Source organism: Amycolatopsis thailandensis, assembly GCF_002234405.1.
Taxonomy (GTDB): Bacteria; Actinomycetota; Actinomycetes; order Mycobacteriales; family Pseudonocardiaceae; genus Amycolatopsis; species Amycolatopsis thailandensis.
Map to the genome: position 1 here is coordinate 1 of NZ_NMQT01000028.1, position 56,195 is coordinate 56,195.

The window sequence follows — 56,195 nt, forward strand, 5'->3', positions numbered from 1 at the left end:
GCGCGGGCTCGGGACGGCGGACGGGCTCGGCCACGACCGGGATCGACGGCGGGGTCGGCGGCTCCGGGTCACGACGTGGTTCAGGGCGCGGCTCGGGACGCGGTTCCGGCCTCGGCAAGGAGGCCGACTGCTGCGGCTTGGGGCGCAGCCGGTCCTGGAAGTCGTCCTTCCTGGGGAACGCGGCGCTCAGGTCGGAGACCGGGCGCTCCTGCGTCCACGACGGCTTCCACTCGCCGGTGGCCTCCATCGGCTCCGCCGCGGCGGCGGGCTTGTTCGCGGGCGCCGGCGTGCCACCGGCCGGGCGGGATCGCTCGACCGGCTTCATGCCCGGCCGGGTCAGGCCGAGCTCGCGGTTCGGCCGCGGACGGTCCGGCTCGACCTTCTTGACCGGCTTCGCCTGCGCGGCGGGCTTCACCGGCGGCGTCTGCGTGCGGGTCGGCTCGTCCGGCCGCGGGGCGGGCGGACGCTGTACGGTGCCCGCGTCGAGGCGCTGCTGCAACGAAGCCTGCTGCGGGCGGCGAGGCGGTTCGGCGCGCTGGGGCTCCGGACGCGGCGGCTCAGGACGCTGTGCCTCAGGGCGCTGGGCTTCGGGACGCTGTGTTTCCGGGCGCTGTGCATCAGGGCGTTGGGGCTGCCGGGCGACGGTGGGCATCGACGGCTGCGAGACCTCGGCGCGCGAGATGCCCGGCATCGACGGGCGGGACACCTCGGCCGGGGTCACCGGCGGCGGGGTCTTGCGCCGTTCGTCGACCCTCGGCATCGGCCGGGAGATCTCGGCGGGCGACATCCCGGGGTTGGACATTTCGAGCCGCTCGCGACGGGCGGCTTCGGCGGCGAGGGCCTCGGCGGCCTTCGAAGCGCGGGCGTCCGCCTTGCGCATGCTGCGGCGCGTCGATTCGTCGGCAGGCTTCGGCCGCTGGACCTGACTGCTCTGGCCGTACCCGCCTGCGCCGTTGACCTGGCCGTTCGCCGGTTTGCGGCGGGCGGCGGGCGGGGTCCCGGCTCGGGCGGCCACGGGTTCGAGGACGCGGTCGATCATCTCGGTCGGGCGTTCGCGCTCGCGTTCACGCTCGTCGACGTCGATCGTGGTGCTGCTCTTGGCCGCCATCAGCTGGGGCTTGCCGTTGCCGTTCTCGGCCCCCGCGCTCATCAGCTGCTTGTTGTCGAGGGACCGCATCCGGGTGGCCTGCGCGGTGAGCGCGACGCGTTCGAGAAGGACCTCGCCGCCGAAGAGCGACTGGAGGCTTTCACGCAAGGCGCTCACCTCGGCTCTGAGCGCTTCGAGCTCGTCGTGAGAGCGGGTCTCGGCGGCCTGCCGGTTCTCCGCTTCCATCTCCAGCTCGAACTCGCGGCGGGCGGCGATCTCGCGTTCCAGTTCCAGCTCGTAGACGGCCTGCGCCTCGGCGACGGCGTCCTCGCTGTGGGAAACGTGTTTCCGGTAGCGGACGGCCAGGAACGCACCGATCAAGGCGGCCCACAGCGCCGCGACGATCCCCAGCCGCAAGTAGCGGAGGTCGTCGGAAAGCACCAATGCGAGAGTCGCGCCGACGGCGAGAACCAAGCCGACGACAAGCCACGGCCTACCCGCAAGGCGGCCGCGCGAGTCGTCACCCACCCCGGTCATGCCCAACACCGTACCTTCTAGTAATCCGAACGAGACCTAGTCGGTACTTCGAGCGGTGCCTCTCGAGCGTTAACCGGTCGGCTCGGGATCGCGGTCCCGATCACTGCCTTCGGGGGTCCGGCAGCAGTGTTCGAGCCACAAAGCCGCAGCTACCAGTGCCACCGAGCTGACGATCCCCACCGTCGCCGAGCGGAGATCACCGGCGGCCGCGAGGAGTTCGTCACGTCGCGGAAAAAGATACGCGAAAGCCGCCAGCCAGACGCCCGTCATGGCGGATCCGGCGAGAGAAGAGGCCTTCGCGAGGGCCACCGATCGGGCGACCGAGATCGCGGACAGCACCCGGCCCTCCTTGATCCGCGAACGGATGATGAAGGCGAGCACGACCTCGCAAAGCGCGAGGACGAGCAACGTGATCCCGGCGAAGAGCGGGAGCGCGGGAATGGATCCGTAGGCGACCTGGAAGACGAGATAGGCCAGGACCAAGCCCAGGAGGCCGGCCACCGCCAGCTCGCGTGGCCGGGTGAAGTGCATGGTCCAACGCTACCTGGCAGGCTTGACTCTCCACCAACTGGAGAGTCGACGATGAAGCACATGGGCACCGCAGCGGTCTTCACCATCGGGGAGCTGGCCAAACGAACCGGCCTGCCGGTGAAGACCATCCGCTTCTACTCCGACGAAGGGCTCCTGCCGCCGACAGACCGCACCGATTCCGGCTACCGCCTCTACGACGCCACCGCGATGGCGCGCCTGGAGCTGGTCCGGACGCTGCGGGAGCTCGGACTGGGGCTCGCGGACGTGGAACGGGCGCTGACCAGGGAAGCGACCATCGGGGACCTCGCGGTCCAACACGTCGCCGCCCTGGACGAGCAGATCCGGCGGCTGGAACTGCGCCGCGCGGTCCTGCGAGCGGTGGCCAAACGGGACTCGCCACTGGAGGAGGTCGAACTGATGAACAAACTCGCGTCGATGTCGGACGAAGACCGCAAACGCTTGCTCGACGAGTTCTGGGCGGACATGGTCGAGGGGCTCGAACTGGATCCGCAGTTCTACGAGCGGATGATCTCGGCGAAACCGGAACTGCCCGACGACCCGACGCCCGAGCAGCTGGAGGCGTGGATCGAGTTCGCCGAGCTCGTGCAGGACGACGAGTTCCGCGCGTCGATCCGCCGGATGAGCGAGTGGCACTCGCAGCTGAGGAAGCAGGACGGGGCGGACTTCGGCTCGAAGCAGCAGGAGCTGTGGATGGCGTGGAGCGCGAAGGCGTCCGAAGCACTTGAAGCCGGCCTCGCGCCGGACTCGCCTGAAGGCCGGGAACTGGCGGAGACCATCTTCACGCAGTCTTCGCGGAACGGGCGGGACCCGGCCGACCCGGCCTGGCGGAAGCGGCTGACCGATGGGATGGCGATCAGCTCCGACCCGCGCGCCGAGCGGTACTGGCTCCTGCTGGGGAAGATGAACGGCTGGCCGTCGTTCCCCTCGCAGATGCCGCAGGCGGAGTGGATCATCGCCGCCCTGCGCTCCGCGCTGGAGTAGCAAGGGACCTTTGCTATCGCCCCGCCCCGCCGTCGTTTCGTCCTCTGGATGCGGTAGTTGGTGGTGCGAACTACCGCATCCAGAGGACGAAATGCGAGAGGTCAGGCGAGGGCGAGGGAGGTCAGCCGGACGGAATCGCGGTCCGAGGCGGGGCGGGCGGCGAGGAGGTCGGCGATCCGACCGTGGCCGGGGAGCACCGCGGCGGGCTCGATCTCCAGCCAGGGGATCAGCACGCTCGCGCGCTCCGGCGTGCCGGGATGGGGAAGCAGCAACTGGGGGTCGTCGGAGCGGACCCCGGCCACGGTCACTATGTCGACATCCAGCGTGCGCGGCCCCCACCGGACCTCGCGCACGCGTTCGGCGGCCTGCTCGGTGGCCTGCCCGGTGCGCAGCCAGTCCCAGTGATCGCGCGCCGGGTCGTCGACCAGGACGACGGCGTTGAGGAAGTCCGGCTGGTCCTCGACACCCCACGCCTTCGTCTCGTAGACCGACGACACCGCGACGACCGCCGGGCGCACGGCGTCGACGGCCGACTGAAGGAACGCGAGCCGGTCCCCCAGGTTCGACCCGAGCGAAAGCAGCGCGCGGCTCATCGCTCCCGCCGCACACTCACGGCGACGTCGTCGAAGTTCAGCGGGATCGGCGCGGACGGCTTGTGCACCGTCACCTCGACGGCGGTCAGCCGCTCGTCGCGCAGCACCTCGTCGGCGATCTTCCCGGCGACGCTCTCGATGAGGTCGTACGGCTCGCCCGCCACGATCCCGGCGGCGAGCTCCGCCAGTTCGCCATAGTGCAGCGTCTTGGTCAGGTCGTCGGACGCGGCGGCCGGACCGAGGTCCAGCCACACCACGATGTCGACGACGAACTCCTGCCCGTCGCGCTTCTCGTGGTCGAAGACCCCGTGCCTGCCGAAGACCCTCAAGCCGGTCAACGTGATCCGGTCAGACAACGGGACTCCCCTTCCGCCAAGCCGCCGCGACGGTCACGGCGTCGATACTCGCGCCGACCTCGTGCACCCGGACCCCCCACGCGCCTGCCGCGGCGGCGAGCGCGGACACGGCCGCGGTCGCGTTCTCACGACCGTCCGGCGGGGCGGGTTTTCCGTCCTTTCCGGACAGGAGGCGTCCCAGGAACCGTTTGCGCGAGGCGCCGACGAGAACCGGGAAACCCAGGGACAGGAAGGAATCCAGGCCGTTCAGCAGCGCCCAGTCGTGCTCGGCGTTCTTCGCGAACCCGAGCCCCGGGTCGAGCACGATCGCGCCGGCGTCGACACCGGCGGCGACGGCTTCGTCCACTCGGGACAGCAGTTCGGCGCGCACATCGGCGACGACGTCCTCATAGGACGCCAGCGCGTTCATGTCCTTGCTGTGCCCGCGCCAGTGCATCAGCACATACGGGACACCGGTCTCGGCGGCGACCTTCGCCATGTTCGGATCGGCCAGCCCACCGGACACGTCGTTGATGACGGACGCTCCCGCCTCGACGGCGGCGAGCGCGACCTCGGCCCGCGTGGTGTCCACCGACATCGCGACACCGTCGGCGGCGAGTGAGCGGATCACCGGCATGATCCGGGAATTCTCGGTTTCGGCGTCCACCCGGGACGCTCCCGGCCGCGTCGACTCCCCGCCGACGTCGATCAGGTCCGCGCCGCGCGCCCACATCTCGTGCGCGTGCTCCAGCGCCTGCTCGACGCCGAGGTACCGGCCGCCGTCGGAAAAGGAATCGGGCGTGACGTTGAGGATGCCCATCACGGCGCACCGGCCGGGCCGGGGCAGGGCGGTCATCGGCGGCCCTTGATCAGGTCCAGCGCCTCCGCCCGCGAGGACGCCGAAGACTGCAGCAGCCCGCGCACGGCCGACGTCGTCGTCCGGGCGCCGGGTTTGCGGATGCCTCGCATGGCCATGCAGAGGTGCTCGGCCTCGACCACGACGATCGCACCGCGGGGCGCGAGTTTGCGCATGAGCGCGTCGGCCACCTGTGAGGTCAGGCGCTCCTGGACCTGCGGGCGCTTGGCGTAGAGGTCGACGAGGCGGGCCAGTTTGGACAGGCCGGTGACCTTGCCGTGGCCGTTCGGGATGTAGCCGACGTGGGCGACACCGTGGAAGGGGACCAAATGATGTTCACAGTTGTGCGTCAAGTGCCCGGCGATCAGGAAGGTCGGGTGGGGCTCGCATTTGAAGCTGTACACCGTGTAAGGCTTGGTTCCCGTGGCCTTCACCGGCCGGACGGACTCCACCTCGACGTACTCCGACTCGATGAGATCCGTGGAGTAGTCGTCTTGTGGGAAGCCGTGTCGCCGGAACCAGCCGTCGGCGATGTAGAGGTGAGAAGCGATCCCGCCGCTCTTCGGAGTAAAGCGTGCCCCGATGACCGTGGCCAGATCTTCCAGGAAGGGGATGTTCGCGCTGACGATGGTGCGGCCCGCGATCTTCTTGTGCCGGAAGCCGTCCCCGTCCACATACCCGTCGAGAAATCCGTTGAACGTGCTCAAGTCGTTGAGCACGACCATCGGGAACCGCTGCCGCTGGTGGTGCGCGTCGCCGCCGACATACTGGCGCATCAGATCCGCCAGGAACGACGAGACGACTCGCACCCGGAATCCCGGCACATCACGTCCTAGGTAACCCGACGGTCGTGTGACCGGTTCGAGCTTCGCCTCGATTCCGAAGGCACTGTAAAGCGACTCGGCGTACTTCTTCGCGAAGTCTCGGTCGTTCACCACTAGCGAGACATAGCGCTCAGCGACAGTCCCATCCGAACAGACGGTGCCGATCACATAGCCGAAGTCGTACCCGAACACCGGCTTCCACCGATCCCGGCTGAGCTTGCGCGCGTGAGTCCACTCGATGAACGAGCCTTCGACGTCCTTGGCTTCCATCCATCCCTTCGGCGTCGCCAAAGGATGGTCGGGTGTGACCTTGAAGCTTCCGCCTGAGGTCTTGACCTCCACCAGGTCGCGAGTCTGATGCGAGCTGATCTCGGTCACCGTGGTCTCTTCGACCTGGCCGCCTGCGAGAGTCCACAGCTTGTCGCCGACTTCGACCTCGGCGGCCTGTTTACGGCCACCGACAGCGTTCACTGTCTGCTTGCTGGGCACGCAAGTTGAAAACATCGGGATGTCCGTCACGAGGACGAGTTCTTCATGCGCCTCGTCGAACGTGCGGTCCAGGACGTGGTCCGGCTCGGTGTAGAGACCGGCGAACATTTCCCGGTAAGCGCGAGCGACCCGGGCCGGGGTCTCCAAGAGACCGTCCCGGTCCGGGTCCTCACCACAGGCGAGCAGGAGTTCGCGTACGGCTTTCTCGGCCCGATCCTGGTCGAAGACCGGGCCTTGGCCGTTACCGCTTGGTGTCGTCCTGTCCGTCGTCACGCCGTTGCTGTCCTTCGTCCTGCTGACCGCCGGGCTGGTCAGGGAACCAGCCTTCACGCGGGCGGTCTTCGGCGGGACGCCAGGGCTGGTTCGGCTGGCCGCCCGGCTGGGTCGCCGGGGTCCATCCGGGAGGAGCCCCGTAGTTCGGCGGGCCGCCGACGGGACCGCCCTGGTAACCACCTGCCGGACCGCCCGGCTGCTGCCCACCATATGCCTGGGGCCAGTGGCCGGTGCCGTTCGGCCCACCGTTCGGGCGGCCCCCGTTGGGGTAGGCGCCCGGCTGCGGCGGAGCGTACGGGTTCGCGTTCGGGTCCGGCGGCGGGACCGGGGCACCGTACGGCGGGCCACCGGGAAGGTCGCCACCGCCCTGCGCGGTACCGACCGGGGTCGGCGCCGGCTGGAGCACCGGCTGCTCCTTCTTCTCCTCCGGCGGCGGCCACGGCTCGCCGCGCTCCATCGCCAGCTCGCCGGGGGTCTTGATCGGCGGCTTGTCGGACGGCTTGCGGTCGCCGAACTCGTTGAAGATGGTGATGTGCGGGCGCTTCTCGACGGTCGCGAAGATCCGCTCGAGATCCTTACGGGTCAGCGTCTCCTTCTCGAGGAGCTCGATGACCAGCTCGTCCAGCACGTCACGGTAGGTGCTCAGCACGTGCCACGCCTCGGTGTGCGCGGTCTCGATGAGCTTGCGCACCTCCTCGTCGATCTCGTGCGCGACTTCCAGCGAGTAGTCCGCCTGGCGGCCCGCCGAGCGGCCGAGGAACGGATCGCCCTGCTCCTGGCCGTACTTGACCGCGCCGAGCCGGGCGCTCATGCCGTATTCGGTGACCATCGCGCGGGCGATCTTGGTCGCCTGCTCGATGTCGGAGGAGGCACCGGTGGTGGGCTCGTGGAAGACGAGCTCCTCCGCCGTGCGGCCACCCATCGCGAAGACCAGGCGGCCGATCATCTCCGAACGGGTCATCAACTCCTTGTCGTCCTCCGGGACGAGCAGGGCGTGACCGCCGGTGCGCCCGCGCGGCAGGATCGTCAGCTTGTAGACCGGCTCGATGTCCGGCATCGCCCACGCGGCCAGCGCGTGCCCGCCCTCGTGGTAGGCCGTGATCTTCTTCTCCTTCTCGGAGATGATCCGGCTCTTGCGGGCGGGGCCGCCGACGACGCGGTCGACGGACTCCTCCAGGGCGGCGTCGGTGATGACGTGCCCGTTCTGGCGGGCGGTGAGCAGCGCGGCCTCGTTGAGCACGTTCGCCAGGTCGGCGCCGGACATGCCGACGGTCCGCTTGGCGAGGCTGCTCAGGTCGGTGCCCTGCGCGATCGGCTTGCCCTTGGCGTGCACCTCGAGGATCGCCTTGCGGCCGCGCATGTCCGGTGCGGACACCGGGATCTGGCGGTCGAACCGGCCGGGACGCAGGAGCGCCGGGTCGAGGATGTCGGGACGGTTGGTCGCGGCGATCAGGATGATGCCGCCGCGCGCGTCGAAGCCGTCCATCTCGACGAGGAGCTGGTTCAGCGTCTGCTCGCGTTCGTCGTGGCCGCCGCCGAGGCCGGCGCCGCGCTGGCGGCCGACCGCGTCGATCTCGTCGACGAAGATGATGCAGGGCGCGTTCTGCTTGGCCTGCTCGAACAGGTCGCGGACTCGCGAGGCACCGACACCGACGAACATCTCGACGAAGTCGGAACCGGAGATCGTGTAGAACGGCACGCCCGCCTCGCCGGCGACGGCTCGCGCGAGCAGCGTCTTACCGGTGCCGGGCGGCCCGTAGAGCAGGACGCCCTTGGGGATCTTCGCGCCGAGCGCCTGATAGCGCGCCGGGTTCTGCAGGAAGTCCTTGATCTCGTACAGCTCTTCGACGGCCTCGTCGGCGCCCGCGACGTCCCCGAAGGTCGTCTTGGGCATGTCCTTGTTGAGCTGCTTGGCCTTCGACTTGCCGAAGTTGAGGACGCGGTTCCCGCCGCCCTGGGCGTTGTTCATCATCCACATCAGCAGGCCCAGCACCAGCGCCAGCGGAATGGCGAAGATCAGGATCTGGGTGAGGACGTTCTGCTGGGTGACCTTGGTGGTGAACTTGACCGGGTTGTCACCGCTCTTGAGGCCGATGAGCTGGCCGTAGATGGTGCCCGCGACGTTCGCCGGGTACTGCGCGATGATCTGGTCGACCTGCTGGCCGTCGACCTCGATCTTCTTGTTCAGCAGCAGCTTGACCTGCTGCTCCTTGTCCTCTTGCGAGGCTTCCTTGACGTTGTTCGCGGTGATCTGCTGGTTCGCGACCGAGATCGGCACCTGGGTGTAGCCACGATCACTGTCGAAGATCGTGTTGTATGCGAGAAACGCCAGTACCGCCGCGAGAATCCAGAGCACTGGGTTCCTGAGCACGCTCTTCCGGTTCATACGACTCGGCCCTGGTGGCCTCGACCCTTCCTGGTTGGGCGGCTTCCTGTGATACCCGCCATCACGATCTTGACGACCCATGGTGCTCCGACACCCGCCCCTCAGGATACCGCCCGCCTGGACGGACGAGGGTGGTGAGCCTCTCGGACGTCAACGGCGGACGCCGCGCGAGGGTTCCCGGAGCGCGACCCTAGCGTGTGTCGACCGCCACACCGGCGGCCATTTCGCCCAGGCGCATGCGGAGTGTCTTGACGTCGGCGGGTGAGACGGTGACCCACTCGCGACCGTCCGGACCGGCCTGTGACGTGCTGAGGTAGCGGCCGCTGGAGGTGTCGAACCAGCCGAGGACCCGGGAGCGCTGCTTGGCGCCCACGTGGGACCGGCTGTTCGCGGCGAGCTGACCGCCGCGCAGCCGCGGCTGGCCGGTGAGCTTGCCGAACGCCTCGCGCGGATCCGCGGTGATGCGTTCACTGAGCGAGACGCGGGACTTCTCCTTGCGGCGGGTCTTCGCCGCTTCGGGCTCCTCGGCCTGCTTCGTCGGGTTGACGGCGCCGCGGATCGGCTCGGTGCGGCGGGCATCGTCGATCGGCAGCGTGATGGAGGCCTCCGAACCGCGCTGCCCCGGGGGCAGCAGGTCGACGACCGCTGTCGGGAGCCCGTCGGCGGGCGCTTCGCGCAGCCAGATCCCGGACTGGTCCTGGATGGCGATCACCCCGTCGCGGCCGTCGGTGGCGCCGAGCACGGCGATCGTCGGGGCCTGGAATTCGGGGATGTGCAGCGCGTCGATGGTCAGTGAGCCGCGGGCGAGGAGATATAGCCAGTCCTCGATGCGCCGCTCGAGCCGTCCCCTGCCATCGCGGAGGCCGCGGGCCTGGAGTTCGCCGTCGACGCGCTGGCGCAGCGCCCGGCGTTCGAGCTCTGTCGCGCCGTGCGAACGCACGCGCAGCGGATACGGCAGGTCACCGAGCTCGGCGGACTCCCAGAGGAAGTCGAACGCCAGCGGCGTGAAGTGTTCCTGGTGCATTGGTTCGTGCCCTCCCGGCACCTTGGCTTCTGGACCTCGGGACGCCCAGAGGGTTCACGATAGCGAAGGGGTACGACAGTCGTCGGCCGGATGCGGGAAGTGACACTCGCGGGACGGCAAGGCGACCGAGACGGGTCTCCCCAAGGGCGCCCCGCGCCCGGCGGAGACTTCACCGTCGCGCGCCCTCTTTTGGGCCGAAGGCCCACGGAAATTCGTTGAAGGGGCGCCCTCGCTCTCAACCCGAGTTGGTAGCGGCTCTGCGCCCCTTCGGCGAGTTTCCGTCAGCGCGCGACAGAAGATTCAGCCGCGATCTTCCCCAGCATCTCCGTGAGCCGGTGCCGCAAAGTCGCCGGATCCGCGGGCGCGATGGTGATCCAGTCGCGGCCGTCGGAGCCGCGGGTGGCTTGGGTGAAGTACCGGCCGGACTGCGTGTCGAACCAGCTCAGCACCGAAGACCGGCTCCGCGTGCCGTGCTTGCTGCGCGCGTTGGCGCCGAACTGCCCACCGCGAAGCCGCGGCTGCGCCTGGAGCCGCGAAAGGGCTTTGCGGTCCTCGTCGGACGTCGCCGAGCCGTCGACCTGCGGCTGGCGGCGCTGCAGGAAGTCCGCGCCCGAAGCGCCGACGAGACCGTCCAGCGGGAGGGTGATCGACTTCTCCGTGCCGCGCGAACCCGGCGGCAGGAGGGAGACGATCGCGCTCGCGAGGCCGTCCGGGGCGATCGGATGGAAGTGGAAACCGCGCTGGTCCTGCACCGTCAGGAGGCCTTGGCCGCCGAGCAGCGACGCGACCGCGAGCAGCGGTTCGGTGTTGGGGTTGTTGAGCTGGACGCAGTCCAGGCTCAAATCAGGCAGCGCGAGAACGCCGAAATAGTCCTCGATGTGGGGTTCGGGACGCCCGCGCTCGTCGGCGAGACGGCGCTGGTTCAGCGACTGGAGCGTCTGCGTCCGCAGCGCGCCGCGCTCGTCCATGGTCGCCCCGTGCGAACGGAGCCGCAGCGGGTACGGCAGCTCGCCGGCGTTCGCGCTCTCCCACAGGAAGTCCAGCTCGACCGCGGTGAGCAGTTCACCGTTCGCCATCTTCCGCCCCTAGTGTCTATTGGTGAACCCGCGTCCGCGATCGGCGTCGGCAGGACGCCGCCTGGTCATCTGCCTCACGACCGCGGGCAGGGCGTCCTGCCACCGCGATAGCGGGGCCTTCGGCCGGGGCGGGTTCACGCGTTGTCGCCTTTTCGGCGTCCGACTTCAGCTCCGCCGACAGGCTCGCACAAGTCAGCGGGCGCGCGGCCGGTGATCGGCCGCGCGCCCGGTGAAAACAGCTCTAGCGATCGTCGTCTTCGGTCCAGGCACCGATGACCGGCGGCGGGGTCGCCTCGTTGGCGCCGAAGGCGTCGTCCGGGTCCGGCTCGATGAGGAACGACGCGTGCGTGTGCTCCTCTTCCTGCTCGGCCTGCGCACCGTGGGCGCCCATGCCCATGCCGCCCATGCCCTGCATCGGCGGGGTCGGGCCGCCACCGATGGTGCCGCTGGAGGACACGATGCCCTGCTGCGGCACGGCCTGGGACGCGGCGCTCTGCGCGGGCGCGGCGTTGTCCGTCGCCGCGGCGCCGGTGCTGTCGGAGTCCTTGGCACCGGACTTGTTGCCCTGTCCGAGCGCCTTGGCACCGGCGTAGCCGAGGCCGCCGCCGAGACCGGCCGCGGTGAGCGCCTGGCCGAGTCCACTGCCGCCGCTCGCCGCCGGGGCCTGCGGGGCGATCGGGGCACCGGTACCGGACGCGACACCGGCGCCCGGCGCGACACCCGAAGCCGGGAGGTTCCCGGTGGCGGGGTTGTAGCCGGCCTGCGAGAACACGCCCGAATCCGGACCGGCGTGGACGACCGGAGCCGCGCCATTGCCCTGCGGGCCGCCGTAGCCGTGCGTGCCGGCGAAACCCGGGGTGCCGGAGACGGCGCCCGGGTTGAGACCGCCGCCACCGACGTTGCCGACACCGCTGAAGCCGACGTTGGTGTGCGTGGCCGTCGGCTTCATGCCGAGGGAATCGGGGCCGAAGCTCGGCGTCGAGCTGTCGACCTCACTCATTTCCTTGGTGTAGGCCTCGAGGAACCTGGCCTGCTCCGCCCGCACTTCCTTGTCCTGGTCGGCGAGGGGCTTCTGGTCGGTGATCATGCCGACCGGGCCCGCCGCGAGGGCGGCGCCCATCGCGCCTTCAGGGGTGTAGTTGGTCGGCTTCGGCATCAGCTTGACCTTGGTGGCCGCGTCGGCCTGCTTCTGCAGCCTGTCCGCCATCGTGTTCGCGGCCTCGGAGGCCTGCGAACCCGAGTTCGCGATGGCGACCAGCGACCCCTGCGCGGCCGCCGCGCCCTGGCCGATCCAGGCGGAGCCCAGTTCGGAGATCGCGTTGTAGAGGTCGTTCGACGCCTGGCTCAGCTTGGTGCCGTGCGAGGTCCACGACTGGCCGATCGACGTCGCGGTGCTCGGGTCGTTGCCGATGTTGGCCTGGTTCCACAGGTCCTGGCTGCTCGGGGCGCTCTCCCAGTTCGGCGGGTTCGTGATGGCGCGGTCCGCGCCGATGTCGAATCCGTCCGAACGCCCGCGGGCGCTGGAGACGATCCCCGCGGCCTGCGAGTTGTCGCCGAGCTGGACCGGGGTGCCGCTGGTGTTGCTCTCGCCGTAAGAGTCGGCGCTGTGCTTCGGTGGCATGGCTTTCTGACTCCCCCTCAGACGTTCCGGAACGGCTCGGCCGCGGCCTGGTCGATCTCGTGGTAACGGGCCATCGCGGTGACGATGCCGGACTCGGCCGCCTCGTACTGCTGGTAAAGGTTCTGGAGGGCGGCGGTGTACGAGTCACCGCCACCGTCGGCGCGGTTCGCGACCTTCGCGGCGATGGCGTTGCCCACCGGGTTGTTGCCCAGCTTCGGCGCCTGCCCGAGGTCACCGGCACTGTGGAGCAGCGCCTCGACGGCGTCCTTGCCGGTGCGGATCTTGTTCAGTGCGGTCTGGGCCGCGTCCGGGTCGATCCCGACCTGGCCCTGGGCCGCGGCGTTCTTGAACGCGTTCGCGTCCGCCAAGCTGCTGTTCCCCATCTGAGCTCTCTCCGTTTCCCCCGGGCCAGGCCACGACGGATTCGTGGCAAAGGTCTTCGCATAGGTTAACGCACCTGATCGCAGCCTATGACGCGTTCACCACGCTCAGGGTTCCGTATTTCCGCACGAGCGGGCAAGCGGTTCTCAGGACGTGTAGACGTGCGGGTCCAGGGTGCCGATGTAAGGCAGGTCCCGGTAACGCTCCGCGTAGTCCAGGCCGTATCCGACTACGAATTCGTTGGGGATGTCGAACCCGATGTACTTGACCGGTACATCGACCTTGACCGCCTCCGGCTTGCGCAGAAGAGAGACGACCTCGAGCGAGGCCGGGTTGCGGCTCGCGAGGTTCTTCAGCAGCCAGGACAGCGTGAGCCCGGAGTCGACGATGTCCTCGACGATGAGCACGTCGCGGCCTGCGATGTCGCGGTCGAGGTCCTTCAGGATCCGCACCACGCCGGACGACGACGTCGCCGAGCCGTAGGAGGAGACCGCCATGAACTCGAGCTGCGAAGGAAGAGGGAGTGCCCTGGCGAAGTCGGTCATGAACATCACCGCGCCCTTGAGCACGCCGACGAGCAGGAGGTCTCCCTGCCCGGAGCCGGGGCCGTCGGCCGGATAGTCCGCGGCGACCTTGGCGGCCAGCTCGGCGATCTTGTCGTTGATCTGCTGCTCGGTGACGAGCACGGAGGCGATCTCGCCTTCGTACACAGGACGATCCCCTCTAGGTGGTGGACTGGGGTGCTTCGAGGGAGAGCCTGCCATGCGCCCGTGCGGCCACCAAGTCGCCGGGTAGCCAAACGCCCCCCTGACCCCGCCAATTGCCCACCAGCGCGTCGATCGAACGCAGATGGGCGTCGGTGAGTTCACGGACGCCGGAGTCCAGCAGCCACCTGCGGAGGACACGTCGCCGCAGCGCGGGCGGCTCGGTGGCGAGCACCGCGACGTCGAGCCCTTCCTCGGTGAAGGCGCGCAAGTAGACCTCACCCGCGAGTGTGTCCAACGCCTCGGTGTCCTCGCGCAGTTGCGCCGCCGTGCGGGCGAGCGAAGCAGCGACACCGCCTGCCAGCACATCCTCCAGAAGGGGCAGTACTTCCGTTCTCAACCGGACACGGGTGAACCGCGGGTCCTCGTTGTGCGGGTCCTGCCACGGGTCGACGCCGAGCGCCCGGCAGGCCTTCCGGGTGGTGGCGCGCGTGACGCCGAGCAACGGCCGTCCCCACGGCGGATCGTGCGGCCGCATACCGGCCAGCGAACGCGGTCCCGAACCCCGGCCGAGGCCGAGCAGGACGGTTTCGGCCTGGTCGTCGAGGGTGTGACCGAGCAGGACGAGGCCGTGCCCGCTGTCGAGTGCCGAACGCAAGGCGCCGTAACGGGCCCGGCGGGCCGCCGCTTCCGGTCCGCCCGCGCCCTCGACCCGCACCTTCAGGACTTCGGCGCTGTGGACGCCCAGTTCCCGCGCCGTGTCCGCGGCCAGGGCGGCGGTCTCGGCGGAACCGTCCTGGAGACCGTGGTCGACGACGAGCGCCCGCACCTTCAGCCCGGCGCGGGTCCCGGTGAACGCGGCCGCCTCGGCCAGCGCGAGCGAATCCGCGCCGCCGGAGACGGCGACGCACACCTCTTCGAAAGCACCGGCCGACGTGAGGAAGTCCCGCACGGCCGTGCGTACGGCCGCGATCGCCGGATCCGGTCCGCTCACCCGTGCAGGCGCCGCACCCAGGCCGCCGGATCGGTGATCTCGGCGCGGGTCGGCAGCGTGTTCGGCGACGTCCAGACGGCGTTGAAACCGTCCATGCCGACAGCCTCGACGACGTGTTTCGTGAACTTCGCGCCCTGCTCGTACTGGCGCATCTTCGCGTCCACGCCGAGCAGGCTGCGCAGCACGCGGTCGATCAGGCCGCCGCCCTTGCGCCGCGCGGTGAACCGCGAACGGATCAGCTCGACACTCGGCACGACCCGCGGCCCGACGGCGTCCATCACGAAGTCGGCGTGCCCCTCCAGCAGGGTGGAGAGGGCGAGCAGCCGATCGAACACGGCGCGTTCGCTCGGCGACTGGAGGAGTTCGGCGAGACCGGCGCCGCCCGTCTTGCCCTTGCCGATCTGCTTGATGGTGTCCGGCAGGCGGCCGACCAGATCGCTCAGCCCGTCCGCGTCCCGGCCGGCGAGCCCGCCGATCAGGCGCTCGACCTCGTCGGCGAAGTAGTCGCGCAGCCAGGTGACCGCGGTGAACTGCAACCGGTGGGTGCATTCGTGCAGGCAGACCCAGAGCCGGAAATCGTGCCCCGGCACGTCCATCGCCCGCTGGGCGGCGACCACGTTCGGCGCGACGAGCACGAGCTGCCCCTGGCGTTCCGGCCCGCCGAACGGGTCGTACTGGCCGAGGACGCGGGAAGCCAGGAACGCGAGCACCAGACCGGTCTGGACGCCGGCGCCACCGGCCAGCACGGGTGCCAGCGGCCCGCCCTGCGCCTCCGGCAGCGCGCGGCCGGTGAGCGCGTCGAGCCCGGAGGCGGCCGAGCGGACCCAGCCGGGCCTGTCGACGACTTCGGCGGGCAGCAGCGGCAGGTCGAAGCCTAGTCCGGTCAGCTCGCGGACGTGGCCCTCCGCCTCGATGGTCAGGTCGCGTAGCTCGGCGACGGCTTCGTCGGCCTCTTCGCGGTCGACGACCGGACCGCCGCGCACCAGGAGCGCGCCCGTCGAGGCGGCCAGGGACCAGTCGACCATCGAACGCGTCTTGGTCGGCGTTTCCTCAGTCACTCTTATGACGCTACCCGCTGGAAGGCCGAATTCCGCCCTGACTTCCTCACGCTCCGATTCCGGTCGCTCACCGGAATCACCGGCAGCCGCATTTGTGCAGGGTCGCCGCGACGACGTCGAGCGCGGCCCGGCCCTTGTTCTGGTCCGAACCGGACGACATCAGCGCGAACACCAGCATCCGGCCGTCGGTGTCCAGCACCACGCCCGCCAGGGTGTTCACGCCGGACAGCGTCCCGGTCTTGCCGCGCACCCAGCCGCGGCCCGCCGCCGAAGCCGGGTCGCCGTAGCGCTTCTCCAGCGTCCCGCTGCCGCCCGCGACGGGAAGACCGGCCAGCAGCGGCCGCAGTTTCGCCGTCCTCGGGTCCTTGCCGTCCGGCGCCGCCGCGACCGCGAGGATCTCGCTGAGCACCTTGGCCGGGATCTTGTTCTGGTCGGACAGCCCGCTGCCGTCGTTGATCTGGACGCCGGTCAGGTCGAACCCGGCTTCCTTGAGCACGTTCATCGTCGCGGTCGCGCCGCCGGTGAACGATGCTTCGCCGCCCTTCGCGAGCGCGATCTGGCGGGCGAGGACGTCGGCCATCAGGTTGTCCGAAAGCTGCAGCAGCGAGTTGGCGAACTCGGTGAGCGGCTGCGACTTGACCTCGCCGAGCACCTTCGCGTCCTTCGGCGCCGTCGTCGTGCCGCCGGCCTGGGCTTCGAGCTTCCCCGCGATCTTCTGGGTCAGCGCGGCGGCCGGGTTCGCGACGCGGGGCGCGTGGTCGTTCTTCGGGTCGTTGCGGCCGCCGTCGGCCATCACGGGGAGGACCGGCGCCATGTAGGTGTTCCCGGCGGCGGTGTCCTCCGGGTCCCAGCCCTTCGCGGACGTCGGGCCCTTGAACACGCTGATGTCCAGCTGGACCTTGGTGATCTTGCCGCCGCTCGCCTTCTTGACCTGGGCGACGAGGTCGTCGACGTGGGCGGCTCCCGGGTACAGCGGCGAGTCGGTGCCCAGCGGCAGCGAGGTCAGCGAGGGATCGCCGCCCGCGACGAGGATGGCCGTGGACGGGTCGGCGCCCTGGACGACCTTCGTGGAGATCTGCGTCCCGTGGTCCATCGACAGCAACGCGGCCGCGACGACGAGGATCTTCGTGGTCGACGCCGGGGTCAGCGGGGTGCCGGAGTTCTTGTCCCAGAGCACGTCGCCGGTCGACGCGTCCACCACGGTGCCGGTGAGCGTGCCGAGGTCCGGGGCGCCGGCGGGGCCGGACAGGGCGGCCGCGAGACCTTCCTTCGTCGGCGCGACACCGTTGATGTCCGGCCCGTGCAGGACCCGGGTGACCCCGGCGGGTTTGGGGATGTCGCCCTTCGGCGCGTTCGGCGCCCAGGGCAGGCCGAGCCGGTTCGACACCTTCGGCATCGCGGCGGCGCCGCCCATCCCGGCCAGCAGCAGGACGACGACCAGGGTCGTGATCAGCAGAGCCTTGCGTTTGCGCTTCGGCTTCGGCGCGGGTGCCGCCTCGGTCTCGGCGGACGGGGGCTTCTGGGAAGGCGGCTCGGGCCGCTGGATGCCGACGGTGGCCTCGGAGTCGAAGCGCTCTTCGGCGGGCTCGATGCGGACCGGGCGCGCGTGCATGGTCGCGGACGGGACCGGCGCGGGCGGCGGCGGCTCGATCCGGCTCTGCTCGGGACGGCGAGGCGGCTGGGGCTCCTGGAGCGGGGGTTCCGGCTGCTGGGGTTCCTGGAGCGAGGGCTCCGGCCGCGGCTCGGGTCTCGCCAGCTCGTGATCACGCGTGGGCGTCGCGGCGCCCCGGTCGAACTGATCCCAGTCCGGTTTGTCTGTTTGCTGCGGCCGGACAGGCTGGACGAAGACGGTTTTCGGCGCCTCGGGCTCCGGCTCGACCGGAGTCACCGGCTCGAAGGCGGACCACTTCGGTGTGGGGGTCTCCGGGACGTCCGGCTCTTCCTCGACTTCGACGACCGGCTGGAACCAGGAATCACTTTCGGGTGTGACCTTCGGCACTGCCAGCTCTTCGGTCTTGCCGTTCGCCAGCCCCGACATGGGCAGCCAGACGGTGGCCTCGCTCTGCCCCTTCGTGCCCTTGGGCTCGACGGATGAGGTGTCCTTGTCGTCCGACGGCCAGCTCGGGACATCGTTTTCCGGCACGTAACGCTCCTTCATCCACCGTCCGGGGAAGGGGCCAAGCTCACATACGACCACATCGATGCGACCGCCCGAGCCCCCGTGGTCCACACTAGTGAAGACAAGACGATGATTTCGGTGAGCCGTCCGCGAGGCGGGGCGTACCAAAGACGAGAGCAGCGAGGCCGGCGTGGAATTCGACGTCACTATCGAAATCCCCAAGGGGGAGCGCAACAAGTACGAGGTGGACCACAAGACCGGTCGGATCAAACTCGACCGGACCTTGTTCACGGCCACCCAGTACCCCGCCGACTACGGGTTCATCGACGACACCCTCGGCCAGGACGGCGACCCGCTCGACGTGCTGGTGCTCGTCCAGGAACCGACCTTCCCGGGCTGCCTGATCCGCTGCCGCGCGATCGGCATGTTCCGGATGACCGACGAGAAGGGCCCGGACGACAAGGTCCTCGCGGTCCCGACGAACGACCCGCGCCTCGAGCACCTGCGGGACATCCACCACCTGAACGAGTTCCACAAGCTCGAGATCCAGCACTTCTTCGAGGTGTACAAGGATCTGGAGCCGGGCAAGAGCGTCGAGGGTTCGACCTGGGTCGGGCGTACCGACGCCGAGGCCGAGATCAAGCGTTCGTACGAGCGTGAGACCGACCGGCTGGCCAAAGAGGCCGTCGACGGTCCGTCGCACTAGTACTCAGAGCTGAAGGGGCCCTTCACCGCGTGTCGTGCGGTGAAGGGCCCCTTCGCTGCGTCTTATGCGGGTATGGCGTCCTTCAGCCCCCGCCGTACCGCTACGCCGAGTAACCCGGGATCGGGAACGGCGCCAGGAACTCGCGGATCTCGGCGGCGATGGTGTCCAAAGCGGACTGTTCCTCGCCCGCCGCCGCGGCGATCGTGCGGTCGATCCACTCCGCCACCTTGACCTGGTGCTCCGGCTTGAGCCCGCGGGTGGTGATCGCGGAGGTGCCGAGCCGGATGCCGGACGGGTCGAACGGCTTGCGCGGGTCGAACGGCACGGTGTTGTAGTTCAGCTCGATGCCGGCGCGGTCCAGCGCCTGCGCGGCGGGCTTGCCCGGCACGTTCTTGTTCGTCAGGTCGATCAGCAGCAGGTGGTTGTCGGTGCCGCCGGACACGAGGTCGTAGCCGCGTTCGACCAGCGCCTCCGCCAGCGCCCGCGCGTTGGCGACGATCGTGTGCGCGTACTCGGCGAACTCCGGCTTCTGCGCCTCGCCCAGCGCGACGGCGATCGCGGCGGTCGTGTGGTTGTGCGGACCGCCCTGCAAGCCGGGGAACACCGCCTTGTCGACGGCCTTCGCGTGGTCGGCGTCGGAGAGGATCATCGCGCCGCGCGGGCCGCGCAGGGTCTTGTGCGTGGTCGTGGTGATGACTTGCGCGTGCCCGACCGGCGACGGGTGCGCGCCGCCGGCGACCAGTCCGGCGATGTGCGCGATGTCGGCGACCAGGACGGCGTCGACCTCGCGGGCGATCTCGGCGAACGCCGGGAAGTCGATGGTGCGCGGGATCGCGGTGCCGCCCGCGAAGATCAGCTTCGGCCGGTGCTTCAGCGCGAGTTCGCGGACCTGGTCGAGGTCGACACGGCCGGTCTCCTTGCGGACGCCGTAGCGGACCGGGGTGAACCACTTGCCGGTCGCGGACACGCTCCAGCCGTGCGTGAGGTGACCGCCGTCCGGCAGCGCCATGCCGAGGACGGTGTCCCCCGGCTGCGCGAACGCCAGGTACACCGCGAGGTTCGCCGGGGAACCGGAGTACGGCTGGACGTTGGCGTGGTCGGCGCCGAAGACGGCCTTCGCGCGCTCGATGGCGAGGTTCTCGACCTGGTCGATGAGCTGCTGGCCCTCGTAGTACCGCTTCCCGGAGTAGCCCTCGGAGTACTTGTTGGTGAGGACGGTTCCAGTCGCTTCCAGGACGGCCTGGGAAACGTAGTTCTCGGACGCGATCAAGCGGATCTTGTCGTGCTGGCGCTTCGCCTCGTCCTCGACGAGCCCCGCGATCCGCGGATCGGCGGCGGCGAGCGCGGAAAGTGCTGGCTGGTGTGTCATGGCGTACTCCGGCTCAGGAGTGGCCTTCACCCAGGCGCGCGGTGCCGGCCCGAATTCGCTTCCCGGTGGTGCTCCACCTCAAATGCGCCAGTCGCTGGTGCCCTCAGAGCCTAGTGCACCCCGCCGGGGCGGAATCCGGCATGCGGACGATGTCCGGCACACCAACGGCGGCTGCACCCGGCCGTCCGATCGCAGAACGCCTCCGCGCAGACGGCACAGCGTTTGATCCGCCGCCAGCCACCGAACGCGACCAGTTCCGCCAGCCCGGAGGCGCCCGCGACCAGGTCGCCGCAGCCCGGCCACGACGTCACCTGCACCAGGCGCCAGCCGTTTCCGGCCTCGGCCAACCGCGGCGCGGCGCCGGTCCCGGCGAGGATCCGGTTGAGCCGGTCGGCGGCGGCGCGTTCGCCGGGCAGCGCCGAAACGACTCCGGCGAGCCAAGGATTCCCTTGGGCCAGCAGCCTTTCCGCGATTTCGAGAGCCGGGTCGAGGTCGCGGAAAGGCGGGACGATCGTGTGCTTGCGCGTCACGGTTCTTCGATCGCGACGCCCATCGAGCGAGCGGTGCCCGCGATCGTGCGCATGGCCGCTTCGACGTCGCCGGTGTTGAGGTCCGGCAGTTTCCGCTCGGCGATCCCGCGCAGCTGTTCCCGGGTCAGCTTCCCGGCGACCTCATGCCCTGGACGGCCTGATCCCTTGCCGCCCAAGGCTTTCTTGATGAGGAACGACGCCGGCGGAGTCTTCAGCCGAAGTTCGAAGGACCGGTCCTCGAACACCGACACCACCACCGGCACGATGTCGCCCCGCTGCGCCGCCGTCGCCGCGTCGTAGGCCTTCTTGACCTCGACGAGGTTCACGCCGGTCTGCCCGAGCGTCTTCCCGAGGTCGACCACCGGCGCGTCGCCGGCGGTCAACTCGAGCGTCGCCTGGTGCGTTTTCTTCTTCGACTTCGGTGCCATGCGCCCGAAGCTAGGGTCTCCAGCTACTGGAGAGTCAATCGATCGGCTTCACGCTTTCCGCGTGCCTTCGCGCCAGCTCCTGGTAGATCACCGCGTTGTGCTCGACCCAGCCGCGGGCGGTGCCGTCGAGCGGGACGTGCTTCTTCGCCGGGCTGCCCATCGCGACCGTCTCCGGCGGGATGACCATGCCGGGCGTCACCGTGGCACCGGCCGCGACCAGGGCCTTCGCGCCGATCTGGGCCTTGTCGAGCACGGTCGAGCCGTTCCCGATGAGCGCCTGCTCGCCGATCGTGCAGTCGTGCACGAGGCACTGATGCCCGACGGTGACGTTCTTGCCGACCTCGGTCACGCCGCCGTTGACGTGGATGACCGAGTTGTCCTGGATGTTGGCGCCCTCGCGGATGAGGATCTTCCCGAAGTCGGCGCGCAGCACGGCGCCGTACCAGACGGAAGCGCCCTTTTCGACGACGACGTCGCCGATCAGGGTGGCGGTGGGGGCGATCCACGCTTCGGGATCCACCTGGGGGCGGTGCCCCTCGAATTCGAACATCGGCATGCCTCGCACCCTATGCGCGGGGGCTGAAGGGGACCATGCCCACATAGGACGAGACGAAGGGGCCCTTCACCGCATGACATGCGGCGAAGGGCCCCTTCAGCCCACGGTAGGGGTCAGCCGATGGCGGTGTTCAGCAGGAGGTCCACGGCCTTGTCGTTACGCGTGGTCTCCCGGACGATCACCTCGTCGGGCGGGTAGAAGCCGGGGTTCGAACCCCGCGGGTACATCTCGAAGGTGAAGCTCAAGATCTTGTGGGTGCCCCACATCCAGTCGTCGATCGTCCCGTCCGTGATGTACAGGTCGCTCGACTGCTGCGGCGTGTAGCCGTTGGTCGCCGCCAGCTGCCTGCCCAGCGTCTGGAAACGCTGCGCCTCGGCCGCCGTCATCCCCGGCGCGGTGTCGTTGTACGTGAAGCCGAACGGCCACAGGACGAGCTCCGAATAGGTGTGGAAGTCGATGCTCGCCTTGATCTGCTGGACGCCGCCGATCTTGCGCGAGTTGACGAAGTTGGACACGGCCTTGGTCTCCGGCGCGGAGAACGCCGAGGGACCGCGGTAGGTCTCACTGCTCGTCGAGCCCGAGGAACCGCCGCAGCAGCCCCAGTTGTAGCCCCAGTTGCGGTTGGGGTCGGTGCCGTTGCCCTGGCGGTTCTTGCGCCAGTACTTGTAGCTGCCGCCGGAGATGTCGTACTCCGAGCCGTCCGGGTTGACGTTCGGGATCACGTAGATCTCGGTGCTGTCGACGAACCGCTTGATCGCCGGGTCGGAGGCGTAGCCCTGGGTGAACCGGTTCACGATCCGCAGGCACATCTCGGTGGTGAGGTGCTCGCGCGCGTGCTGGTTGCAGGTGAAGAGGACTTCGGGCTCGTTCTCGTCGGTGCCGACGTTGTCGCTGATCTTGAGCATGTTCAGCGCGCGGCCCTGGTAGGAGTTGCCGACGCTGCTCAGCTTCGCGATCGAACCGTAGTTCGCCTGCGCGTTGCGCAGTTCCGTCGTGACCTCGGTGTAGTTGTGGTACCCGGAGTCCGACGGCGGGAAGTCGTTGATCGCGTTCGTGCCGACCTTCTCGGACCTGTCGACGACTCCACGCTGCTCGACGCGGAAGCCGAGCGAGCGGACCTTCGCCGCGTCGCGCGCCTCACCGATGAACGTGGTCGTGCCGCCGGCGGAGCCGAGGACGTCGACGCCCAGCCGGGAGATCTGGGTGCGCTGCTGTGAGGTGCCGGTGCCGAAGACCTCGTAGATCTGGACCTGCGCGTCTTCGGCCTGCTGGTCGGCGGTCGCCGGACTCGCGGCGACCGGGATGGTGAACGCCGCGACGGCCGCGATCGCCACGGCCATGCACCGTCTTATGCGCATCGTCGTCTCCTAGCTCTGGGGCAGGGAAGGGGAACCCCACCATGGCCGGAGCCGGGAAACCGAACAATCCGTAACGGTACGGATCTAATGCGTATTTCTAGCCGTAGTTCGCGAAGCAGAGCGCTTCGATGTCGCCGCGCAGTGCGGCGAACGGCCGCCGCCGGACGCGCTGCTGGACGATCGCGCCGAGCAGGTAGGACAGCAGGGCCCTGGCCCGCGCGCGGGGGTCTTCCACGTCGAGCGGGGCGAGCAGCTCCGCGAGCAGTTCGGTGATCGACGTCAGCATGACGTCGATGGCCTGCGGGTGCTGCGCGCGGCCCGCGGCGATCCAGTACTCGAACCAGAGGAAGGCCGCGTTCGGGCGGCCGGAGAACTCGGCGAGGAAGGCCTCCAGCGCCGCGAACAGCCGCTCGTCCGGGTGATCGTGTTTCTCCGAGATTTTGCGCAAATCGGCGGTGAACGTTGTGATGTGCGCCGCCATCGCGCGGTCGATCAGGACGTCGATGTCGGCGAAGTAGTAATGAATCGCACTCTTCGTGAGCGGCCCGGCGTCCGCGATCGCGCGCACGGTGCAGCCCGCCAGCCCGTCCCTGGCGAGCACGACACGCGCCGCTTCGACGATCTGCTCCTGTTTTTGCAGCTGATTGGGGGAGAGCCGCGCGCTGCGGCCGGGAACGGCGGTCACGAAGTTCCTTACACCAAGTAGTCAGGACGGGAGCCCTGAAGCTTAGGGCAACCGTCCCGGCCGATCACAGCGGGTGAAAAATCTAGGTGGCTAGCGATCGATCCGTAGCGGACAATGCGCGGCATGGTGACCTCAGGGGACAACGGGTTCAGCCCGGCCGCGCGGCGGCAGCTGGAGAAGGAACTCGCCGATCTGCGAGCGCAGCGCGATGCGATGGCGCCGAGGATCGGCGAACAGGAACGGACCGGCGACGCGGCCGATCAGGCCGAGGTGCTCGACCGCGCGGAGGCCGCCGCCTACCTCGAGCGGCGCATCGCCGACGTCGCGGCGAAACTGGAGCACGGCGGGCGCGACAGCAAGGGCCTGCTCCCCGACGGCACCACCGTCACCATCAGGTACGCCGACGGCGACGAAGAGGAACTCCACATCGTCACGATCCCGGGCGAGGACTCCGACGCCTTCACGGTCACCTCGGACAGTCCCCTCGGCCTCGCGCTCGTCGGCGCCAAGGAGGGCGACGAGATCACGTACCGGACGCCGCGCGGCGAGACCAGCGCCACCGTCGTCACCTTGAAGCCGCCTGCCTGACCTGTTTCGCGCCTGACATCCCCCGCCGGAATGTCATGAAAGGGTCGTTCAGGACACTTTTCGTCCTGAACGACCCTTTCATGACACCTGGCGGGGGATGTCACGTACCAGGACGGCAGAGGACCGGGTTCACCAGTTCGGCGCACGGCCGGTGCCCGTGGGACCTGACGACGTCCTTGCCGACCTGATTGGTCAGGTACCGCAGGAAGCTCGCGACGAGCGAGTCGGCCTTCGGCTCGCCGAACGTGTACGCGTACTCGGTCTCCCAGAACGGGTACGCCGCGTGGATCGCGCCCTCCAGGGTCGCCTGGTGGCCGTCGATCCGGACCGGCAGCACGTCCTCGCGTTTCGTGGCGGCGCCGAGTTCGCTGTAGCCCAGCGCCCCCGGCACGCGCGATAAAGCGTCGAGGACGTCGTTCGTGGACGGCTTCGCGCAGCGCACCACGCCCGGCTGGGCGCCCGGCGCCTGTTTGAGGCAGTCGTCGGAGTTGTCACCGGGTTCCCGTTTGCCCGCCAGGATCCGGCCCTCGAACGTCCGTCGCGTCCCGGAGTCGGAATGCCGGTCGACGAGCCGGACCGGCTGGTCCTTGCCGCCGATCTCCTTCCAGTTCGCGATCTTGCCGTCGTAGACGTCGCGGATCTGCGCGAGCGAGAGATCCTGCACGCCCGCTTCGGAGTTGACCACGAGCGTGAACAACGAGAACGCGACCGGACGCGGCAGCAGCTGCGGGAAGCCCTCGCCCTTGGCACCGTCGGAGAACGCCAGCACGCTGTCGTTCCCGGCCCGGTTCAGACTGCCGAGGCCCTCCGCGCTCCCCCGGCTGTCGAAGGTGAACGACGCGCCCGGGCACGTCTTCGTGTACGAAGCCGCCGCCTCCTTCAGCACCGGCGCGAAAGCCGTCGATCCGGTGATCGTCAGCTTCCCGGACGCGCAGTCCAGCGGCGGCGGCTTGTCGTCGAAGACCAGTGAGCGGGTCAGCTGGAAGATGCTGACCACGACGAGGAACAGGATCAGCGCCATCACCGAGGTCGTCGGCCCGGTGCGGCTCTTGGTCTCGCGGAGGCTGCCGCCCTTGATCTCGCCGATGACCTGAGGATCGTCGAAGTCGTCCGGCGTGCCGTTGGGGATCCGGTCGAGGACGGCGAGGATCTTGTAGTGCGCGCCGCGGTTCAGCGGCACCCTCGGCAGGTCGATCACCCCGGCGGGCCGTTCGGGATTCTCGTCCCGCGCGCCGAACCCGGAGTCGTCGCCGAAACATTCGTGCAGATGCGGCGAGCTGAGCTCGGTCACCACCATCCCCGCCACCGTGCGGCCGGGGAACTTCACGCGGATACCGACGCTGTCGTTCTCGTTGACCGCGTAATCGTCGGTGTCGATGTCGGTGGTGCCGCTGTTTTCGATGCGCAGCAACACGAACGACGGGTCGACGAGCCGCTCGCCGTTCTCGTGCTGCAACTGCGCGAGCGCGTCGGCGGTCGGTGCGAACCCGCGCCCGGACGCGGTCGGGGTGTCCATCTGCACGCGGTAGCCGAGCCGTTTCCGGCCGACGAGCACGAACTCCCACAAGAACGCGACGGCCGGGACGGCGATCCCGACCACCGCAAGCAGGACGTCCCAGGGAAAGCCTTCCAAGACCAGCCTCCAGGTTCGGGGAATCGAACCTAAGGCTCATCGCGGCCCGGGACGGCGGACTTCAGCCAGTGTTCATCGGGCGTCCGCGAAGGCGTAGTCGTCGAGGTCGAAGAACCGGCTCGTCACCATCGTTTCCAGCGTCGGCGACGCCCGGAAGGGCACATCCCCGTTGACGTCGAAGTAGTAGCTGTTGGCCAGCGAGCAGCTGTCCTGGAAGAACACCTGGTGCTTGCGCCGGTCCAGCATGCTCCGGAAGTACCGGTCGTTGGCCTCGTTCGTGACCTCCACCCGGGTCGCGCCGGTCTTGCGCGCGTTGCGCAGGCAGCGGACGATGTGCGCGGTCTGCGTCTCGATCAGGTTGAAGTACGAGGAACCGTTGTAGCCGTAGGGCCCGAGAATGGTGAAGAGGTTCGGGAAACCGGGGACGCTGACGCCCTGGTAGGCCTGGAACCGGTTCTCCTCCCAGAACTTCTCCAGATCGACGCCGTCGGCGCCGCGGACGGTGAACGCGGGCATGTTGCCCTTCTCGAACACCTTGAACCCGGTCGCGAGTACCAGGACGTCGACCGGATGCTCCGTGCCGTCAGCGGTGCGCACGCCGGATTCGGTGATCGTGTCGATGCCCGTGGTCTCCAAAACGACGTTTTCGCGGTTGAACGTCTGGAGGTACTCGTTGGAGAAACTCGGCCGTTTGCAACCAAGGGCATAGCGGGGCGTGAGCTTTTCGCGGGTTTCGGGATCTTTGACCGCGCGGCGCAGATGCGCGTGCCCGATCCGCTCGCCCGCGCCCGCTGTCGGCAGGAGGTTGTGGAAATGCGCGGCCAGCGGGAAAGTCAGTTCGACGAGCGCCTGGCTGGCCAGCCGGGACAGCCTTTTGGCGCCCGGCAGCCGTCGCAGCGCCAGCCGCACCGGGTCCGGCAGGGCGACGTCGGGTTTGGGCAGGCACCAGATCGGGGTGCGCTGGAACACCGTGAGCCGGCCGGCTTCCGGCGCGATGGACGGGATCACCTGCACGGCCGAGGCCCCGGTCCCGACGACGGCGACACGTTTGCCGCGCAGGTCGACGCCGTGGTCCCAGCGCGCGGTGTGCATGACCGTGCCGCGGAAGCCGGCGAGCCCGTCGATGTCCGGCGGCTTCGGCTGGGTGAGCACGCCGGTGGCGCCGACGACGAACCGCGCCGTCATCGACCAGCCGTCGGCGGTTTCGAGGCGCCACAAGTGCTTTTCGTCGTCGAAGGTCGCGGAGACGACCTTGCTCCCGAGGCGGGTGCGGCGGCGGATGTCGTATTTGTCGACGCAGTAGTCGGCGTAGGCCTTCAGCTCGCGGCCGGGCGCGTAGACCCGCGACCAGCCGGAGATCTGCTCGAACGAGAACTGGTAGCTGAACGACGGGATGTCGACGGCGACACCGGGATAGGTGTTCCAGTGCCACGCTCCGCCGACGCCGTCGCCCTCCTCCAGCATGAGGAAGTCGCCGAAACCGGCCTTTTGCAGCAGGATCGCGGCACCGATCCCGGAAAAGCCGCCGCCGATGATCGCGATCTCGTGGTCCGGCGTCATGCGGGAAGTCCTTCCGTGGCGAAAAGCGAACTGGCGCCGAGCACGACGACGTCGGCCCGGTGCTCGATCCCCTCGGCGGTGCGGATTCCGTGGGGCGCGAAGGCATAAACGGGCCAGGTGATGAGCTTGCAGCCCGGCCGCCGCAGCGCGCCGTAGTAGCCGAGCCCGGACGCGGTCTTCCGCGAGCCGAACCGTCGGTCCGGCGTCAGCAGCCTGCGGATCCAGGGGTCTTTCACCTGCCAGCGCAGGAAAACGCGGGCGACGGCGATGCCGAGGACGTTCGGCCCTGGCACCGGCATCGGCACCACCCAGTCCGGTTCCTCTTGGAACACCTTGACCGATCGCGCGGTGGCCGCCACTTCGGGCACGATCTGCGCCGCCTCGCGGCCGGGTGCGACGACGGCGACGCGCTGACCGGCGAAGTCGTGGCCGAACCATTCGGTGCCGCGCAGCACCTCGCCCTGGAAGTCACCCAGCTTCATGACGCGACCGGTTCGTGGGTGATCTCCTCGGTCCACGACTGCGGCTTTCCCAGCAGCCGCGAGGGGATCAGGCGGGTCACCTTCACCATCGGGTCGGCCAGCAGCCGGTGGTAGACGTGCGAACGGTCGACGATCATCGCCGCCTGCGCCTTGAGCACGTGATACGCGGGGATGCGTTTGGTGAACTCGCCGCGGCCGCCGATGGTGGAGAACCGTTTCACCGCGTTGTACAGCTTCTTCTCCGGCAGGCCCATCGCGACGATGTTGTCCCGCATCTTGTTGATCAACGGGACGAAGACGACGATCAGGCCGAGCACGATCTGCGGTTTGAGCGAGCCGACGGATTCGGTGATCAGCTTGGTCGTGGAACCGGCGCCGATCAGTTCGAGGACCTCGAAATCGGCCGTGATGTGCCGGGCCTCGTCCGAGTTGATGTGCCGGAACACCTGGTGGCACACCGGATCGGAGACCTCGTCGAGCAGGAACTTCACCAGCGCGCCGTCGAGGGCGCATTCGAGCAGCGGGATGAGCGTGGCCAGCGCCGTCAGCGGCAGCGTGTCGCCGTAGTCGTCGAGGACCTTGATGGCGAGCTTGACGTTGATGTTCGGCTCGGGCATCGAGCCGTGCTCGTCGAGCATGCCCCAGCGCTTCATCAGCGCCAGCTCCGCGTTGGCGTGCTTCTGTTCCTCGGCGTGGAAGTACCGGTAGATCTCCTGGATCACCGGCGTCGGCGCCTTCTTCGCGAGCGAGGCGAACCCGCGGGCGCCGACGTGCTCGATCCACACGAGATCGGCCATGAACGGCCGCATCTTGGCGCGGAGTTCGTCGGTCATCGTCTCCGCGCCGGGCGCGTCCCAGTCGATGTCGGCCAGCGACCACTGCTTGTCCTTGATGGTCTGGAGCATCGCGGCGAAGTCGTAGGCCATCACTTCTCCTTTTCGGCGGGCAGGAACCGGCCGAGGAGACCGGCGATCCGTGTGTACGGGACGGGCACGAACCGCTTGGCGTGCCACAGAAGCTGGGCGTCGGGTTGCGGCACCACGTAGAGCCGCCCGCGGTCGTGGGCGTCGAGCGTCAGCTTCGCGACCTTTTCGGCGGAGAACCCGACCAGGTCGGACACCTTCCGGGCGAGGCCGCGCGCCTCGTCTTCGATGAGTTCGCCGTCGAAGATGTTGGTGCGGACGAAGGTCGGGCACAGCACGGTGACCGCGACGCCGGTGCCGGACAGCTCGGCGGAGAGGGTCTCGGACAGGCTGACGACCCCGGCCTTGCTCACGTTGTACGCGGCCATTCTCGGCGCGGCGGTGAAACCGGCTGCCGAGGCGACGTTGATGACGCCGCCCGCCCGCGCCGTCCGCATGGCGGGCACGAAGGTGTGGCAGCCGTGGATCACGCCCCAGAGGTTCACCCCGAGGGTGCGGTGCCAATCGGACAGCGGGCTCTCCCCGACCGGTTTGCCGCCGGCGCCGATCCCGGCGTTGTTGACGACGAGGTCCGGCTCGCGGCCGAGCCAGGACCGCGCCTGGCTCGCGAGTTCACCGACTTCGTCCACACTGGACACATCACAAGCGATGGCGACCGCGTTCTCGAGCGACTTCGCGGTTTCTTCGGCGGCTTCGAGGTCGATGTCGGCGCAGACGACGCGGCTGCCGCGCCGGACGAGTTCGGCCGCCATCGCCCGCCCGATCCCGCTGCCCGCGCCGGTGACGACGGCGTGCGCTCCATGAGTCCGCTTGGTCATGCCGCCCTCGCGATCGCTGGAAGGTTTTCGGTGAGGAAGCGGCAGGCCCGCTCCATCGCCGGTCCCGCTTCGGGGATGAAGCGGGTCAGTGCCTGGAAGACGTGCATCTGGCCGGGGACCACGTCCAGTTCACAATCCGCTCCGGCGCGGCGCAGGGCCCTGGCCAGCTCGATGGCGTCCGCGGCCAGCATTTCGCGACCGCCGGCCTGGATGATCGTCGGCGGGAAACCCTTGATGTCGTCGAAGGCGAACCGCAGCCGCGCCGAGCCGAGGTCGGCGTCCACTGTGTACAGACCGACGAGCCGCGCGGCCGCGGCGGCGGAGATCATCGGGTCCGGGCTCATGCGTTCTCGTTGGGCGGCCAGCGAGAACGTCACGTCGAACAGCGGCGAGAACAGCGCCAGCGCGGCAGGCGGGTCTTTTCGTTCCCGGATCAGCTGCGCGGCGAGGTCGACCGCGAGATGCCCGCCCGCGGAGTCGCCCGCGACGAGAATCCGGCGATATCCCTGGTCGAGGAGCCTGTCGTAGGCCGCGCGGACGTCGTCGGCGGCGTTCGGGAAGCGATGCCGGGGCGCGAGCCGGTACTCGCAGGCGAAGACCGGCAGGCCGGTGCCGTCGGAGACCCGCGTGGTCAGCCCGCGATGCGTGCGCGCCGAGCAGAGCGCGTACCCGCTGCCGTGGATGTAGAGGACCACGGCGTTGCCTTCGGTCACTTCGGGACCACGGACCCACTCGCCGCGGATGCCCGGCTCGACGCGACTTCCCTTCAACGGCGGCGAAGCGAGCCACAAACTGCTCGCGATGAACGCGCGGGAGAACGCGATCCCGGCCCGGTTCGCCGGGATCGCGTTGGCGATCGGCCGGACGAACGCGGACGTCAGCGCGGCGGCCAAACCGGGTCGCAGGCCATTCTGCGGTCGCATGCCCTCAGAATGAATCTGACGGCACCTGCTGTCAAGATGGGAAGGTGACCGCGTCCCGCCGCTACAGCGGCAAGACCGCCGACGAGCGCCGAACCGAACGACGGCTCGCCCTGCTCGGCGCCGCCCTCGACATCTGGCAGGAACAGGGCTGGGCGGCGGTCACCATGCGGGGCGTCTGCGCGCGGGCGAACCTGACCGACCGGTACTTCTACGAGAGCTTCACCAACCGCGACGCGCTGCTCGCCACCGCTTGGGAACAGGTCCGCGACGAGACCTTGCGGATGGTCCTCGACGCCGTCGCTTCCCGGATCGAGCAACCCGCTTTGGACCAGCTCCGCGCCGCCGTCGACGTCGTCGTTCACCATGTGCAGGAAGAGCCGGCGCGGGCGCAGATCCTCTTCGGTGACCACGCGGGGAGCGCGGTGCTGGAACAGCTGCGGCGGCAGACCGTCCAGGAGACCACCGGCCTGCTGATCGAACTCGCGCGGCCGCACCTGAAGCCGGACGTGGACGGGCTGGAGTTCCGGGTCAACGTCCTGCTGGGGATCGGCGGCTTCGTCGAGATCATGCTCGCGTGGCGCTCCGGCCTGCTCGACGCGGACGCGGACACGCTCGTCGATCACCTCACCGGCGTGAGCACTTCCCTGTCGCGGATGTTCCTCAAAGGCTGACACCGACGGGTGAACTTTCGCGGCGTATCCGTCGCCTGCTCGGAAACGAATCAGGGCCCCATCCGGAGTGTTCCGAATGGGGCCCTGACCTGCGGAGCCGCCTAGGGGAATCGAACCCCTGACCTATTCATTACGAGTGAATCGCTCTGGCCGACTGAGCTAAGGCGGCAGACGCCGGGCTCTCACCCGGCGACGGGACCCAGTGTAGCGGAGGGGTTGAACGTCACCTTCTCCGGCCACCGTCGTTAGGGTCCTATGACGCCGGTCTCAGTCCCCCAAGATCGGCCCATCCCCACTGGAGGACCCGTTCATGCGGCAACGACTGCCCCGCGTGCTGGCGCTTCCGGCCGCCGCGGCCCTGCTCCTGCTGACCGCGGCTCCGGCGCTAGCCCAGGACATCCCGACCACGCCGATCCCCGATCCGGCCAATCCCGGGCAGCCGCCGATGTCGGCGCCGATCGGGCCGCAGCCGCTGGGCAAGGCGGTCGGTGACGCCGGGGCGGCGCTGGGCGTGCTGCGGCTGCTGCCCAACGCGGTGCCGACGAGCGCGATCCTGCCCGGAGCGGACAAGCTGCTGCCGAAACAGTCCGCGCTCGAAGCCGGGATGGGGCTTTCCAGCGCGCAGGCCAACTCCGAGGCCTACCTGAACTACGAGAAGTCGATCGCGCAGTCTTCGCCGTTCGGCCTGTCCGCCGCGGGCAACGCGCCGCAGACACCGGGCAGCCTCGTGCAGACGGCGCTGCCGGACAACCCGAAGCCGATCAGCGGCGGCCTCAACGCGCCGAAGAACCCGCTGTTCAACCTCGGTCTGCTGAACGGCGAGGCGCACGCGCGCTGGAGCCCGACGCTCGGTCCGTGTGTCGGCACGATCGCCGACTCCAGCACGTCGATCGCGAACCTCGCGCTGCTGCCGACCATCCCGAACATCCCCGGTGCCGAGCAACTGACTCAGGCTTCAGAGCAGCTCACGGCCGGTTTGAAGGGGCTTCCGGGTCCGCTGGCGAGCTTGGGCGGGCTGCTTTCGGGGAACAGCACCAACGCCGACGGCAAGGGCGCGGTGCTGAGCCTGCCGAACACGCTGTCTTCGCGCTCGGTCGTGCGGCTGGTCGACATCCCCGGCTCCAAGAACAAGGCCGTCGAATCGACGTCGACCTTGCAGGCCGCCAGTATCGAGCTGCTGAAGGGCACGCCGCTCGGCCTGACGATCAAGGTCGCCAGCCAGCCGACGCTGCGGGTCACCTCGACCGGTGACAAGAAGACGTCGAAGGTCGAGTACAGCGCGCCGGTGCTGCAGATCGTCCGCGGCGACAAGGTGCTGTTCACCCTCGACGCGAACAACCCGACCAAGGACATCCCGATCGGCATCCCGCTGCCTTCGCTCAAGCAGGTGCCGGGTTTCGAGCAGCTGAAGAACGTGCCGGTCATCGGCGGGCTCGCCGAGATGCTCGACGGTGCCACCAAGCAGCTCCCGGGCGGCGAGGCTGGGAACGGGCTCACTCTCGACCTCGGGGTGCTGAAGCTTTCGATCGCCGGACTGAACCAGAAGTCGAGCGACACGACCTCGCCGTTCAAGGGCTTCCAGCTGGGCGCTTCGGCGCGGCTGCTGGACCTGCAGATCCTGCCGACCACCGCACTGCAGAAGGCGCTGCCGCCGGACGTCGCGAAGAAGCTGCCGTCGTCGCTGGCGCAGATCTCGCTCGGTGAGCAGATCGCCCGGGCGCACGCGCCGGCCGGCGGTGTCGAATGCGGCACGGCGACCCCGCCGCCCGCGGGCAACAACGGTGGCGCCGCGCCGAAGGGGCCGGTCAAGAACCTGGCCTACACCAACGCCGCCTACGACACGGTGCCGATGTTCTGGTCGGGTACCGCGATGCTGCTGATCGGCGTGGTCCTCGTGGCCGCCATGCCGGGACGGCGACGGCTCGCGGTGGTTCCGGTCTCGATCGAGAAGAAGCCTTTCAAGCCTTCGCCGCGTCCGCGCTCGGAGGACTAGACGGGGCGAGGAGGGTGATGAACGGTCCTTTCACGCCTGGCCCCCGCGTGGGAGGCCCGTTCGTACCGCTCTCGATCGCGTGAAGTACGTGAAGGCCCCCTTCATTGCGCTAGGCGCAGTGAAGGGGGCCTTCACGTACTCGCCCTCGGGGTCTCGCGACCCTTAGCCCGGGTTCCCCTTCGGGGACCGAAGGGGCCCTTTCAGGCCTGCCACGCGCTGCCCCCAATGTGGCATTGGGGACATCGAGCGTCTCCAATGCCACATTGGGGGCACGACCCCTTCACACCCGAATCCTCTTCACTTACCCACAGCACTTGTCCACAACCACCTCTACCTGTGGACAACTCGCCCGACCAGCACTTTTCCGCCCCTTCCCCCGGTAAACTGGACTCGGGGACGCCCCCTGGGATGGGCGGGGGGCTGGGGTAGGAGTGTCGAGGGCGGGTGTGTGGGGCTGGTCAGCCTTGGCGCAGGGTGGTGACCATGGCTTCGACGGCGATCCTCGGCTTCACGTTCAGGTCGATGGCCTCGCGGCAGCCCAGGACGGCTTCGAGGCGCCGCAGGATCGAGTCGGGCGCCCAGGCGGAGGCGGCCTGCGAGATTTCCGAAGCGTGGTCGGGGTGATTCAGCGTCGCGCCCGCCGCGCCGCTCGCGGTCACGAGCACATCCCGGTAGAACGCGGCCAGGTCCACCAGCGCGAGATCGAGCGTGTCCCGCTGGGTCCGCGTCGCGCGTGACTTCTGGCGCTTCTCAAGCTGCTTCACCGCGGCTTCGGCGGCTCGTTTCGCCCCGGCGACACCCTTCCCGGTGCCGTCACCGCCCATCGCGGTGCGGAGTTCGGAACGTTCGGCCTCGTCGCGGACCTTGCTCTCCTCACCCGCGTCCGCCTCGGCCGCGCTGATCAGCTGATCGGCACAGGTGAACACATCGGACGGACGGCGCAGGCCGAGCGGGATCCGCAACACGGTCGCCCGCCGCTGCCGGGCCGCCTCGTCCGTGGCGAGACGCCGCGCACGGCCGACATGTCCACTCGAGACCGAAGCGGCCCACCGCGCACGTTCCGGATCGATGCCGTCCCGTTCCACCAGCACCCGCGCGATCGCCTCGGCGGGCGGCGTCCGCAGCGTCACCAGACGGCACCGCGAGCGGATCGTCACCGAGACGTCGTCCGGATGATCCGACGGCGCGCACAACAGGAACACCGTGCGGTCCGGCGGCTCCTCGACGGCCTTCAGCAGCGCGTTCGACGCGCCTTCGGTCAGCCTGTCGGCGTCCTCGATGATCACCACCTGCCACCGCCCGGTGGTCGGGCGGCGCGCGGCGGCCTGGACCAGCGAACGCATTTCGGCGACGGAGATCGAGAGGCCTTCCGGCGCGACGAGCTTGACGTCGGCGTGCGTACCGGCGATCACGGTGCGACAGCCAGGGCATTCCCCGCACCCCGTCCCCGTGCTGCACTGCAACGCCGCCGCGAAGACCCTCGCGGCGGTCGAGCGCCCCGAACCGGGCGGACCGGTGACCAGCCAGGCGTGCGTCATCGCCCCCGGCGCGACAGGCTGGTTCTCGATGATCCTCGCGGCCGCCGTCGACGCCGACGAAAGCGTGCGCGCGGCGGGCTCCTGGCCGACGAGCTGCTTCCAGACACCGATCAGCACAGGGGCTTCCGTCATGCCTCGACCTTCTCCTCCGCCGGAGCGATCCCGGCGAGCCTGCCGACGAGCACCGCGCGGACCGCGGTCCGCACCCGGTCACTCACTTCTTCCTCGGTGCCTTCCGCGTCGACCACCACATACCGCTCCGGGTCGGCGGCGGCCATCTCCGACAGCAGATGCTGCACCCGCCACTGCGCGTCCAGTGACTCCGACTTCCGCATCACCGTGCCGGGATCGGCGTCGAGCAGAACGGTGATGTCGGGCCGCAACCTGCCGGTCGCCCAGTCCGCGAGCCCTTCGAGCTCCTGGCTGTCCAGCCCGGCGACCGCGGACAGATGCGCCAGCGGCGAATCCACGAACCGCTCCATCACCACCACGGAACCGGCGTCGAGCGCGGGTTGGATGTCCCGTTCGACGATGTCCGCCCGCACCGCGGCGGCGGCCAGCGCCTGCGCCCGCGCGCCGGAAAGCGAAGCACCGGAGACGAGCTTCGCGAGCCGTTGGTCGTCCAGCGCCGGGTCGGCCGCCAGCACGATCGGACGCGTACCCCCGCGCAGCCATTCGGCCAGCCGCTCGGCCTGCTTCTCGGTGTTGATCGCCCGCGTGCCTTCCAGCGCGATCAGCAGCCCGTTCACCCGGCGCGGGCTGCGGCGCAGCGCGTTGCGGAGGTCGGCGAGGATCGGCTCGGCCCGCCTGTCGTCCATCTGCCGGTACGCGAAGATACCGGCGAGCAGCGCCAGGACCCCGCCACCGATCATCACCGGCCGCGTGCCGTCGATCGTGATCCTGCTGCCCCACAACTCGACCTCGGTCGTCTGGACCGCGCTGATCAGCACCGGCACCAGGATCGTCGAGCCGAACAGCACGATCTTCATCAGCGACTGGTAGATCGCGTTGATCCGGCCGCGGATGGAATCCTCGATCCGCGAACCGATGATCGTGACACCGGTCAGGAAGGCCGTCCCGGCCCAGACCCCGACAGCGGCGACCGCGACCAGCGAGACGGCGAGGTGCGGAGACAGCGCGACGACGACGAGACACAGACCCGCGGCGACGATCGAGATGCCGAACAGCCGATCGTGCGCGAGCCGCCGCGCGAGCTTCGGGGCCACGGCCATCCCGGTGGCGAGTCCCAGGAAGACGGCGAGCACCAGGAGGTTGAACGCCGCGTCACCGGCGAGCAGGCTCGACGAGTACGGCTTGGCCGAACCGATCACCGCGCCACCGGCGGCGAAAGCGCCGAACGCGCCGATCATCAGACCGCGCACCAAGGGCGTCGTCCGCACGAAGCGGGCGCCGTCGGCGATCATCTGACGAAAGCCGAACTTCTCCTCGTCGGCCGCCTTGACCTTGGGTTTCTCGACCGCGTGGACATTGCGCAGCGAGAGTTCGGGGATCCGGGTGGCGATCACGATCGCGCTGGTCAGGTACAGCAGACCGGTGATGACGACGGCGACCTTCGCGATGCCGAGCTGGGCGTCACCCTGGAAGAAGTGGAACGTGGTGTTGCTGCCGGTGAGCACGGCGTTCGCCCCGGCCGCGGTGATCACCGCGAGGCCGTAGGTCATCACCATGCCGAGCTGGTTGGCCGTCTCGACCTGGTCCGGCCGTCGCAGCAGATTCGGCACCGCCGCGTCCTTCGACGGGATCCACATCATCGCGCAGCAGCCGACCAGGAAGTTCCCGACGAACACCCACCACGGGGTGCCGACGAAAGCGATCGACAGCAGGAACCCGCACCGGCCGAGGTCGCAGAGCACCATCACCTTGCGCCGGTCGAACCGGTCGGCGAGCAGCCCGCCGAGCGGGGCGAACAGCAGCCCCGGCAGCAGCGAGGTCAGCACGACCCCGACGAACGCGAAGTTCTGCGCGGCGTAGCTGTCGGTCAGCTTGGTGACCAGACCGGTCAGCGTCAGCAGGTTCAGCCAGTCCGCGACGCTGCACAGGTACGAGACACCCCAGATCCGGCGGAACGGCTTGATCGCCAGCACCCGCCGCACGCGGTGCATGGTGGAAGCGTCTCGCCCCGTCGATTCACCGGTGCCCGCTTCGGGCACCGACCGCACGCCCTCGCTGATACGCCCACCCCACTAGTCACGCGACGCCGGGAGCGACCCGGGTCAACGCCGAGTCCCCCGACCGTATGGCCAGGGTATCCCGATGGGCGAGGTGAGGGCGGACGGCCCCGTCCGGCGCTACCGCCGGACGGGTTACCCGAAGATCCCCGCGATGCTACTGAACAGGCTGGCCAGCAGCTGGATGGCGAGTACGGCGAAGACGATCATGAGGGCGATCGCGATCATCACGCCGGCGGTGTTCGACGACGGCTTGCCGATCCGTGGCATCTGCATGGATCGCTTGGCACGCCGTACTTCGACCTCGGCCTCTTCGTCGACCTCGGCGGGCTCTTCCTGCTTCAACCGGCGTGGCTGACGGATCAGCTGGGACGGCCTCGACGGCCAGGTGCGCTGTTGGGGCAGGATCCCGATCGGAGCAGCGCCTTGCTCACCCACCGTGCTGACGATCTTGGACGGCGGTTGGTCCGCTGTCTGCTCGGGGCCGGGGCTTTCGGCGGGCTGATCGTCCGCGAGCATCGCCGCGTTGACCATCCTGCTCACCACTTCGGGGTCGTGCTGGACCGGCCCCGGTACCTGCACGCGGACCTCGTCGGCGTCCACCGACGGGTTCGCCTGCGCCGCCGTGCCGGTCGTGACCAGCCCGGACAGGGGGTCGGCGAACCTGTCGGCCGGAGGATCTGCCTGAGTGCCATCGGCTTTCACGACGTCGGGGGCATCGAAGAAGGGGGTTCCGCCCTTCCCGCTCATGGTGACCACCTCACTACGGAATGTCCTCTACTTCAAGGGTAACCACCTCGGCCCGCCGCACATCCGCCCAATGGGCCAGATAAATGTCACGCGCCGCGAGGCTGATCTTCACATCTTCCAGCAGGGGCTCGAAGAAAGAACGCCGGTAACGGGCATCCGTCGCCGTCGACGCGGCGAAGTACAAACCGGAGAAAACGGCAAGGAAAAGGGAGACGTTGACAAGCGCGGAACTCACCGGAAGAGGGACACCCAGCAGTGTCCCCGGCGCCGATTGCCTGCCGGCGAATTCCGTCACGACCTCCGGCCGCAGGATCAGCACCCCGAACACGATGAAGAAGGCGAACACCAGCACGCCGAACGCCACGATCTGCACCGCCTGGGCGAAGAACAGCACCAAGGCGATGTTCAGCCGCTCCGTCTTCGCGAGCGCGCGCCGCCGCCGCACCGGCGCGGTGTCGTCATCCAACGGCGCGTCGTCGTCGAACGGCGTGCCGCGCAGGACGGCCGCCCCCGGCTCCACGGTCCAGGACTTCAGCTCCTTCATCTCGTCGGACAGCATCGAGGCCAGGAACACCGCGCCGATCAGCACGAGGAAGCCGATCACCAGCCACAACCGCCCCGGGTCCAGCCCTTCGACGGCCTGCCATAGCTCGGCGGTGAAGAAGCTGAACATCACCACCAGCAAGAGCAGCGGCAACGCCCTCGACGCGAGCGTGCCGATGGCCCTGACCTGCGCGACCGCGCTGCGCGCCGCCCAGGTCAGGATCGAGCCGACACCGATCCGCACCAGCAGCATCAGCACGGCCAGCGCGACGAGGTTCGTGAGCACGGCCACCCACAACGCGCGATCCCAGGACACCAGCCCGGTGAGCCGCTCGCCGAGCGGCAGCACCAGCACCCAGAACCCGATCGTCGCCGCCATGACGGCCAGCCGGACCCGGGTGCGGTTCAACGCCCGGAGCAGCTTCACCATCAGGCGGCCGGCGATCACCGGGACCACGACCACGGCGAACGTCAAGGCGAGCACCCCGAGGACGTACGCGAGACCGCTTTCCCGCATCCGGGCCTCGATCACGTCTTCGGGGACGTCGAGCAGCTTCAGCAACCCGGCCAGCAGCAGGTCGAGCAGGCACAGGAACACCAGACCGGGCGTGGAACGGCGCAACATGCCCGCTCCACGCCTCCGCCGGTGGATGACCATCGGCAACCCTCGCCGCCGGAACCAAGCGTCGGCCGCCCGCCGATCCAGATCCATTCCGCCCCCTCGTCCCAGCGGCTACGTCCGGCTCATGTCCACCGCCTCGTGCAGCCAGCCCGCCAATGCCCGGCGGTCCATTCCACCGAACATCAGCCACCCTTCGGAAGGGGCGGCGTACAACACGAACCTCCCCAAATCGTTGTCGACGATCACGAATCCGTAGTCCGGGTACTCGGCGTTCAGCCCGCCGAAGGCGACCAGGTCGAGGATCGCCGTCCCGGTCCGGGGCCTGCTGAGCGTGTCCCCGACCAGGCCGACCTCTTCGTCCTGACCGGGCAGCGGCACGCCGTGCCCGTCGATCCTGATGCGCATCGGCTCCGTCCCACCGGCGGGAACGTGCGGGAGCCCGCCGAAAACGCGGGCGCCCAGCTCGCCGAAGTCGCTCAGGCTGAACGTGGTCCGCCGCCCCGACCGCATCCGCCAGACGACGGCCTGCTGCCCGTCGCCGTAGCAATCGACCCGCACCGCGCGGGGCGCGGACGCGAAAACGCCGGTGAGCACGCCTCGCACCGAACCCCGCAGCATCACGCCGTGCATCCGGAGCGCGGCGGGATGGATCTCGCCGTTCTCCATCAGCCCGGCTTCTTCGAGCATCGCCGCCTTGGCCGCGTACCGCTCGGCCTGGGTGACGAGATCCGCCGGCTCGTCGTACGACGGGCACAGACGGCGGATCTCGTCGTCGGTGATCTCCGGGTCGTAGCCCAGGTACACGCTCCGGCGCTCGGGCACCGCGCGCAGCACCGGCTCGGCGGCGCGCCTCATCAGTTCCTTCACCGTGGTCGGTTCACGCATGGTTCTGCACCGCCTTCACGATCCATTGCTCGGCCATCGACCGGCTGGCCGGGCCCCAGGTGAGCGTCCAGCGCCCTTCGCCGTTCATCGCCGCGCTGAACTGATACCGGCCGAGGTCGTTGTCCACCAGGCCGAAAGCTCCGTGCGGGTACTCGGCGAGGATGGAGTTCCGCACCGCGAGATCGACGAGGACCGTGCCGTGCCGCGGCCGCGAAGCGCCCTCACGGATCACCTCGACGGCCTCGCGGGCCTTCACGGGGATCAAACCGTCCACGTCCGTCTCGATGCGCACGGTCTCGCCCGGCCCCGTCGGGTGGTCGGGCAGCCCGTCGAACACCCAGCCCGGCAGCGCGCTGAGGAAACCGGACCGCAGCCGCGCTCGCTTGCCGAGCTTGTTCAGCACCGTGGTGTAGTCCTCGTCGCCGAAGAACCGGACCTCCCATGGCTCCTCGCGCGACGGGAAGACCCCGGTCACCACGCCGCGAATGAACCCGCCGCGCAGCGCGCGATACAGCCCGACGGCTTCGGGCGTGACCTCACCGCCGGGGGCCAGCCCGATGGTCGCCATCCCGCTCACGAACCGGGTGTACTGCTCCACCTCCTCGGCCAGGGTGAGCCCTGGAGTCGGCTCCTCGTCGGCCAGCACCGGCGGCACGGCGAGCTCCGGGTCGTAGAACTCCATCACCGATGGACGCTCCGGGACCTCGGCCGCCAGCGGGGCGATGACCTCGTCGATGACGTCGAAGACAGCGGTCGTTGAAATGCTCACCTGACCATTGAACACCCTGGTACCGACAATTTTTAGAACTTTTGTTCGAACGGGTGAGACGGGTCTGCGAGCGGTCGGTGAGCGGTCGGGGGTCGACAGTTTTGCTCGGGTGAGCTATTTTTTGCTCATGCAAGCAAAAGCGAAGTCGTTCACCGAGAGTGCCCGGCGCGCACAGATCGTGGCCGCGGCCATCGAGACGATCGCGACCCTCGGCTACGCGAAGGCGTCGTTCGCTCAGATCGCGAAGGAGGCGAAGTTGTCGAGCACCGGGCTGATCTCGTACCACTTCGCGAACAAGGAAGAACTGGTCCGCACGGTCCTCGAAGACGTTTTCGGCGAGATCGGCGCGTTCATGGCGGAGCGGATGAGCGAGCCGTCGTCCGCGAGCGCGGCGCTGCGGACCTACATCGAGGCGAACCTGGAGTTCGCCGCCGCGCGGCCGACCCGGATGCGGGCCCTGCTGAACATCTTCCTCGGCGGCGCGCTCGACTTCGACGCGTCGACGGAGCAGGCGGCGCTCGAACCGGTGGAACGCATCCTGCGCTGGGGCCAGGAAAGCGGCGAGTTCCGCGAATTCGACGTCCGGGTGATGGCGACGACCATCCGCCGTTCCGTGGAGGGACCGGTGTTCCTGCTCGCGGGCGAACCGACGATCGACCTGACCTCCTACGCCGAAGAACTGGTGACCCTGTTCGACCTCGCGACCAGGCGGCCGACGTGACTCCCGCGATCCGCCAGTGGGGTGTGGTGCTCCTCGAAATCGTGGTGCCCCTCGCGGGCTACTACGTGTTGCGCGGCCTCGGTGCCGGAGCGCTGGCCGCGCTCGCTCTGTGCGCACTGCCGACCGTGGCCTTCGTGCTGTACCGGGCGATCCGGCGTCGCTCGATCGACACTCTCGCGATCTTCGTGCTGGCGATCTTCGCGGTGAGCGTCGGCGTCTCGTTCGTCACCGGCAGCCCCCGGTTCATGCTGGCGAAGGCCGGCTGGTTCACCGGGGCCGTCGGCGCCGCGTTCCTCATCTCGCTGCTGTTCACCAGGCCGCTCGCGTTCGGCATGGGCCGTTCGATGCTCGCGAAGAGCCCGTGGGCGGACACCTTGCGCGTCACCGAATGGAACGAGCTCTGGCCGCGGCACGGTTGGTTCCGGCGCGCCTGGCGGGTCGCGACCGTCCTGTGGGGAGTCGCCCTGCTCGCCGACGCCGCCGGTCGGGTCCTGATGGCGTACGCCCTCCCTGTCGACGCCGTTCCCGCTCTCGGCGCCGCGCTGTACGGCGTCACGTTCGTCGTCGTCCAGGTGCTTCAGCACCTCTATTTCCGCCACGTCGGACTGTGGCGTCGTCTCGCCGATCACTGAAAGGACATCTCATGCATCTCCTGCTGGCACTCGTCACCGGCCTTCTCACGATCGTCGCGCCCGCGGATCCGCTCGTCGTGCGCACCGACGCGGGAGCCGTCCGCGGCGCCGAATCCGGGCAGGTCCGGACGTTCAGCGGCATCAGGTACGCCGCGCCACCCGTCGGCGAGGATCGCTGGAAGCCGCCGCGGCCGCCGGAGCCGTGGAAGGGCGTCGCCGACGCGACGAAACCGGGAAACGTCTGTCCTCAGGCCACCGGCGGCGACGAAGACTGTCTCTTCTTGAACGTCACCGCGCCACGCGACGCGGGAAACCGCCGCCTGCCGGTGATGGTCTGGCTGCACGGCGGCGGCTACACCATGGACGCGGGCAGCCACTACGGCGCGCGACGCCTGGCGGATCAAGGCGACGTCGTCGTGGTGACGGTGAACTACCGTCTCGGCGTCTTCGGCTACTTCGGACTTCCCGGGCTCGCCGGATCCGGTGATTTCGGCCTGGCGGACCAGCTTTCCGCGTTGCGTTGGACCCAGCGCAACATCGCGTCGTTCGGCGGGGACCCGCGGAACGTGACCGTGGCCGGGCAATCCGCGGGCGGGATGAGCACCTGCGCGCTCCTCACGTCGCCCGCGGCGGCCGGGCTCTTCGACAAGGCCGCGATCATGTCCGGCTCCTGCCTGCTGGACTGGCCCGACGGTGGCCTGATCCCGAATCAGCCCGCGCAGACGCCGTACTCCCCGCTGGCCAAGACAGAGGCGGACGGCGCCGCGGCGGCCGCGACCCACGGCTGCGCGGGCCCGGACGCGATCGGCTGCCTCCGCCGTCTCCCCGCCGCCGACCTGATGAAGCACACGCAGACGTTCTCCAACCATCTGACCTACGGCACCCCGTTGCTCCCCCTCGATCCCGCGAAAGCGGTGCGGCTGGGCGCTTTCCACCGGGTACCGGTGATTTCGGGCGGCACGCACGACGAGATGCGGTCGTTCATCGCCGGCGTCGCCCTGTACAAGCCGATCACCGAGGAGCGCTACCAGGAATTCCTGCGCGCGACCTTCGGCGAGCACGCGGGCGGGGTCGGTGCGAAGTATCCGTCCCGGGACTACGAATCCCCCGCCATGGCCTGGGCGACCGTCACCACCGATCGCTCCTGGGCGTGCCCGACCGCCGAGGGGAACAGGCTGCTGGCGAAGCGAACTCCCGTGTACGGGTACGAGTTCGACGACAAGAACGCGCCCAACGTCAACGGGATCGAGGCGCCGGGCCTGCCGCACGGCGCGGCGCACGCGCTCGACCTGGCTTACCTCTTCGAACTCCACGGCCAGGAACTGCCGCTGCGGCCGGAGCAGAAACGGTTGTCGGAGCAGATGATCGCGTACTGGACCAGCTTCATGCACACGGGTGATCCGAACGCCGCCGGTTCGCCGCGGTGGGATTCCGGTGGCGTGCTTTCACTCGCGCCGGACGCCATCCGGCCGGTCGCTCACGACGTCGATCACCGGTGCGGCTTCTGGGCGGGCCTGGGTTCCTGACCGCGCTTCTCGTCGGTCGCTGTCCCGCCCCCGCCTCGCCGAATGTCATGAGGGGTCCCCTTCGGACAGATTTCGTCCTAAGGGGACCCCTCATGACACTTGCGGTACGAGAGCTACTTCGTCTTCGTGGCCGTCGAGCGCGAAGCAGGCTTCTTCGCCGCGGTCGTCTTCGCAGCTGTTGTCTTCGACGCGGCGGTCTTGGTCGCGGCGGTCTTCTTGGCCGCGGTCGTCTTGGTGGCCGCCGTCTTCGACGCCGCCGGCTTCCGCGCCGGAGCCTTGCGCTTGGGCGCGGGGCCCTTCGCACGCTTCTCCGCCAGGAGTTCGGCACCACGCTCGGCGGTCAGCTCCTCGATGCTGTCCGACTTCCGCAGCGTCGCGTTGTACTCGCCATCGGTCACGTACGGACCGAAGCGGCCGTCCTTGACCACCATCGGCTTACCGGACACCGGGTCGTCGCCCAGTTCCTTGAGCGGCGGCTTCGCGGTCGCGGACCGGCCACGCTGCTTCGGCTCCGAGTAGATCTTCAGTGCCTCTTCGAGTGTGATCGAGAACAGCTGATCCTCGGTGGTCAGCGAACGCGAGTCCGTGCCCTTCTTCAGGTACGGCCCGTAGCGCCCGTTCTGCGCGGTGATCTCGTCGCCGGATTCCGGGTCCTTGCCGACCACGCGCGGCAGCGAAAGCAGCTTCAGCGCGTCTTCGAGGTTCATCGTCTCGATCGACATCGACTTGAACAGCGAACCCGTACGCGGCTTCGGCTGCTTCGCTTTGGCGGCCTTCTTCTGCGCGGCTGTCGCGCCTTCGGGCAGTGGCTCCGGCTCGGGCAGCAGCTCGGTGACGTACGGGCCGAAGCGGCCTTCCTTCGCCACGATCTCGTGCCCGCTGACCGGGTCCTTGCCGAGCACACGGCCTTCCTGCGGCGTCGCGAACAGCTTCTCCGCGATGGCCGGGGTCAGCTCGTCCGGCGGCAGGTCCTCGGGCAGGTTCGCCCGCTGCGACGTCCCGTCGACCTCGCGCTCGAGGTACGGGCCGTAGCGGCCGACGCGCACGACGACGGTGTGCCCGTCGGCGTCGCTGAACAGCGGGATCGAGTTGATCTCACGGGCGTCGATGTCCTCGACGCCCGAGCCGACCAGCTTCTTCAGCCCACCCAGACGGCCGACGGACCCGTCGACGCCCATGTCACCGCCGAAGTAGAACTTCGACAGCCACTGCGTCCGGTGCTCGGCACCGGCGGCGATGCGGTCGAGCTCGTCCTCCATGCCGGCGGTGAAGTCGTAGTCGACCAGCCGCTCGAAGTGCCGTTCCATCAGGCCGATCACGGCGAACGCGACCCAGGAGGGCACCAGCGCGGAACCCTTCTTCCACACGTAGCCGCGGTCCTGGATGGTCTTGATGATCGACGCGTACGTCGACGGGCGGCCGATTCCCAGCTCTTCGAGTTTGCTGACCAGGCTCGGCTCCGAGTAGCGCGCCGGCGGCGACGTGGTGTGCCCGTCCGGGCTCAGGTCGGTCGCGGTCAGCGCCTGGTCCTTGACCAGCTGCGGGAGACGGCTCTGCTTGTCGTCCGCTTCGCCGCCGCTCTCGGTGTCGACGGCCTCGACGTATGCCTTGAGGAACCCGGCGAAGGTGATCGTGCGACCCGAAGAGGCGAAAGTGACCTCTTCGCCGCTGGTGGCGGTGCCGACGATGCGCACCGACATCGTGGTGCCCTTCGCGTCCGCCATCTGCGACGCGATCGTGCGCTGCCAGATCATCTCGTAAAGGCGGTACTCGTCGGTGTCCAGATCCTTCGCGACCTGGCCCGGCGTGCGGAAGACCTCGCCCGAGGGACGGATCGCCTCGTGGGCTTCCTGCGCGTTCTTCACCTTGCGGGTGTACTGGCGCGGCGACGGCGAGACGTATTCCTTGCCGTACAGCTGCGTCGCCTGGCTGCGCGCCGCCGAGATCGCCGACTCCGACAGCGTCGTGGAGTCGGTACGCATATAGGTGATGTAACCGTTCTCGTACAGCTTCTGCGCGATCCGCATCGTGCGCTCGGAGGTGAACCGCAGCTTGCGGCCCGCTTCCTGCTGCAGGGTCGAGGTCATGAAGGGCGCGTACGGCTTGCGCGTGTACGGCTTCTCTTCGACGCTCGCGACCTTGAAGTCACGGTTCTTCAGCGCCTCGGCCAGCCGGACCGCGTCGGCCTCGGCCAGTACGCGGATCTCGTTGTTCGACGCTTTGAGCTGTCCGTCCGAGCCGAAGTCACGGCCGGTGGCCAGGCGCGCGCCGTCGACGGCGATCATCCTGGCCGGGAAGTTGCGCGGCGAGGCCTCGGCGCCGGCGTCCATCGTGGCGGAGATGTCCCAGTACGACGCCGAGGTGAAGCGCATGCGCTCGCGCTCCCGCTCGACCACGATCCGGGTCGCCACGGATTGCACGCGGCCTGCCGAAAGCTTCGGCATGACCTTCTTCCACAGCACGGGCGAGACCTCGTAGCCGTAGAGCCGGTCCAGGATGCGGCGGGTCTCCTGCGCGTCGACCAGGTCGCCGTCGAGCTCGCGGGTGCTGTCGGCCGCGGCGCGGATCGCCTGCTCGGTGACCTCGTGGAAGACCATCCGGCGCACCGGGACCTTCGGCTTGAGGGTCTCCAGCAGATGCCACGCGATGGCCTCGCCCTCGCGGTCGGGGTCCGTGGCGAGGTAGAGCTCGTCGACGTCCTTCAGGAGGCCCTTCAGCTCGGTGACCTTGGACTTCTTGTCGGGTGTGACGACGTAGAGCGCCTTGAAGTCATTGTCGACGTCGACACCCAGCCGCGCCCACGACTCACCCTTGTACTGGGCGGGCACGTCCGCCGCGCCGCGGGGAAGGTCGCGGATGTGTCCGACCGAGGACTCCACGACGTAGTTACCGCCGAGGTACGGGGCGATCTTGCGGGCCTTGGTCGGCGACTCGACGATCACCAGCCGACGACGGCCGGCGCCGTCGTCCGACGCCGCGGTCTTCTTCGTCCGTGCTCCTGCCACGCTGTCCTGCTCTCCGCTCATCTTCGGCGCCTTCGCGCCGCCTCTCGACCCGTCAGTGTGCACGCTCGCGCCGTCCGGACCCCGGCTAGGTGGCGCAACACGCCGCCGATCGTGTGTCCAGCGCATCGCCGCTGACCTCGTCGATGTTTCCTTTCAACACCTAGCACGTGATGTCGGACACGTCCGCCTGGGGTCCCGCGTGACGGGGTGAACACCCTCCGTTCGACGGTGGTGACACCGTGCCCGCCAACGCTTCACTTGATACCCACGCCGACCCGAAAGGACTCCACGTGACTCGACGACTCCTCGGCACGCTGTTCGCCATGCTGACCGCATCCGCCCTGGTCGGAGTTACCCCCGCCGAGGCGGCGACGACCACCTTCGCCGGCACCGTGGCGTTGTCGAACTGCTCCGGGTCGGTGGTCAAGCCGCCCGAGGCGAGCCTCGACGACCCGGCCCTCGTCCTTTCGAACGGGCATTGCCTGCAAGAAGGCTTCCCGGACCCGGGAGAAGTAATCGTCGACAAGTCTTCATCACGGACCTTCAGCCTGCTGTCCAAGGACGGCCGCTCGTCACTGGGCACGCTCAAGGCGAAGAAGCTGCTTTACGCGACGATGACCGACACGGATGTCTCGCTCTACCAGCTCAACACCAGCTACGCCAAGATCCAGTCGACCTACGGTATCGCCCCGCTGACGCTCTCGCCGACCCGTCCGTCGGCCGGTGTCGCGATGGACGTGGTCTCCGGGTACTGGAAGAAGATCTACTCGTGCAACATCGACGGCTTCGTCCATGAGCTGCGCGAGGCGAACTGGGTCTGGAAGGACTCGATCCGGTACACCCCGGCGTGCAAGACGATCGGCGGGACCTCGGGGTCGCCGATCATCGAGACCTCGACCGGGAAGGTCGTCGGCGTCAACAACACCGGCAACGAAAGCGGCCAGCGGTGCACGATGAACAACCCGTGCGAGGTCGACGCCGCCGGGAAGGTGACGGTGCGGAAGGGCATCAACTACGGGGAACAGACCTATCAGCTGACCTCCTGCCTCAAGCACAGTGAACTGGACCTGGCGAACCCGGACTGCAAGGCGCCGAAGCCCTGACCCTTGCGCGGGTCGCGAGTGGCGATTCGATTCGGAGCTGACCGTCACCTCCGGTCGAGCGGTCTCGCGTGATCAGATGGACGACACAGGTGATCGAATGGACGACACGCGTGACGGGACGGACGGCACGCGACGGGCCCCCGCGGTGAGCGTGTCGTCCAGCCAGTCACGCGTGCCGTCCGTCTGATCACACGTGCCGTCCGTCTGCTCACACGTGCCGTCCACTCAGTCACGTGAGGCCGCAGCCGCGCGGGGGTCGTGAGTGGCGATTCGGGTTAGAGCGGACCGGCACTTACCTACCTATGCCTGACCTGCGCGAGGGTGGAGGATTTGGGACGTTCAACGTCCCAAATCCTCCACACTCGCCAGCTGCACCAGCGGGCAGGCAAAAACGAGTCCGCCAGAACACGAATCGCCTCTCACGACCCAAGCGATCATGACGTTCAAACGGCGCGCACCACCGGCACCAGGCTGGGCCAGGCGGGCTCGGCTCCCGCCGGCGCGTCCCCGATCAGCTCAAGGACGTGCGCGAGCCGCCTCCGCCCGGTGACCCGGAGCAGCGCTTCTTCACCCTTCTGAACCTTCGCCGGGACGCCGAGCTGGGCCAGCGCCTTGATCAGCCGCTCATGCGTCTCCGGCACCTCCGGATCGAGCGCGAGCAGGTAGCCGTTGCCCTGGGGGCTGCCCGCCGCCAGCGCCCACATCCTCAACATGGCCCCGTCGAGCCGGAACCCGTCCGGCAGGACCTTCTCTTCACCACGACCCCAGCGCTGCTCGAGCGGCAGCAGATCGACCCGGAACGGCGTTCTCACCAGTGGCCGCCCGCATTGGGCGGCCGAGACCTGCGCCTGGACGCCGCGCCGACGACATTCCCTGGCGAGGGCACCCGCCCGCCAAGGCTCGTCGACCACGGCGGACAGCCGTGCCGCCGTCCGCCCGAAGCCCGTCATCCGCCCGGGCCCGCACAGCACTCCGGCGAGGTCGGCGAGCCCCGGCCCGCTCGCCTCCGCCGAGAAGAGCGAGATCGTCCCGTCCACCCGGACAGAATAGAACACAAGTTCGAGTCATGGCCAGTGATAGCGCGGTGACTCAGCGCGGTTGCTTGACCAAATCCTGGCAAACCGGGATCCGGCTGCTCGCCGAAGCGAGCTGAGGCACGTCGTTAAGGCCCCTGAGAAGGTCGAGGCGGTCGAGTTCGTCGAGAGAGGTCCTCGCGTCGCGAAGTGCCGTTTTCGTCGCCTCGGAGTCGGCTGAGGAGTCGAGACGGCGGCGGACGTCGTCGGCGCGGGCCCGGATGCCGTCGAGCTGGGCGACGGCGGACGTGCGCGAGGTGTCCCCGCCGGAGACCGGGGCCGGACCGAGGTTCACGAGCGCGGCGGAAGTCCGCTTCAGCCCTTCGGAGACCGAAGCCATCAGGTCACCGGAGGTCCGGGAGGCCTGCTGCGGCGTGCTCGGGTCGACGCTGGGCAAGGCCGCCAGCGTCCGTACGAGGCCACCCGCCGCGTCGCAGTACCCCTCCGCCCAGGCGGAGGCGGGGTCGGCCTCCGACGCGCTGACCGTCGCGAGACCTTCTTGTCTGGCGTGGGAAGTCACCGCGGGCTGCTGCCCGCACCCGGCGAGGCCGAGCCCGATACCTGTTGCTAGCGCGGCAAGGACGGTGAACCGCGGCCGCACGAAAACACCTCCCGGACTCCACGACTTCCCAGCTGGCCCCCGACGGTACCGATACCGGTGGGCAATGCAAATCGCCGGGCGATCAAGACGACGAAAAGAATGGTCAGGAGGGCAACTTCTTGCAGTTCGGGGCCTGCTCGGCCAAGGCCTTGAGCGAAGCGTTCGTTTCCAGCTGCTGGAACGGGTCCGGCATGTCGTTGATGTCGGACCCGATTTGCCGGAACGCGATCGCGGCCTCCGCCGTGGCCTTCTTGTCGTCCTTGGGCGCGGCGTCCAGTTTCGCCTTCGCCGCGACGACCTGGTCCCGGATCGGCGTCAGCGCGTCGACGATGCTTTTGCGCGCGCTCTCGGCTTCCGCGCTCGGCGCTTGACCGAGCCCTTTCAAACCGGTGACGGCGTTGTCGAAACCGGGCGCGAACACGCCGAAGGCCTCGTCCATCGCGTTGCGGGCGTTCGCGGGATCGTCCTGCTCGAAGTCGGGCATCCTGAAATCGCCGATCTTGGCGAAGTCGATCAGCGAACCACAGAAGCCGTCCATCCAAGAGCCGCCCGCCGCGGGAGCGGAAGAAGGAGAAGGCGGGGCGACGGCGGCCGGTTCGGCGCCATTGCAGCCCGCCAGCAGGAATACGGCGGCGAACAGGATGATCGAACGCCTCATGGCGGGGCTCCCCGGATCAGGATCAGCGTGACGCGCAGAGATTAGCCTGCCCGGACACGGCACCGGGCCCGCCACGAAAGGTGGCGGGCCCGGTGGGTACTGCTTTTACGGTGTCACGCCTTCGCTTCCGCGGGGCTGTCGGAAAGAACCGACTCGCGACGCTTGGAAACGACGATCGCGGCGACGATGATCGCGACCGCGACCAGCGAGATCGCGATACGGACGCCGACGTTGGCGTCCGCGCCGATCGAGAACTGCACGATCGCCGGGGCGATCAGCACGGACACCAGGTTCATCACCTTGATCAGCGGGTTGATCGCGGGACCGGCGGTGTCCTTGAACGGGTCGCCGACGGTGTCACCGATGATGGTGGCCTCGTGCGCGTCCGATCCCTTGCCGCCGTGGTTTCCGTCTTCCACGAGCTTCTTCGCGTTGTCCCAGGCGCCACCGGAGTTGGCGAGGAAGATCGCCATCAGGGTGCCGGTCGCGATCGCACCGGCCAGGTATCCGGCGAGCGCGCCGGTGCCGAGGCCGAAACCGACCGCGATGGGTGCGAAGACCGCGAGCAGACCGGGCGTGGTCAGCTCACGCAGCGAGTCGCGCGTGACGATGTCGACGACCCGGCCGTACTCGGGACGGGTGGTGCCCTCCATGATCCCCGGGATGTCGCGGAACTGGCGGCGCACCTCGTAGACGACCGCGCCGGCGGCACGGGACACCGCGTTGACCGCGAGACCGGAGAACAGGAACACGACCGCCGCGCCGACGATCACGCCGACGAGGGTGTTCGGGCTGACCACCGTGTTCACGAAGAAGTTCAGCGTCGACATGCTGGCTTCGGCCGCTTCCGGGATCGACTTCAGCGCCTTGCTGATCGCGTCCTGGTAGGACCCGAACAGTGCTGTCGCCGCGAGGACCGCCGTGGCGATCGCGATGCCCTTCGTGATGGCCTTGGTGGTGTTGCCGACCGCGTCGAGCTCGGTGAGGATCTGCGCGGCGTCTTCGTCGACGTCGCCCGACATCTCCGCGATGCCCTGCGCGTTGTCCGAGATCGGGCCGAAGGTGTCCATCGCGACGATGACACCGACGGTGGTGAGCAGACCGGTACCGGCCAGCGCCACGGCGAACAGCGCGACGCCGCCACCGAGCAGGTACGCGCCGAACACGGCCGCGCCGATGACCAGCGCGGTGTAGACGGCGGACTCGAAACCGACCGAAAGACCGGACAGGATCACCGTCGCCGCACCGGTTTCCGAGGTCTTGCCGACCTCCTTGACCGGCTTGTACTCGGTGCCGGTGTAGTACCCGGTGAGCTTGAGGATGATCGCCGCGAGCACGATGCCGATGATCACCGAGATGGTCGCGATGAGCGCCGGGTTGCCCGGCTCGCCCGTGGCGCCACTGGTCAGCTCGGAGAACGAACCGGGCAGGTAGACGAACGCCGCGATCGTCGAGAGCACCGCGGAAATGGCGGCGGAGATGTAGAAGGAGCGGTTGATCGTGACCAGACCGCCTTCACCCGCCTTGGCCTTGGTGATGTAGACACCGATGACCGCGGTGATCACGCCGATGGCGGGAACGATGAGCGGGAAGATCAGGCCGTGCACGCCGAAGGCGGTGCTGCCCAGGATCAGTGCCGCCACGAGCATGACCGCGTACGACTCGAAGAGGTCGGCCGCCATGCCGGCGCAGTCGCCCACGTTGTCACCGACGTTGTCGGCGATGGTGGCCGCGTTGCGCGGGTCGTCCTCGGGGATGCCCTGCTCGACCTTGCCGACCAGGTCGGCGCCGACGTCGGCGGCCTTCGTGAAGATACCGCCGCCGACACGCATGAACATCGCGATCAGCGCGGCACCGAAACCGAAGCCCTCCAACACCTTCGGGGCCTGTCCCGTGTAGACGAGGACGACCACCGCGGCACCGAAGAGGCCGAGGCCGACGGTGATCATGCCGACCACGCCGCCGGTGCGGAACGCCAGGCGCATCGCCTTCTCGCGACCACCGGACTCGCGCGAAGCGGCCGCGACGCGCAGGTTCGCCTGCGTCGCCAGCCACATGCCGAGATAGCCGATCGCGAAGGAGAACGCCGCGCCGACCAGGAAGAAGATCGACCTGCCGATCTTTTCGTTCCAGTCATCGGCCGGCAAGGCGAAGAGCAGTACGAACACGATCGCACCGAAGATCGCGAGGGTGTTGCGCTGCCGTTTCAGATAGGCAGCCGCGCCTTCCTGCACTGCCTTCGCGATGTCCTGCATCTTGGTGGTGCCCTGGCCGGCGGCCAGCACCTCCTTGAGCAGAACGTAGCCGATGACCAGTGCGGCAAGGGCGACCACGGCGATTACACCGACAATGGTGTAACCACCTCCGGTGAGCGTGAGTTCGCCCGCCGCGAGGAACTGCCGGGACATTCGTCCTCCTGGAGACGTCGCCGTTGGCCAACGAGCGATCCGCCGATGGAACCGGCGTGTCGTGCGCTGGCATGGGGATCTGTATCGAAGGTCACGCTAGTCGCACTGCAAGGTACGTCTCACATGACGCTCGCCACAGACGGTGTGGATTGCGGGAGTGTATTGGTAGTGGGATGGCGGGCGGCAAGCCGTCCCTGCCACCGCACGTTCCGTAACCTTGTGAGTCTGATCACTTTATCGATCATCTGGGCCCCCTCCCGGCGTCCGTTCTCCTCCGGCGGCGGCCCGTTTCTGTCGGTGCGCTGTGCGAAGCTTCCGGACGTGGACGGCACGGCGGAATCCGGTAAGGGGCGGCGGCTTCTCGACCGCGCGACGGCGGGAATCCCGGCTTCGCTGTACCCGGTCACCCATGTGGCCGAGCTGCCCGCTCGCGCGGCGGATTCGGTGGACTGGCCAGCGTGGACGGCGGCCGAAGTCGTCGAGGCGCTGAAGGCGGGCGGCGTCGACGCGCCGTGGCGGCATCAGGCGGAAGCCGCGTCGCTGGCGCGCGAAGGCAAGCACGTCGTGATCTCCACCGGGACGGCGTCGGGCAAGTCGCTCGCGTACCAGTTGCCGGTGCTGTCCGCGCTGATCGAGGACGAGCGTGCGTCGGCGCTGTACCTGTCGCCGACCAAGGCGCTCGGCGCCGATCAGTTGCGTTCCGTGTCCTCTTTGGACATCAAGAAGGTGCGGGCGGCGTCGTACGACGGCGATACTCCGCTGGAGGAGCGGGACTGGGTCCGCGCGCACGCGAACTGGGTGTTCACGAACCCGGACATGCTGCATCGCGGGATCCTCTCGTCGCACGCGCGCTGGTCCCGGTTCTTCCGGCGGCTCTCGTTCGTCGTGGTCGACGAATGCCACAGTTATCGCGGGGTCTTCGGTTCGCACGTCGCGTTGCTGCTGCGCAGGCTGCGAAGGGTCGCGGCGTACTACGGCGCTTCGCCGGTCTTCGTTCTCGCGTCGGCGACGACGGCGGATCCGGCGGCGTTCGCTTCGAAGCTCTCCGGGCAGGAGTGCGTCCCGGTCACCGAGGACGGCTCGCCGCGCGGCGCCCGCACGGTCGCACTGTGGGAACCCCCGCTGTTGTCGGAACTTTCGGGCGAGAACGGGGCACCGGTACGAAGATCGGCCGGCGCGGAGGCTTCGCGGATCCTCGCCGAACTGGTCATCGAGGGTGCCCGCTCGCTGGCGTTCGTCCGTTCGCGTCGAGGCGCGGAGCTGACGGCGCTGGGCGCACGGCGAATTCTGTCCGAAGTGGACGGTGCCCTGGCGGAATCGGTCGCCGCGTACCGCTCCGGGTACCTGCCGGAGGAGCGGCGCGCCCTCGAAGCGGCCTTGCTTTCCGGGCGGCTGCTCGGCGTGGCGACGACGAACGCGCTCGAACTCGGCGTCGACATCGCCGGGCTGGACGCGGTGGTGCTGGCCGGTTATCCGGGAACGCTCGCGTCGTTCTGGCAGCAGGCGGGCCGGGCCGGGCGCGCGGGGGACGCGGCACTGGTCGTCTTCGTGGCCCGCGACGATCCGCTGGACACCTATCTCGTGCACCATCCGGCCGCGATCCTGGACAGGCCGGTGGAAGCCGCCGTCCTCGACCCGTCGAACCCGTATGTGCTCGGGCCGCAGCTGGCCTGCGCCATCGCCGAACTCCCACTGACCGAACCCGAGGTCGCGGCCTTCGGCGGTGAAGCGGCGCGTGGGGTGCTCGCCGATCTGGTCAAGGAGAAGATCATCCGGCGCCGCACGAGCGGCTGGTACTGGACTTCGCGCGACCGGCCGCACGCCGAGGTCGGCATCCGCGGTTCGGGCGGCGAGCAGATAGCGGTGGTGGAGGCCGATTCCGGCCGGATGCTCGGCACCGTCGATCCGGGTTCCGCCTGCTACGCGGTGCATCCCGGCGCGGTGTACCTCCACCAGGGTTCGTCCTATGTGGTCGACGAACTCGATCTGGAGACCGGGCTCGCCCTGGTGCACGCGGAGGATCCGGACTGGACCACGTCACCGCGCGAGATCGTCGACATCAGCGTGCTGCGCACCGAAGAGACTCAGGTGCACGGCGGGATCACGGTGAACCTCGGCGAGGTGTCGGTGAGTTCGCAAGTGGTCGGCTACTTGCGGAGACGGCCTTCCGGTGAAGTGCTGGACCAGACTCCGCTCGATCTGCCGGAGCAGAGCCTGCACACCCGCGCCGTCTGGTACACGATCTCGGCGGAGCTGCTCGGCTCTTCCGATGGCCTGTCTTCCGATGGCATGGCGGGGACCGGGGGCCATCGGGCGGGGACCGAAGTACTGGAGCCGGTGGGGACCGGAGGCTCCAGGGTGGGGACCGAGGATCTTGGCGGAGCACCGGGGACGAGCGCCGAGTTGGATCCGGCGCGCGTCCCCGGTGCCCTGCATGCCGCCGAGCACGCGGCGATCGGCCTGCTACCGCTGTTCGCTACTTGCGACCGCTGGGACATTGGCGGGGTGTCTACCGCGTGGCACGAGGACACCGGGGAGGCGACGGTGTTCGTGCACGATGGCCATCCCGGGGGTGCGGGATTCGCCGATCGCGGGTTTGCCGCAATTGTCCCTTGGCTGGCCGCAACGCGGGAGGCGATCGTTTCCTGCGAATGCCCGGCCGGCTGCCCGTCCTGCGTCCAGTCGCCGAAGTGCGGGAACGGCAACGATCCGCTGGACAAGGCGGGGGCAGTGGCCGTTCTGGACACCGTGCTCGGGGCGTTGCGTCAACACGGGTCCCGGTCAGGCCACTCGGAGCTTTGAAATTGTGGGTTGGGCTCGTGGGTCGATCAGGCGGCGGTGGTCAGGCTCGCCACGGGGGCGGCGGCCTGGTCACCGGCCAGCGCACGGACGAGCACGTCGTGCACTTCGGCGGCCTCGGGGAGCTGCCAGCCCCAGACCTCGGGCTTGACCCGCCAGTGCACGACACCGTGCTGGAACGGCGACGGGGGCAGCGGGATGTAGCCGTTCGCGCCGTGCCACTGGATCGAGGCCTGGTCTTCCAGCTCGCGGGGGATGCTCGTGGCGACGGTGGTCAGGAACAGCCAGCGGCCGTTCGGCATCGCGACGATCGGGGCCGGGTGGCCGGAGGCACGCAGCAGACGGGCGGCGGCCTTGCCGAGCTCGTCGTCGACCTCGATGGCGTCCAGCACGGTGCCGGTGGCCACGAGCAGGCTGTGCGTCTCGTCGCCGAACCAGGTGGCGACGTCGTGCGGGTGGGCCTCGGTCAGCTCACGCCAGTTGTCCTTGGCCGGGACGGGACGCCGCCAGGTGAGGTCGTCACCTTCCGCGGTGAGCGCGGCGGGCTCCGCACCGGGGAGCACCGGCCAGCCACGCCACGCGAGGCCGATCGCCTCCGCCCGCATCTCGATGCGGAAGGCGCCCCGCCAGCTGTCCGGCCAATTCGCGTCCAACATTACTGTCCCTGCCTCAGGTCAACTCTGTCCTGTGTAAGTCCTGCGCGGCCACCCGGCGACCTTCTCGAGGTGGCGCACATCTCAATAAACGGCAAGTTGCACATCGGGAGAAGACCTCACGCGACAACCGGCCGTTACTTAGCGATGAACGCGCGGTAGTCCGACAGGACGGACTGAAGGCCGGACGTCCGATTAACGGGCGTGCCCGACCGGTTCGAGGCCGTTCGTCGCAGCCGAGCTGGGCGTCCTTGTCGCTGTGATCGTGCTCACGACCTGCGGTGCGCGACCGTTCGGCGGAGCGCTGATCATGACTTCGACCGCTCGCCGCGCCTCAACGACCGCTGCTCGCGCCCGGCGGTTACTCGCCCGTACTACCCGCTGGTCACCGCTGGGCGACCGTTCACCGTGCGACGCCCGTCACGGTGGCCTGTCGACCGGACCCGCCCTGGCCCGTGCCCCCGCCTGCCCGATGGCCGCCCACCGTCCCGGCGACTCCGACCGCACCTCGACCAGGGCGTCGCCTCGCTCCCACCGGCAGCTCAGCAGAGTGACGGACATCCGGACGGTGACCTGCCGCGCCCGTTCGCAGGCCGCGCCGGGCCCG

General features: G+C 69.0%; 49 protein-coding genes, 1 tRNA gene, 2 pseudogenes and 1 riboswitch. Of the genes and pseudogenes, 10 read left to right on the forward strand and 42 right to left on the reverse strand.

The window, feature by feature from the left end; translation table 11 throughout:
* Together CFP71_RS08665 and CFP71_RS08670 are read right to left on the reverse strand one after the other, a co-directional pair.
* Positions 1-1,624 (reverse strand): DUF6779 domain-containing protein (locus CFP71_RS08665; protein WP_143267054.1); only part of this gene is annotated, 1,624 nt, incomplete at its 3' end.
* A gap of 69 nt (positions 1,625-1,693) precedes the next feature.
* Complete coding sequence (locus CFP71_RS08670) at positions 1,694-2,155, reverse strand: DUF3180 domain-containing protein (protein WP_005168043.1); 462 nt, start codon at positions 2,153-2,155, stop codon at positions 1,694-1,696.
* 60 nt (positions 2,156-2,215) lie between these two features.
* On the opposite strand from CFP71_RS08670, the gene CFP71_RS08675 reads away from it, so the two are divergent.
* Positions 2,216-3,157 carry a MerR family transcriptional regulator gene (locus CFP71_RS08675; protein WP_093933316.1) on the forward strand — a complete coding sequence of 314 codons (942 nt, stop codon included), beginning with the start codon at positions 2,216-2,218 and terminating at the stop codon, positions 3,155-3,157.
* 101 nt (positions 3,158-3,258) lie between these two features.
* Here CFP71_RS08675 and folK read toward each other — a convergent pair whose 3' ends face one another.
* From folK to dacB, 14 genes and pseudogenes are all read right to left on the reverse strand, one after another.
* Positions 3,259-3,750, reverse strand: a complete 492-nt coding sequence (gene folK, locus CFP71_RS08680; RefSeq protein ID WP_093933317.1) for a 2-amino-4-hydroxy-6-hydroxymethyldihydropteridine diphosphokinase — start codon at positions 3,748-3,750, stop codon at positions 3,259-3,261.
* The gene (gene folB / locus CFP71_RS08685) at positions 3,747-4,106 is read right to left on the reverse strand and encodes a dihydroneopterin aldolase (RefSeq protein WP_093933318.1); all 360 of its coding nucleotides are present in this window, start codon (positions 4,104-4,106) and stop codon (positions 3,747-3,749) included. Before folB ends, folK begins: the two co-directional genes overlap by 4 nt.
* The gene (folP, locus tag CFP71_RS08690) at positions 4,099-4,941 is read right to left on the reverse strand and encodes a dihydropteroate synthase (RefSeq protein WP_167406048.1); all 843 of its coding nucleotides are present in this window, start codon (positions 4,939-4,941) and stop codon (positions 4,099-4,101) included. The genes folB and folP overlap by 8 nt, the downstream gene beginning before the upstream one ends.
* Positions 4,938-5,282 (reverse strand): annotated as a pseudogene (gene folE, locus CFP71_RS08695) (GTP cyclohydrolase I); the annotation flags it as partial. The gene folP and the pseudogene folE, both read right to left, overlap by 4 nt.
* Before the next feature lie 972 nt (positions 5,283-6,254).
* Positions 6,255-6,527 (reverse strand): annotated as a pseudogene (locus CFP71_RS08705) (GTP cyclohydrolase I); the annotation flags it as partial.
* Positions 6,496-8,913 carry an ATP-dependent zinc metalloprotease FtsH gene (ftsH, locus tag CFP71_RS08710; protein WP_093933319.1) on the reverse strand — a complete coding sequence of 806 codons (2,418 nt, stop codon included), beginning with the start codon at positions 8,911-8,913 and terminating at the stop codon, positions 6,496-6,498. The gene ftsH and the pseudogene CFP71_RS08705, both read right to left, overlap by 32 nt.
* A gap of 190 nt (positions 8,914-9,103) precedes the next feature.
* Positions 9,104-9,937, reverse strand: a complete 834-nt coding sequence (locus CFP71_RS08715; protein ID WP_093933320.1) for an ESX secretion-associated protein EspG — start codon at positions 9,935-9,937, stop codon at positions 9,104-9,106.
* Between the two features lie 281 nt (positions 9,938-10,218).
* Entirely contained in the window at positions 10,219-11,013 is a 795-nt protein-coding gene (locus CFP71_RS08720; protein WP_093933321.1) for an ESX secretion-associated protein EspG, read from the reverse strand.
* A 241-nt stretch (positions 11,014-11,254) separates the two neighbouring features.
* Complete coding sequence (locus CFP71_RS08725; protein WP_093933322.1) at positions 11,255-12,634, reverse strand: WXG100 family type VII secretion target; 1,380 nt, start codon at positions 12,632-12,634, stop codon at positions 11,255-11,257.
* Positions 12,635-12,651: 17 nt separating this feature from the next.
* The gene (locus CFP71_RS08730; protein WP_038520899.1) at positions 12,652-13,017 is read right to left on the reverse strand and encodes a hypothetical protein; all 366 of its coding nucleotides are present in this window, start codon (positions 13,015-13,017) and stop codon (positions 12,652-12,654) included.
* Positions 13,018-13,161: 144 nt separating this feature from the next.
* Positions 13,162-13,725 carry a hypoxanthine phosphoribosyltransferase gene (gene hpt / locus CFP71_RS08735; RefSeq protein WP_093933323.1) on the reverse strand — a complete coding sequence of 188 codons (564 nt, stop codon included), beginning with the start codon at positions 13,723-13,725 and terminating at the stop codon, positions 13,162-13,164.
* Positions 13,726-13,738: 13 nt separating this feature from the next.
* On the reverse strand, positions 13,739-14,713 hold the full coding sequence (gene tilS, locus CFP71_RS08740; protein ID WP_093933324.1) for a tRNA lysidine(34) synthetase TilS: 975 nt from the start codon (positions 14,711-14,713) through the stop codon (positions 13,739-13,741).
* Positions 14,710-15,738, reverse strand: a complete 1,029-nt coding sequence (locus CFP71_RS08745) for a zinc-dependent metalloprotease (protein ID WP_093933325.1) — start codon at positions 15,736-15,738, stop codon at positions 14,710-14,712. The genes tilS and CFP71_RS08745 overlap by 4 nt, the downstream gene beginning before the upstream one ends.
* Positions 15,739-15,847: 109 nt before the next feature.
* Positions 15,848-17,929 (reverse strand): D-alanyl-D-alanine carboxypeptidase/D-alanyl-D-alanine endopeptidase, encoded by a 2,082-nt coding sequence (dacB, locus tag CFP71_RS08750; protein WP_093933326.1) that lies wholly within the window; start codon positions 17,927-17,929, stop codon positions 15,848-15,850.
* 151 nt (positions 17,930-18,080) lie between these two features.
* On the opposite strand from dacB, the gene CFP71_RS08755 reads away from it, so the two are divergent.
* Positions 18,081-18,596, forward strand: coding sequence for an inorganic diphosphatase (locus CFP71_RS08755; protein WP_020632071.1), 516 nt, complete (start codon positions 18,081-18,083; stop codon positions 18,594-18,596).
* A gap of 100 nt (positions 18,597-18,696) precedes the next feature.
* Here the strand turns inward: CFP71_RS08755 and CFP71_RS08760 are convergent, their stop codons facing one another.
* From CFP71_RS08760 to CFP71_RS08785, 6 genes are all read right to left on the reverse strand, one after another.
* Entirely contained in the window at positions 18,697-19,965 is a 1,269-nt protein-coding gene (locus CFP71_RS08760; protein WP_093933327.1) for a serine hydroxymethyltransferase, read from the reverse strand.
* Between the two features lie 21 nt (positions 19,966-19,986).
* Positions 19,987-20,065, reverse strand: a riboswitch (ZMP/ZTP riboswitch).
* Positions 20,066-20,075: 10 nt separating this feature from the next.
* Positions 20,076-20,495 carry a CGNR zinc finger domain-containing protein gene (locus tag CFP71_RS08765; protein WP_093933328.1) on the reverse strand — a complete coding sequence of 140 codons (420 nt, stop codon included), beginning with the start codon at positions 20,493-20,495 and terminating at the stop codon, positions 20,076-20,078.
* Entirely contained in the window at positions 20,492-20,923 is a 432-nt protein-coding gene (locus tag CFP71_RS08770; protein ID WP_093933329.1) for an uL11 family ribosomal protein, read from the reverse strand. The genes CFP71_RS08765 and CFP71_RS08770 overlap by 4 nt, the downstream gene beginning before the upstream one ends.
* A 34-nt stretch (positions 20,924-20,957) precedes the next feature.
* Positions 20,958-21,479 carry a gamma carbonic anhydrase family protein gene (locus CFP71_RS08775; protein WP_063275571.1) on the reverse strand — a complete coding sequence of 174 codons (522 nt, stop codon included), beginning with the start codon at positions 21,477-21,479 and terminating at the stop codon, positions 20,958-20,960.
* 113 nt (positions 21,480-21,592) lie between these two features.
* Complete coding sequence (locus tag CFP71_RS08780) at positions 21,593-22,819, reverse strand: M14 family metallopeptidase (RefSeq protein WP_093933330.1); 1,227 nt, start codon at positions 22,817-22,819, stop codon at positions 21,593-21,595.
* 115 nt (positions 22,820-22,934) lie between these two features.
* Positions 22,935-23,522 (reverse strand): TetR/AcrR family transcriptional regulator, encoded by a 588-nt coding sequence (locus CFP71_RS08785; RefSeq protein ID WP_005160156.1) that lies wholly within the window; start codon positions 23,520-23,522, stop codon positions 22,935-22,937.
* A 123-nt stretch (positions 23,523-23,645) separates the two neighbouring features.
* On the opposite strand from CFP71_RS08785, the gene CFP71_RS08790 reads away from it, so the two are divergent.
* The gene (locus tag CFP71_RS08790) at positions 23,646-24,110 is read left to right on the forward strand and encodes a GreA/GreB family elongation factor (protein WP_093933331.1); all 465 of its coding nucleotides are present in this window, start codon (positions 23,646-23,648) and stop codon (positions 24,108-24,110) included.
* Between the two features lie 100 nt (positions 24,111-24,210).
* Here the strand turns inward: CFP71_RS08790 and CFP71_RS08795 are convergent, their stop codons facing one another.
* The 6 genes from CFP71_RS08795 to CFP71_RS08820 all read right to left on the reverse strand — a co-directional run bounded on the left by CFP71_RS08795 (position 24,211) and on the right by CFP71_RS08820 (position 30,449).
* On the reverse strand, positions 24,211-25,743 hold the full coding sequence (locus tag CFP71_RS08795; protein ID WP_093933332.1) for a PstS family phosphate ABC transporter substrate-binding protein: 1,533 nt from the start codon (positions 25,741-25,743) through the stop codon (positions 24,211-24,213).
* 72 nt (positions 25,744-25,815) lie between these two features.
* Positions 25,816-27,303, reverse strand: coding sequence for a flavin-containing monooxygenase (locus CFP71_RS08800; RefSeq protein WP_093933333.1), 1,488 nt, complete (start codon positions 27,301-27,303; stop codon positions 25,816-25,818).
* The gene (locus CFP71_RS08805; protein ID WP_093933334.1) at positions 27,300-27,785 is read right to left on the reverse strand and encodes an NAD(P)/FAD-dependent oxidoreductase; all 486 of its coding nucleotides are present in this window, start codon (positions 27,783-27,785) and stop codon (positions 27,300-27,302) included. The genes CFP71_RS08800 and CFP71_RS08805 overlap by 4 nt, the downstream gene beginning before the upstream one ends.
* Positions 27,782-28,711: a hypothetical protein gene (locus CFP71_RS08810; RefSeq protein ID WP_005160164.1), complete on the reverse strand. Its 930-nt coding sequence runs from the start codon at positions 28,709-28,711 to the stop codon at positions 27,782-27,784. The genes CFP71_RS08805 and CFP71_RS08810 overlap by 4 nt, the downstream gene beginning before the upstream one ends.
* Positions 28,711-29,526 carry an SDR family NAD(P)-dependent oxidoreductase gene (locus tag CFP71_RS08815; RefSeq protein ID WP_093933335.1) on the reverse strand — a complete coding sequence of 272 codons (816 nt, stop codon included), beginning with the start codon at positions 29,524-29,526 and terminating at the stop codon, positions 28,711-28,713. The genes CFP71_RS08810 and CFP71_RS08815 overlap by 1 nt, the downstream gene beginning before the upstream one ends.
* Positions 29,523-30,449, reverse strand: a complete 927-nt coding sequence (locus CFP71_RS08820) for an alpha/beta hydrolase (RefSeq protein ID WP_208635911.1) — start codon at positions 30,447-30,449, stop codon at positions 29,523-29,525. Before CFP71_RS08820 ends, CFP71_RS08815 begins: the two co-directional genes overlap by 4 nt.
* A gap of 44 nt (positions 30,450-30,493) precedes the next feature.
* Here CFP71_RS08820 and CFP71_RS08825 point away from each other — a divergent pair, with 44 nt between their 5' ends.
* On the forward strand, positions 30,494-31,120 hold the full coding sequence (locus tag CFP71_RS08825; RefSeq protein ID WP_093933337.1) for a TetR/AcrR family transcriptional regulator: 627 nt from the start codon (positions 30,494-30,496) through the stop codon (positions 31,118-31,120).
* 95 nt (positions 31,121-31,215) lie between these two features.
* Here the strand turns inward: CFP71_RS08825 and CFP71_RS08830 are convergent.
* Positions 31,216-31,289 (reverse strand) — tRNA-Thr (locus CFP71_RS08830).
* 141 nt (positions 31,290-31,430) lie between these two features.
* Here CFP71_RS08830 and CFP71_RS08835 point away from each other — a divergent pair.
* On the forward strand, positions 31,431-33,113 hold the full coding sequence (locus CFP71_RS08835) for a hypothetical protein (RefSeq protein WP_093933338.1): 1,683 nt from the start codon (positions 31,431-31,433) through the stop codon (positions 33,111-33,113).
* A gap of 458 nt (positions 33,114-33,571) precedes the next feature.
* Here the strand turns inward: CFP71_RS08835 and CFP71_RS08840 are convergent, their stop codons facing one another.
* The 6 genes from CFP71_RS08840 to CFP71_RS08865 form a co-directional block, all read right to left on the reverse strand.
* Entirely contained in the window at positions 33,572-34,783 is a 1,212-nt protein-coding gene (locus CFP71_RS08840) for a DNA polymerase III subunit delta' (protein ID WP_093933339.1), read from the reverse strand.
* Positions 34,780-36,831 carry a bifunctional MFS transporter/dTMP kinase gene (locus CFP71_RS08845; protein WP_093933340.1) on the reverse strand — a complete coding sequence of 684 codons (2,052 nt, stop codon included), beginning with the start codon at positions 36,829-36,831 and terminating at the stop codon, positions 34,780-34,782. The genes CFP71_RS08840 and CFP71_RS08845 overlap by 4 nt, the downstream gene beginning before the upstream one ends.
* Positions 36,832-36,975: 144 nt before the next feature.
* Complete coding sequence (locus CFP71_RS08850; RefSeq protein WP_244199604.1) at positions 36,976-37,590, reverse strand: hypothetical protein; 615 nt, start codon at positions 37,588-37,590, stop codon at positions 36,976-36,978.
* Positions 37,591-37,603: 13 nt separating this feature from the next.
* Positions 37,604-38,758, reverse strand: a complete 1,155-nt coding sequence (locus tag CFP71_RS08855; RefSeq protein ID WP_244199605.1) for a hypothetical protein — start codon at positions 38,756-38,758, stop codon at positions 37,604-37,606.
* 108 nt (positions 38,759-38,866) lie between these two features.
* Positions 38,867-39,640, reverse strand: coding sequence for an ESX secretion-associated protein EspG (locus CFP71_RS08860; protein WP_093933343.1), 774 nt, complete (start codon positions 39,638-39,640; stop codon positions 38,867-38,869).
* Positions 39,633-40,424, reverse strand: coding sequence for an ESX secretion-associated protein EspG (locus CFP71_RS08865; RefSeq protein WP_093933344.1), 792 nt, complete (start codon positions 40,422-40,424; stop codon positions 39,633-39,635). Before CFP71_RS08865 ends, CFP71_RS08860 begins: the two co-directional genes overlap by 8 nt.
* Before the next feature lie 112 nt (positions 40,425-40,536).
* Here CFP71_RS08865 and CFP71_RS08870 point away from each other — a divergent pair, with 112 nt between their 5' ends.
* The 3 genes from CFP71_RS08870 to CFP71_RS08880 are packed head-to-tail and all read left to right on the forward strand — an operon-like array spanning position 40,537 to position 43,288.
* A complete protein-coding gene (locus CFP71_RS08870) occupies positions 40,537-41,130 on the forward strand; it encodes a TetR/AcrR family transcriptional regulator (RefSeq protein ID WP_244199606.1) in 594 nt (197 codons plus the stop codon).
* A complete protein-coding gene (locus CFP71_RS08875; RefSeq protein ID WP_093933345.1) occupies positions 41,127-41,762 on the forward strand; it encodes a VC0807 family protein in 636 nt (211 codons plus the stop codon). Before CFP71_RS08870 ends, CFP71_RS08875 begins: the two co-directional genes overlap by 4 nt.
* Positions 41,763-41,773: 11 nt before the next feature.
* Positions 41,774-43,288: a carboxylesterase/lipase family protein gene (locus tag CFP71_RS08880; protein ID WP_093933346.1), complete on the forward strand. Its 1,515-nt coding sequence runs from the start codon at positions 41,774-41,776 to the stop codon at positions 43,286-43,288.
* A gap of 113 nt (positions 43,289-43,401) precedes the next feature.
* On the opposite strand, the gene topA is transcribed toward CFP71_RS08880, so the two are convergent.
* Positions 43,402-46,314 carry a type I DNA topoisomerase gene (gene topA / locus CFP71_RS08885; RefSeq protein ID WP_208635912.1) on the reverse strand — a complete coding sequence of 971 codons (2,913 nt, stop codon included), beginning with the start codon at positions 46,312-46,314 and terminating at the stop codon, positions 43,402-43,404.
* A gap of 269 nt (positions 46,315-46,583) precedes the next feature.
* On the opposite strand from topA, the gene CFP71_RS08890 reads away from it, so the two are divergent.
* Entirely contained in the window at positions 46,584-47,396 is an 813-nt protein-coding gene (locus tag CFP71_RS08890) for a S1 family peptidase (protein WP_093933347.1), read from the forward strand.
* 443 nt (positions 47,397-47,839) lie between these two features.
* Here the strand turns inward: CFP71_RS08890 and CFP71_RS08895 are convergent, their stop codons facing one another.
* The 4 genes from CFP71_RS08895 to CFP71_RS08910 form a co-directional block, all read right to left on the reverse strand.
* Positions 47,840-48,451 carry a hypothetical protein gene (locus CFP71_RS08895; protein WP_093933348.1) on the reverse strand — a complete coding sequence of 204 codons (612 nt, stop codon included), beginning with the start codon at positions 48,449-48,451 and terminating at the stop codon, positions 47,840-47,842.
* Positions 48,452-48,485: 34 nt separating this feature from the next.
* Complete coding sequence (locus tag CFP71_RS08900; RefSeq protein WP_093933349.1) at positions 48,486-49,070, reverse strand: hypothetical protein; 585 nt, start codon at positions 49,068-49,070, stop codon at positions 48,486-48,488.
* 103 nt (positions 49,071-49,173) lie between these two features.
* Positions 49,174-49,728 (reverse strand): lipoprotein, encoded by a 555-nt coding sequence (locus tag CFP71_RS08905; protein ID WP_167406050.1) that lies wholly within the window; start codon positions 49,726-49,728, stop codon positions 49,174-49,176.
* Positions 49,729-49,841: 113 nt separating this feature from the next.
* Positions 49,842-52,136, reverse strand: coding sequence for a sodium-translocating pyrophosphatase (locus tag CFP71_RS08910; protein WP_093933350.1), 2,295 nt, complete (start codon positions 52,134-52,136; stop codon positions 49,842-49,844).
* Between the two features lie 321 nt (positions 52,137-52,457).
* Between CFP71_RS08910 and CFP71_RS08915 the strand changes: the two genes are divergently transcribed.
* Positions 52,458-54,938, forward strand: a complete 2,481-nt coding sequence (locus tag CFP71_RS08915; protein WP_093933351.1) for a DEAD/DEAH box helicase — start codon at positions 52,458-52,460, stop codon at positions 54,936-54,938.
* Positions 54,939-54,964: 26 nt separating this feature from the next.
* Here the strand turns inward: CFP71_RS08915 and CFP71_RS08920 are convergent, their stop codons facing one another.
* Positions 54,965-55,591 (reverse strand): bifunctional DNA primase/polymerase, encoded by a 627-nt coding sequence (locus CFP71_RS08920; protein ID WP_093933352.1) that lies wholly within the window; start codon positions 55,589-55,591, stop codon positions 54,965-54,967.
* Between the two features lie 417 nt (positions 55,592-56,008).
* Positions 56,009-56,195: Rv3654c family TadE-like protein (locus tag CFP71_RS08925; protein ID WP_143267055.1), on the reverse strand; the 187-nt coding region annotated here is incomplete at its 5' end.

What these genes read in the sequence shown, in the direction of transcription:
- CFP71_RS08905 (WP_167406050.1), bottom strand. Translation starts at nt 49,728, where the DNA reads ATGAGGCGTTCGATCATCCTGTTCGCCGCCGTATTCCTGCTGGCGGGC.
- dacB (WP_093933326.1), bottom strand. Translation starts at nt 17,929, where the DNA reads ATGAAGGAGCGTTACGTGCCGGAAAACGATGTCCCGAGCTGGCCGTCG.
- folK (WP_093933317.1), bottom strand. Translation starts at nt 3,750, where the DNA reads ATGAGCCGCGCGCTGCTTTCGCTCGGGTCGAACCTGGGGGACCGGCTC.
- CFP71_RS08805 (WP_093933334.1), bottom strand. Translation starts at nt 27,785, where the DNA reads ATGAAGCTGGGTGACTTCCAGGGCGAGGTGCTGCGCGGCACCGAATGG.
- CFP71_RS08725 (WP_093933322.1), bottom strand. Translation starts at nt 12,634, where the DNA reads ATGCCACCGAAGCACAGCGCCGACTCTTACGGCGAGAGCAACACCAGC.
- CFP71_RS08790 (WP_093933331.1), top strand. Translation starts at nt 23,646, where the DNA reads ATGGTGACCTCAGGGGACAACGGGTTCAGCCCGGCCGCGCGGCGGCAG.
- CFP71_RS08880 (WP_093933346.1), top strand. Translation starts at nt 41,774, where the DNA reads ATGCATCTCCTGCTGGCACTCGTCACCGGCCTTCTCACGATCGTCGCG.
- CFP71_RS08775 (WP_063275571.1), bottom strand. Translation starts at nt 21,479, where the DNA reads ATGCCGATGTTCGAATTCGAGGGGCACCGCCCCCAGGTGGATCCCGAA.
- CFP71_RS08715 (WP_093933320.1), bottom strand. Translation starts at nt 9,937, where the DNA reads ATGCACCAGGAACACTTCACGCCGCTGGCGTTCGACTTCCTCTGGGAG.
- CFP71_RS08745 (WP_093933325.1), bottom strand. Translation starts at nt 15,738, where the DNA reads ATGGTCGACTGGTCCCTGGCCGCCTCGACGGGCGCGCTCCTGGTGCGC.
- CFP71_RS08815 (WP_093933335.1), bottom strand. Translation starts at nt 29,526, where the DNA reads ATGACCAAGCGGACTCATGGAGCGCACGCCGTCGTCACCGGCGCGGGC.
- topA (WP_208635912.1), bottom strand. Translation starts at nt 46,314, where the DNA reads ATGAGCGGAGAGCAGGACAGCGTGGCAGGAGCACGGACGAAGAAGACC.
- CFP71_RS08820 (WP_208635911.1), bottom strand. Translation starts at nt 30,449, where the DNA reads ATGCGACCGCAGAATGGCCTGCGACCCGGTTTGGCCGCCGCGCTGACG.
- CFP71_RS08835 (WP_093933338.1), top strand. Translation starts at nt 31,431, where the DNA reads ATGCGGCAACGACTGCCCCGCGTGCTGGCGCTTCCGGCCGCCGCGGCC.
- ftsH (WP_093933319.1), bottom strand. Translation starts at nt 8,913, where the DNA reads ATGAACCGGAAGAGCGTGCTCAGGAACCCAGTGCTCTGGATTCTCGCG.
- CFP71_RS08670 (WP_005168043.1), bottom strand. Translation starts at nt 2,155, where the DNA reads ATGCACTTCACCCGGCCACGCGAGCTGGCGGTGGCCGGCCTCCTGGGC.
- folP (WP_167406048.1), bottom strand. Translation starts at nt 4,941, where the DNA reads ATGACCGCCCTGCCCCGGCCCGGCCGGTGCGCCGTGATGGGCATCCTC.
- CFP71_RS08730 (WP_038520899.1), bottom strand. Translation starts at nt 13,017, where the DNA reads ATGGGGAACAGCAGCTTGGCGGACGCGAACGCGTTCAAGAACGCCGCG.
- CFP71_RS08720 (WP_093933321.1), bottom strand. Translation starts at nt 11,013, where the DNA reads ATGGCGAACGGTGAACTGCTCACCGCGGTCGAGCTGGACTTCCTGTGG.
- CFP71_RS08840 (WP_093933339.1), bottom strand. Translation starts at nt 34,783, where the DNA reads ATGACGGAAGCCCCTGTGCTGATCGGTGTCTGGAAGCAGCTCGTCGGC.
- CFP71_RS08920 (WP_093933352.1), bottom strand. Translation starts at nt 55,591, where the DNA reads ATGTTGGACGCGAATTGGCCGGACAGCTGGCGGGGCGCCTTCCGCATC.
- CFP71_RS08855 (WP_244199605.1), bottom strand. Translation starts at nt 38,758, where the DNA reads ATGTTGCGCCGTTCCACGCCCGGTCTGGTGTTCCTGTGCCTGCTCGAC.
- CFP71_RS08810 (WP_005160164.1), bottom strand. Translation starts at nt 28,711, where the DNA reads ATGGCCTACGACTTCGCCGCGATGCTCCAGACCATCAAGGACAAGCAG.
- CFP71_RS08760 (WP_093933327.1), bottom strand. Translation starts at nt 19,965, where the DNA reads ATGACACACCAGCCAGCACTTTCCGCGCTCGCCGCCGCCGATCCGCGG.
- CFP71_RS08870 (WP_244199606.1), top strand. Translation starts at nt 40,537, where the DNA reads ATGCAAGCAAAAGCGAAGTCGTTCACCGAGAGTGCCCGGCGCGCACAG.
- CFP71_RS08850 (WP_244199604.1), bottom strand. Translation starts at nt 37,590, where the DNA reads ATGAGCGGGAAGGGCGGAACCCCCTTCTTCGATGCCCCCGACGTCGTG.
- CFP71_RS08770 (WP_093933329.1), bottom strand. Translation starts at nt 20,923, where the DNA reads ATGGCACCGAAGTCGAAGAAGAAAACGCACCAGGCGACGCTCGAGTTG.
- CFP71_RS08675 (WP_093933316.1), top strand. Translation starts at nt 2,216, where the DNA reads ATGGGCACCGCAGCGGTCTTCACCATCGGGGAGCTGGCCAAACGAACC.
- CFP71_RS08780 (WP_093933330.1), bottom strand. Translation starts at nt 22,819, where the DNA reads ATGGCCGTGGCGATCGCGGCCGTCGCGGCGTTCACCATCCCGGTCGCC.
- CFP71_RS08860 (WP_093933343.1), bottom strand. Translation starts at nt 39,640, where the DNA reads ATGCGTGAACCGACCACGGTGAAGGAACTGATGAGGCGCGCCGCCGAG.
- CFP71_RS08910 (WP_093933350.1), bottom strand. Translation starts at nt 52,136, where the DNA reads ATGTCCCGGCAGTTCCTCGCGGCGGGCGAACTCACGCTCACCGGAGGT.
- CFP71_RS08800 (WP_093933333.1), bottom strand. Translation starts at nt 27,303, where the DNA reads ATGACGCCGGACCACGAGATCGCGATCATCGGCGGCGGCTTTTCCGGG.